54 protein-coding genes, 1 other RNA gene and 1 other annotated feature (1 of these 56 running past the window's edge) are annotated in these 57101 nt (G+C 55.1%); of the genes, 38 read left to right on the top strand and 17 right to left on the bottom strand.

Annotated features, from left to right (window positions below; all coding sequences use genetic code 11):
* The 10 genes from tig to AX755_RS08920 all read left to right on the top strand — a co-directional run.
* Positions 1–649: the final stretch of a trigger factor gene (gene tig, locus AX755_RS08965; protein WP_013095856.1), read on the top strand. It extends 650 nt beyond the left edge of the window; only the last 649 of its 1299 coding nucleotides appear in the window; its start codon lies off the left edge, out of view; its stop codon occupies positions 647–649.
* 258 nt (positions 650–907) lie between these two features.
* On the top strand, positions 908–1531 hold the full coding sequence (gene clpP, locus AX755_RS08960; protein WP_013095857.1) for an ATP-dependent Clp endopeptidase proteolytic subunit ClpP: 624 nt from the start codon (positions 908–910) through the stop codon (positions 1529–1531).
* A gap of 127 nt (positions 1532–1658) precedes the next feature.
* Positions 1659–2933 (top strand): ATP-dependent protease ATP-binding subunit ClpX, encoded by a 1275-nt coding sequence (gene clpX / locus AX755_RS08955; protein ID WP_013095858.1) that lies wholly within the window; start codon positions 1659–1661, stop codon positions 2931–2933.
* 184 nt (positions 2934–3117) lie between these two features.
* The gene (gene lon, locus AX755_RS08950; RefSeq protein ID WP_013095859.1) at positions 3118–5472 is read left to right on the top strand and encodes an endopeptidase La; all 2355 of its coding nucleotides are present in this window, start codon (positions 3118–3120) and stop codon (positions 5470–5472) included.
* A 210-nt stretch (positions 5473–5682) separates the two neighbouring features.
* Positions 5683–5955 (top strand): nucleoid-associated protein HU-beta, encoded by a 273-nt coding sequence (gene hupB, locus AX755_RS08945; RefSeq protein WP_002444653.1) that lies wholly within the window; start codon positions 5683–5685, stop codon positions 5953–5955.
* Between the two features lie 212 nt (positions 5956–6167).
* On the top strand, positions 6168–8039 hold the full coding sequence (ppiD, locus tag AX755_RS08940; RefSeq protein WP_038418799.1) for a peptidylprolyl isomerase: 1872 nt from the start codon (positions 6168–6170) through the stop codon (positions 8037–8039).
* Positions 8040–8187: 148 nt separating this feature from the next.
* Complete coding sequence (locus AX755_RS08935; protein ID WP_020686127.1) at positions 8188–8568, top strand: helix-hairpin-helix domain-containing protein; 381 nt, start codon at positions 8188–8190, stop codon at positions 8566–8568.
* A gap of 99 nt (positions 8569–8667) precedes the next feature.
* Positions 8668–9066 carry a YbgC/FadM family acyl-CoA thioesterase gene (locus AX755_RS08930; RefSeq protein WP_013095862.1) on the top strand — a complete coding sequence of 133 codons (399 nt, stop codon included), beginning with the start codon at positions 8668–8670 and terminating at the stop codon, positions 9064–9066.
* Positions 9067–9113: 47 nt separating this feature from the next.
* Positions 9114–9467: a type II toxin-antitoxin system RelE/ParE family toxin gene (locus AX755_RS08925; RefSeq protein WP_058678435.1), complete on the top strand. Its 354-nt coding sequence runs from the start codon at positions 9114–9116 to the stop codon at positions 9465–9467.
* Positions 9454–9783, top strand: a complete 330-nt coding sequence (locus AX755_RS08920) for an addiction module antidote protein (RefSeq protein ID WP_013095863.1) — start codon at positions 9454–9456, stop codon at positions 9781–9783. Before AX755_RS08925 ends, AX755_RS08920 begins: the two co-directional genes overlap by 14 nt.
* A gap of 2 nt (positions 9784–9785) precedes the next feature.
* On the opposite strand, the gene queC is transcribed toward AX755_RS08920, so the two are convergent.
* Positions 9786–10481, bottom strand: a complete 696-nt coding sequence (queC, locus tag AX755_RS08915) for a 7-cyano-7-deazaguanine synthase QueC (RefSeq protein WP_013095864.1) — start codon at positions 10479–10481, stop codon at positions 9786–9788.
* Between the two features lie 66 nt (positions 10482–10547).
* On the bottom strand, positions 10548–12248 hold the full coding sequence (locus AX755_RS08910) for an SgrR family transcriptional regulator (protein WP_057071750.1): 1701 nt from the start codon (positions 12246–12248) through the stop codon (positions 10548–10550).
* Positions 12249–12349: 101 nt separating this feature from the next.
* On the opposite strand from AX755_RS08910, the gene cof reads away from it, so the two are divergent.
* On the top strand, positions 12350–13168 hold the full coding sequence (gene cof, locus AX755_RS08905; RefSeq protein WP_062856626.1) for an HMP-PP phosphatase: 819 nt from the start codon (positions 12350–12352) through the stop codon (positions 13166–13168).
* Positions 13169–13209: 41 nt separating this feature from the next.
* Here cof and AX755_RS08900 read toward each other — a convergent pair whose 3' ends face one another.
* Positions 13210–14256 carry a PLP-dependent cysteine synthase family protein gene (locus AX755_RS08900; protein ID WP_013095867.1) on the bottom strand — a complete coding sequence of 349 codons (1047 nt, stop codon included), beginning with the start codon at positions 14254–14256 and terminating at the stop codon, positions 13210–13212.
* Between the two features lie 115 nt (positions 14257–14371).
* Between AX755_RS08900 and AX755_RS08895 the strand changes: the two genes are divergently transcribed.
* The 5 genes from AX755_RS08895 to amtB all read left to right on the top strand — a co-directional run bounded on the left by AX755_RS08895 (position 14372) and on the right by amtB (position 20290).
* Complete coding sequence (locus AX755_RS08895) at positions 14372–14830, top strand: Lrp/AsnC family transcriptional regulator (protein WP_020686133.1); 459 nt, start codon at positions 14372–14374, stop codon at positions 14828–14830.
* Between the two features lie 30 nt (positions 14831–14860).
* Positions 14861–16633: a SmdA family multidrug ABC transporter permease/ATP-binding protein gene (locus AX755_RS08890; RefSeq protein WP_023621395.1), complete on the top strand. Its 1773-nt coding sequence runs from the start codon at positions 14861–14863 to the stop codon at positions 16631–16633.
* Positions 16626–18407, top strand: a complete 1782-nt coding sequence (locus tag AX755_RS08885) for a SmdB family multidrug efflux ABC transporter permease/ATP-binding protein (RefSeq protein WP_062856625.1) — start codon at positions 16626–16628, stop codon at positions 18405–18407. Before AX755_RS08890 ends, AX755_RS08885 begins: the two co-directional genes overlap by 8 nt.
* A 222-nt stretch (positions 18408–18629) precedes the next feature.
* Positions 18630–18968 carry a P-II family nitrogen regulator gene (gene glnK, locus AX755_RS08880; RefSeq protein WP_008503304.1) on the top strand — a complete coding sequence of 113 codons (339 nt, stop codon included), beginning with the start codon at positions 18630–18632 and terminating at the stop codon, positions 18966–18968.
* A 35-nt stretch (positions 18969–19003) separates the two neighbouring features.
* A complete protein-coding gene (gene amtB, locus AX755_RS08875; RefSeq protein WP_013095872.1) occupies positions 19004–20290 on the top strand; it encodes an ammonium transporter AmtB in 1287 nt (428 codons plus the stop codon).
* Between the two features lie 274 nt (positions 20291–20564).
* On the opposite strand, the gene tesB is transcribed toward amtB, so the two are convergent.
* Positions 20565–21425 carry an acyl-CoA thioesterase II gene (gene tesB, locus AX755_RS08870; protein ID WP_013095873.1) on the bottom strand — a complete coding sequence of 287 codons (861 nt, stop codon included), beginning with the start codon at positions 21423–21425 and terminating at the stop codon, positions 20565–20567.
* A 203-nt stretch (positions 21426–21628) separates the two neighbouring features.
* Between tesB and AX755_RS08865 the strand changes: the two genes are divergently transcribed.
* Positions 21629–22156 (top strand): YbaY family lipoprotein, encoded by a 528-nt coding sequence (locus AX755_RS08865; protein ID WP_013095874.1) that lies wholly within the window; start codon positions 21629–21631, stop codon positions 22154–22156.
* Positions 22157–22185: 29 nt separating this feature from the next.
* Here the strand turns inward: AX755_RS08865 and AX755_RS08860 are convergent, their stop codons facing one another.
* Complete coding sequence (locus AX755_RS08860; protein ID WP_023620099.1) at positions 22186–22497, bottom strand: MGMT family protein; 312 nt, start codon at positions 22495–22497, stop codon at positions 22186–22188.
* Between the two features lie 169 nt (positions 22498–22666).
* Here AX755_RS08860 and ffs point away from each other — a divergent pair.
* From ffs to AX755_RS08845, 3 genes are all read left to right on the top strand, one after another.
* Positions 22667–22763: signal recognition particle sRNA small type (gene ffs, locus AX755_RS08855), an RNA gene on the top strand.
* 265 nt (positions 22764–23028) lie between these two features.
* Positions 23029–23280, top strand: coding sequence for a hypothetical protein (locus tag AX755_RS08850; protein WP_020686138.1), 252 nt, complete (start codon positions 23029–23031; stop codon positions 23278–23280).
* Complete coding sequence (locus AX755_RS08845) at positions 23277–23492, top strand: hypothetical protein (RefSeq protein ID WP_013095877.1); 216 nt, start codon at positions 23277–23279, stop codon at positions 23490–23492. The genes AX755_RS08850 and AX755_RS08845 overlap by 4 nt, the downstream gene beginning before the upstream one ends.
* A gap of 78 nt (positions 23493–23570) precedes the next feature.
* Here the strand turns inward: AX755_RS08845 and yczR are convergent, their stop codons facing one another.
* A complete protein-coding gene (gene yczR / locus AX755_RS08840) occupies positions 23571–24992 on the bottom strand; it encodes a MocR-like transcription factor YczR (protein WP_062856624.1) in 1422 nt (473 codons plus the stop codon).
* Positions 24993–25077: 85 nt separating this feature from the next.
* Between yczR and yczE the strand changes: the two genes are divergently transcribed.
* The 3 genes from yczE (at position 25078) to AX755_RS08825 (ending at position 30033) form a co-directional block, all read left to right on the top strand.
* Complete coding sequence (gene yczE, locus AX755_RS08835) at positions 25078–25689, top strand: membrane protein YczE (protein WP_013095879.1); 612 nt, start codon at positions 25078–25080, stop codon at positions 25687–25689.
* A 77-nt stretch (positions 25690–25766) separates the two neighbouring features.
* Positions 25767–26837, top strand: a complete 1071-nt coding sequence (locus AX755_RS08830) for a LacI family DNA-binding transcriptional regulator (protein ID WP_062856623.1) — start codon at positions 25767–25769, stop codon at positions 26835–26837.
* Positions 26838–26940: 103 nt separating this feature from the next.
* Entirely contained in the window at positions 26941–30033 is a 3093-nt protein-coding gene (locus tag AX755_RS08825) for a beta-galactosidase (protein WP_062856622.1), read from the top strand.
* Positions 30034–30066: 33 nt separating this feature from the next.
* On the opposite strand, the gene AX755_RS08820 is transcribed toward AX755_RS08825, so the two are convergent.
* Positions 30067–30885 (bottom strand): nickel/cobalt efflux protein RcnA, encoded by an 819-nt coding sequence (locus AX755_RS08820; RefSeq protein WP_062856621.1) that lies wholly within the window; start codon positions 30883–30885, stop codon positions 30067–30069.
* A 134-nt stretch (positions 30886–31019) separates the two neighbouring features.
* Between AX755_RS08820 and AX755_RS08815 the strand changes: the two genes are divergently transcribed.
* On the top strand, positions 31020–31295 hold the full coding sequence (locus AX755_RS08815; protein WP_014830896.1) for a metal/formaldehyde-sensitive transcriptional repressor: 276 nt from the start codon (positions 31020–31022) through the stop codon (positions 31293–31295).
* Here AX755_RS08815 and AX755_RS08810 read toward each other — a convergent pair.
* A complete protein-coding gene (locus AX755_RS08810) occupies positions 31276–32853 on the bottom strand; it encodes an EAL domain-containing protein (protein ID WP_023620097.1) in 1578 nt (525 codons plus the stop codon). The genes AX755_RS08815 and AX755_RS08810 overlap by 20 nt on opposite strands.
* A gap of 231 nt (positions 32854–33084) precedes the next feature.
* Here AX755_RS08810 and AX755_RS08805 point away from each other — a divergent pair, with 231 nt between their 5' ends.
* A complete protein-coding gene (locus AX755_RS08805) occupies positions 33085–33345 on the top strand; it encodes a type B 50S ribosomal protein L31 (RefSeq protein WP_006176933.1) in 261 nt (86 codons plus the stop codon).
* Positions 33346–33347: 2 nt separating this feature from the next.
* Positions 33348–33488 (top strand): type B 50S ribosomal protein L36, encoded by a 141-nt coding sequence (ykgO, locus tag AX755_RS08800; protein ID WP_003859006.1) that lies wholly within the window; start codon positions 33348–33350, stop codon positions 33486–33488.
* Here the strand turns inward: ykgO and AX755_RS08795 are convergent.
* On the bottom strand, positions 33485–34195 hold the full coding sequence (locus AX755_RS08795) for a GNAT family N-acetyltransferase (RefSeq protein WP_062856620.1): 711 nt from the start codon (positions 34193–34195) through the stop codon (positions 33485–33487). The genes ykgO and AX755_RS08795 overlap by 4 nt on opposite strands.
* 101 nt (positions 34196–34296) lie before the next feature.
* Here AX755_RS08795 and pdxR point away from each other — a divergent pair, with 101 nt between their 5' ends.
* Positions 34297–35757 carry a MocR-like pyridoxine biosynthesis transcription factor PdxR gene (gene pdxR, locus AX755_RS08790; protein WP_048970693.1) on the top strand — a complete coding sequence of 487 codons (1461 nt, stop codon included), beginning with the start codon at positions 34297–34299 and terminating at the stop codon, positions 35755–35757.
* Here the strand turns inward: pdxR and AX755_RS08785 are convergent.
* The 6 genes from AX755_RS08785 to acrA form a co-directional block, all read right to left on the bottom strand.
* Complete coding sequence (locus tag AX755_RS08785) at positions 35729–36196, bottom strand: YlaC family protein (protein WP_013095887.1); 468 nt, start codon at positions 36194–36196, stop codon at positions 35729–35731. The genes pdxR and AX755_RS08785 overlap by 29 nt on opposite strands.
* A 115-nt stretch (positions 36197–36311) precedes the next feature.
* Positions 36312–36863, bottom strand: coding sequence for a maltose O-acetyltransferase (maa, locus tag AX755_RS08780; protein WP_013095888.1), 552 nt, complete (start codon positions 36861–36863; stop codon positions 36312–36314).
* A gap of 209 nt (positions 36864–37072) precedes the next feature.
* The gene (locus tag AX755_RS08775) at positions 37073–37291 is read right to left on the bottom strand and encodes an HHA domain-containing protein (protein ID WP_013095889.1); all 219 of its coding nucleotides are present in this window, start codon (positions 37289–37291) and stop codon (positions 37073–37075) included.
* A 27-nt stretch (positions 37292–37318) separates the two neighbouring features.
* Positions 37319–37693, bottom strand: a complete 375-nt coding sequence (gene tomB, locus AX755_RS08770) for an Hha toxicity modulator TomB (RefSeq protein ID WP_008499288.1) — start codon at positions 37691–37693, stop codon at positions 37319–37321.
* Between the two features lie 512 nt (positions 37694–38205).
* Complete coding sequence (gene acrB, locus AX755_RS08765; protein ID WP_013095890.1) at positions 38206–41352, bottom strand: multidrug efflux RND transporter permease subunit AcrB; 3147 nt, start codon at positions 41350–41352, stop codon at positions 38206–38208.
* 22 nt (positions 41353–41374) lie between these two features.
* Positions 41375–42568: a multidrug efflux RND transporter periplasmic adaptor subunit AcrA gene (gene acrA / locus AX755_RS08760; RefSeq protein ID WP_023620093.1), complete on the bottom strand. Its 1194-nt coding sequence runs from the start codon at positions 42566–42568 to the stop codon at positions 41375–41377.
* A gap of 141 nt (positions 42569–42709) precedes the next feature.
* Between acrA and acrR the strand changes: the two genes are divergently transcribed.
* Together acrR and mscK are read left to right on the top strand one after the other, a co-directional pair.
* Positions 42710–43363 carry a multidrug efflux transporter transcriptional repressor AcrR gene (gene acrR, locus AX755_RS08755; protein ID WP_013095892.1) on the top strand — a complete coding sequence of 218 codons (654 nt, stop codon included), beginning with the start codon at positions 42710–42712 and terminating at the stop codon, positions 43361–43363.
* Between the two features lie 113 nt (positions 43364–43476).
* Entirely contained in the window at positions 43477–46824 is a 3348-nt protein-coding gene (mscK, locus tag AX755_RS08750; RefSeq protein ID WP_062856619.1) for a mechanosensitive channel MscK, read from the top strand.
* Between the two features lies 1 nt (position 46825).
* On the opposite strand, the gene rsmS is transcribed toward mscK, so the two are convergent.
* Both rsmS and priC read right to left on the bottom strand, forming a co-directional pair.
* Positions 46826–47011 carry a pleiotropic regulatory protein RsmS gene (gene rsmS / locus AX755_RS08745; protein WP_023620091.1) on the bottom strand — a complete coding sequence of 62 codons (186 nt, stop codon included), beginning with the start codon at positions 47009–47011 and terminating at the stop codon, positions 46826–46828.
* Between the two features lie 12 nt (positions 47012–47023).
* Positions 47024–47551: a primosomal replication protein N'' gene (gene priC / locus AX755_RS08740; protein ID WP_038982799.1), complete on the bottom strand. Its 528-nt coding sequence runs from the start codon at positions 47549–47551 to the stop codon at positions 47024–47026.
* Between the two features lie 50 nt (positions 47552–47601).
* Here priC and AX755_RS08735 point away from each other — a divergent pair, with 50 nt between their 5' ends.
* From AX755_RS08735 to AX755_RS08695, 9 genes are all read left to right on the top strand, one after another.
* Positions 47602–47979, top strand: a complete 378-nt coding sequence (locus AX755_RS08735; RefSeq protein WP_013095896.1) for a DUF454 family protein — start codon at positions 47602–47604, stop codon at positions 47977–47979.
* A gap of 151 nt (positions 47980–48130) precedes the next feature.
* The gene (apt, locus tag AX755_RS08730; protein WP_000127359.1) at positions 48131–48682 is read left to right on the top strand and encodes an adenine phosphoribosyltransferase; all 552 of its coding nucleotides are present in this window, start codon (positions 48131–48133) and stop codon (positions 48680–48682) included.
* 88 nt (positions 48683–48770) lie between these two features.
* The gene (dnaX, locus tag AX755_RS08725) at positions 48771–50696 is read left to right on the top strand and encodes a DNA polymerase III subunit gamma/tau (protein WP_045902399.1); all 1926 of its coding nucleotides are present in this window, start codon (positions 48771–48773) and stop codon (positions 50694–50696) included.
* Positions 50026–50090, top strand: a sequence feature (DnaX frameshifting element). (Overlaps the previous gene by 65 nt.)
* 53 nt (positions 50697–50749) lie before the next feature.
* Positions 50750–51082, top strand: coding sequence for a YbaB/EbfC family nucleoid-associated protein (locus tag AX755_RS08720; RefSeq protein WP_003858972.1), 333 nt, complete (start codon positions 50750–50752; stop codon positions 51080–51082).
* Positions 51082–51687 (top strand): recombination mediator RecR, encoded by a 606-nt coding sequence (gene recR / locus AX755_RS08715; RefSeq protein WP_013095898.1) that lies wholly within the window; start codon positions 51082–51084, stop codon positions 51685–51687. Before AX755_RS08720 ends, recR begins: the two co-directional genes overlap by 1 nt.
* Positions 51688–51797: 110 nt before the next feature.
* Positions 51798–53672, top strand: a complete 1875-nt coding sequence (gene htpG, locus AX755_RS08710; protein ID WP_023620089.1) for a molecular chaperone HtpG — start codon at positions 51798–51800, stop codon at positions 53670–53672.
* 195 nt (positions 53673–53867) lie between these two features.
* Entirely contained in the window at positions 53868–54512 is a 645-nt protein-coding gene (gene adk, locus AX755_RS08705) for an adenylate kinase (RefSeq protein WP_006809841.1), read from the top strand.
* A 124-nt stretch (positions 54513–54636) separates the two neighbouring features.
* Positions 54637–55599, top strand: coding sequence for a ferrochelatase (gene hemH, locus AX755_RS08700; protein WP_013095900.1), 963 nt, complete (start codon positions 54637–54639; stop codon positions 55597–55599).
* Positions 55600–55661: 62 nt separating this feature from the next.
* Positions 55662–56966 (top strand): inosine/guanosine kinase, encoded by a 1305-nt coding sequence (locus AX755_RS08695; protein ID WP_020685011.1) that lies wholly within the window; start codon positions 55662–55664, stop codon positions 56964–56966.
* Positions 56967–57101 lie beyond the last annotated feature (135 nt).

The raw sequence follows: 57101 nt of genomic DNA, 5'->3' as shown, positions 1-57101 counted from the left end.
CCCTGAAGAGTACCACGCTGAAAACCTGAAAGGTAAAGCAGCGAAGTTCGTCATCAACCTGAAGAAAGTGGAAGAGCGCGAACTGCCAGAACTGACTGAAGAATTCATCAAGCGTTTCGGCGTGGAAGATGGTTCTGTTGCTGGTCTGCGTACCGAAGTACGTAAAAACATGGAACGCGAGCTGAACGGTGCTGTGCGTAACCGTGTGAAATCTCAGGCTATCGAAGGCCTGGTGAAGGCGAACGAAATCGACGTTCCAGCTGCGCTGATCGACAGCGAAATCGACGTACTGCGTCGTCAGGCTGCACAGCGTTTCGGTGGCAACCAGCAGCAAGCGATGGAACTGCCACGCGAGCTGTTCGAAGAGCAGGCAAAACGCCGCGTTGTTGTTGGTCTGCTGCTGGGCGAAGTGATTCGTACCCACGAGCTGAAAGCTGACGAAGAGCGTGTGAAAGGCCTGATCGAAGAGATGGCTTCTGCATACGAAGATCCATCAGAAGTTATCGAGTTCTACGGTAAGAACAAAGAGCTGATGGACAACATGCGCAATGTTGCCCTGGAAGAGCAGGCTGTTGAAGCGGTACTGGCGAAAGCGAAAGTGACCGAAAAAGCGACCTCTTTCAACGAACTGATGAACCAGCAGGCGTAATTTCGCCCCGAAGGTTTAAAGTTTGAACAAAAACCCGTTGCCTTCCGGCAACGGGTTTTTTTTATCGCACCAATAGCCCAGGAAGGGTGCTAAAACGCCCTTTCGGTGTTAGCGTAACAACAAAAGGTTGTTATGCTTGAAATAGGGCAATGTAAACCCCATAAGTGTGTAATCAGATGAATGAGACTGGCTGATAATCCGTCCGTAAGGTTACAATCAGTACAGCAGGTGTTTTCAATTTTGATCCAGGAGACGGAAATGTCATACAGTGGCGAACGAGATAACTTTGCACCCCATATGGCTCTGGTGCCAATGGTTATTGAACAGACCTCACGTGGTGAGCGTTCTTTTGATATCTATTCCCGTCTGCTCAAGGAACGCGTTATCTTTCTGACCGGCCAGGTGGAAGACCACATGGCGAACCTGATCGTGGCGCAGATGCTGTTTCTGGAAGCGGAAAACCCGGAAAAAGACATTTACCTGTACATTAACTCCCCAGGCGGCGTGATTACGGCAGGTATGTCCATTTATGACACCATGCAATTCATCAAGCCTGATGTGAGCACTATCTGTATGGGTCAGGCAGCATCTATGGGTGCCTTCCTGTTAACCGCAGGGGCAAAAGGCAAACGTTTCTGCCTGCCGAATTCCCGCGTGATGATTCACCAGCCGCTGGGTGGTTACCAGGGGCAGGCGACGGATATCGAAATCCACGCCCGCGAAATTCTGAAAGTAAAAGCGCGCATGAATGAACTTATGGCGCAGCATACGGGTCAATCTCTTGAGCAGATCGAGCGCGATACCGAGCGCGATCGCTTCCTCTCTGCTTCAGAGGCAGTTGAGTACGGCTTAGTCGACTCCATTTTGACCCATCGTAATTGATGCCCGCGACGCGAGTGTGCCGCTATACTAAGGTAAAGCGGCACTCTGCTTGAGAGCAGCTTGCGTCTGAAAATGGCATTTGCGTCGTCATGTGCGGCACAAAGAACTTAAAAAGAGGTTTGGACTCATGACAGATAAACGCAAAGATGGTTCGGGCAAACTGCTGTACTGCTCTTTTTGCGGCAAAAGCCAGCATGAAGTGCGTAAACTGATTGCCGGGCCGTCCGTGTATATCTGCGACGAATGTGTTGATTTATGTAATGACATCATTCGCGAAGAGATTAAAGAAGTAGCGCCTCACCGTGAGCGTAGCGCGCTGCCGACACCGCATGAAATTCGTCATCATCTGGACGACTATGTCATCGGTCAGGAGCAGGCTAAGAAAGTGCTGGCGGTAGCGGTATATAACCACTACAAACGCCTGCGTAACGGTGATACCAGCAATGGCGTAGAGCTGGGTAAAAGTAACATTCTGCTGATCGGCCCAACCGGTTCCGGTAAAACGCTGTTGGCTGAAACGCTCGCGCGCCTGCTGGATGTGCCGTTCACCATGGCGGATGCCACCACCCTGACCGAAGCCGGTTACGTGGGTGAAGATGTGGAAAACATCATCCAGAAACTGCTGCAGAAGTGCGATTACGACGTACAGAAAGCCCAGCGCGGGATCGTCTATATCGATGAGATCGACAAGATTTCCCGTAAATCAGACAACCCGTCTATCACCCGTGACGTATCAGGGGAAGGTGTACAGCAGGCATTACTGAAGCTGATCGAAGGAACCGTTGCCGCAGTGCCCCCGCAGGGTGGCCGTAAACATCCGCAGCAGGAATTCCTGCAGGTTGATACCTCCAAGATCCTGTTCATTTGTGGCGGTGCTTTCGCCGGTCTGGATAAAGTTATCTCCCACCGTGTTGAAACCGGCTCCGGCATTGGTTTTGGCGCAACGGTGAAGGCCAAATCCGAAAAAGCGAACGAAGGCGAACTGCTGTCTCAGGTTGAACCAGAAGATCTGATCAAGTTTGGTCTGATCCCAGAATTCATTGGGCGTCTGCCGGTTGTGGCCACGCTGAATGAACTGAGTGAAGAAGCGCTGATCCAGATCCTGAAAGAGCCGAAAAACGCGCTGACCAAGCAGTATCAGGCGCTGTTTAACCTGGAAGGCGTTGAGCTGGAATTCCGTGATGAAGCGCTGGATGCAATTGCGAAGAAAGCGATGATCCGTAAAACCGGTGCCCGTGGTCTGCGTTCCATCGTTGAAGCGGCGCTGCTTGATACCATGTACGACCTGCCTTCCATGGAAGATGTCGAAAAAGTGGTTATCGACGAGTCCGTTATCGGTGGTCAAAGCAAGCCGCTGCTGATTTACGGGAAACCGGAAGCGCAGCAGGCATCTGGCGAATAATTCACCAAATCATACAAGCAGTTAATCAAAAAGGGGGGATTTTATCTCCCCTTTACTTTTTCCGTATTCATGGCGTTGAATGTGTGGGAAACATCCCCATATACTGGATTACATGTTAATGGTTGTGTGAAGCACAGTTACATGACCAGTTTACCTGGCGGACACTAAACTAAGAGAGAGCTCTATGAATCCTGAGCGTTCTGAACGCATTGAAATCCCCGTATTGCCGTTGCGCGATGTGGTGGTTTATCCGCACATGGTCATACCCTTATTTGTAGGGCGGGAAAAATCTATCCGTTGCCTCGAAGCCGCCATGGATCATGATAAAAAAATCATGTTGGTTGCGCAGAAGGAAGCTTCGACGGATGAGCCGGGTGTAAACGATCTTTTCACCGTCGGGACCGTGGCCTCTATTTTGCAGATGCTGAAGCTGCCTGACGGCACCGTTAAGGTGCTGGTAGAAGGCCTGCAGCGTGCGCGTATTACCACCCTGTCTGACAATGGCGAACATTTCTCTGCCAAGGCAGAGTACCTTGATTCGCCTCAGCTTGATGAGCGCGAGCAGGAAGTGCTGGTGCGCACCGCGATTAGCCAGTTTGAAGGCTATATCAAGCTGAACAAGAAAATCCCACCAGAAGTGCTGACGTCGCTGAACAGCATCGACGATCCCGCACGTCTGGCGGACACCATCGCAGCGCATATGCCGCTGAAGCTGGCGGACAAACAGTCCGTGCTGGAGATGTCCGACGTTAACGAACGTCTGGAATATCTGATGGCGATGATGGAGTCTGAAATCGATCTGCTGCAGGTTGAGAAGCGTATTCGCAACCGCGTGAAAAAGCAGATGGAAAAATCGCAGCGTGAGTACTATCTGAATGAGCAAATGAAAGCCATTCAGAAAGAACTCGGCGAGATGGACGACGCGCCGGACGAAAACGAAGCGCTGAAGCGTAAGATCGACGCGGCAAAAATGCCGAAAGAGGCCAAAGAGAAAGCGGAAGCTGAACTGCAGAAGCTGAAAATGATGTCTCCGATGTCGGCTGAAGCGACGGTGGTGCGTGGCTACATCGAGTGGATGGTTCAGGTGCCGTGGAACGCCCGCAGCAAGGTCAAAAAAGACCTGCGTCAGGCGCAGGAGATCCTGGATACCGACCACTACGGCCTGGAGCGTGTTAAAGACCGCATCCTTGAGTACCTCGCGGTACAAAGCCGTGTAAACAAACTGAAAGGCCCAATCCTCTGTCTGGTTGGACCGCCAGGGGTAGGTAAAACCTCTCTGGGTCAGTCCATTGCGAAAGCGACCGGACGTAAATATATCCGTATGGCGCTGGGTGGCGTACGCGACGAAGCGGAAATCCGCGGCCACCGTCGTACCTACATCGGTTCTATGCCGGGTAAATTGATCCAGAAGATGGCGAAAGTAGGGGTTAAAAACCCACTGTTCCTGCTCGATGAGATCGACAAAATGTCGTCGGATATGCGTGGCGATCCAGCCTCGGCTCTGCTGGAAGTACTTGATCCAGAACAGAACGTGGCGTTCAGCGATCACTACCTGGAGGTGGATTACGATCTGAGCGATGTGATGTTCGTGGCGACCTCCAACTCCATGAACATTCCGGCACCGCTGCTGGATCGTATGGAAGTGATCCGTCTGTCTGGTTATACCGAAGACGAGAAGCTGAATATTGCGAAGCAGCATCTGCTGCCAAAACAGATTGAGCGTAACGCACTGAAAGCCAACGAGCTGACCGTCGAAGACAGCGCGATTATCGGCATCATTCGCTACTACACTCGCGAAGCGGGCGTGCGTAGCCTTGAGCGTGAAATCTCTAAACTGTGCCGTAAGGCGGTGAAACAGCTGCTGCTGGATAAGAGCCTGAAGCACATCACCATTAACGGCGACAATCTGCATGCCTATCTGGGCGTTCAGCGTTTCGACTATGGTCGTGCGGACAACGAAAACCGCGTGGGTCAGGTCACCGGTCTGGCATGGACGGAAGTGGGCGGCGATCTGCTGACCATCGAAACCGCCTGTGTGCCAGGTAAAGGTAAGCTGACCTACACCGGTTCTCTGGGTGAAGTCATGCAGGAGTCCATCCAGGCGGCCTTGACCGTGGTTCGCGCACGTGCGGAGAAACTGGGGATCAACCCGGATTTCTACGAAAAACGCGACATTCACGTTCACGTCCCGGAAGGGGCAACGCCGAAAGATGGCCCAAGCGCCGGTATCGCGATGTGTACCGCGTTGGTCTCCTGTCTCACAGGTAACCCGGTGCGCGCTGATGTCGCAATGACCGGTGAAATTACCCTGCGTGGTCAGGTTCTGCCAATTGGTGGGTTAAAAGAAAAACTGCTGGCGGCACATCGTGGTGGGATCAAAACCGTATTGATTCCTTACGAAAATAAACGCGATCTGGAAGAGATTCCTGACAACGTGATTGCCGATCTGCAGATTCATCCTGTTAAGCGAATTGAGGAGGTTCTCACTCTCGCATTGCAGAATGAACCCTCCGGAATGCAGGTTGTGACCGCAAAATAGTGACCTCGCGCAAAGAGCGTCAATAAAAACAAGGCTGGTAAGTCATTTCGCACTTGCCAGCCTTTTTTTGTATAGCTAATTTAGATTGCTGATTAGGTCAGCCATCAACAACGGGTGTTGTAAGGTCATGGCAGGCCTGATATAACTGCTGCGCGGTCGCGTTGTGAAGGATTCAGGCGCGATATAAATTATAAAGAGAGGAAGAGAACAGTGAATAAATCTCAACTGATTGACAAAATTGCTGCTGGTGCTGATATTTCTAAAGCTGCAGCTGGACGTGCGTTAGATGCATTAATTGCTTCTGTTACTGAATCTCTGCAGGCTGGGGACGACGTTGCACTGGTAGGCTTCGGTACTTTTGCTGTTAAAGAGCGTGCTGCCCGTACTGGCCGCAACCCTCAGACCGGTAAAGAGATCACCATTGCTGCCGCTAAAGTGCCGGGTTTCCGTGCAGGTAAAGCGCTGAAAGACGCAGTAAACTGATTGCTTTCCCGTTTCAGGGAAGCCGAAAAGTACAAGGGCGCATCATTTGATGTGCCTTTTTTATTTGTCCAGACCTGATTTGTGCGAGTTTATGCGAGTTGTGGGCTGACAATCGCCCCGTTTTCTTGTCACAATACGCCTTTACGCGCGACGGTCAGGATTTTCCGTTAGCGTCAGGTAACCAGTCACCTACAGCGGAGTGTTGTTACACCATGATGGACAGCTTACGCACGGCTGCTAACAGTCTCGTGCTCAAAATTATTTTCGGTATCATTATCGTGTCGTTCATATTGACCGGCGTGAGCAGTTACCTTATCGGCGGTGGCGCAAACTATGCCGCAAAAGTGAACGGCCAGGAAATCAGCCGCGGTCAGTTCGAGAACGCGTTTGCCGGTGAACGTAACCGTATGCAGCAACAGCTGGGCGACCAATTCTCTGAGCTGGCTGCGAACGAAGGATACATGAAAACCCTGCGCCAGCAGACGCTGAACCGCCTGATTGACGAAGCGCTCCTCGATCAATATGCCAAAAAACTGGGTCTGGGTATCAGCGATGAGCAGGTTAAAAAAGCCATCTTCTCGACTCAGGCTTTCCAGTCTAACGGCAAGTTCGACAACGCTCGCTATAACAGCATTGTGAATCAGATGGGCATGACGGCCGATCAATACGCGCAGGCGCTGCGTAACCAGCTGACGACGCAACAGCTCATCAATGCGGTGGTTGGTACTGATTTCATGCTCAAAGGTGAAACTGACGAACTGGCAGCCCTGGTGGCACAGCAGCGTGTTGTGCGTCAGGCGACCATCGATGTGAATGCGCTCGCGGCGAAGCAGCAGGTGAGCGACGCAGAGGTTAACGCCTGGTACGAGCAGAATAAAAACAGCTTTGTTGCACCTGAGCAGTTCCGCGTGAGCTATATCAAACTGGATGCTGCTGCGTTGCAGGAAACCGCGACTGATGCAGAAATCCAGTCTTACTACGATCAGCATCAGGATCAGTTCACTCAGCCGCAGCGTAACCGCTACAGCGTGATTCAGACCAAAACCGAAGCCGATGCCAAAGCGGTGCTGGATGAGCTGAACAAAGGCGCAGATTTCGCCACCGTTGCGAAAGCAAAATCCACCGACATCATTTCTGCCAAAAATGGCGGCGATATGGGCTGGCTGGAAGCGGCGACTACGCCGGATGAGCTGAAAAATGCCGGTCTGAAAGACAAGGGCCAGCTGTCGGGTGTGATTAAATCGTCCGTTGGTTTCCTGGTTGCGCGTCTGGATGATATCGAAGCCGCTAAAACCAAACCTCTGGCTGAGGTGCGTGATGATATCGCCGCCAAAGTGAAGCAGGAAAAAGCGCTCGATGCGTACTATGCTCTGCAGCAGAAAGTGAGCGATGCGGCGAGCAACGATAACGAATCTCTGGCTGGTGCAGAGCAGGCTGCTGGCGTGAAAGCGGTTGAGACCGGCTGGTTTGGCCGTGACAACCTGCCGGAAGAGCTGAACTTCAAACCGGTTTCGGATGCCATCTTCAACGGTGGTCTCGTGGGTGAGAACGGTACGCCGGGCAGCAACTCCGATATCATTACCGTTGACGGTGACCGTGCGTTTGTTCTGCGCGTGAGCGAGCACAAGCCTGAAGCGGTAAAACCGCTGGCGGAAGTGAAAGATCAGGTTGTGGCGCAGGTTAAACATAGCAAAGCGGAACAGCAGGCAAAACTGGATGCTGAGAAGATCCTGGCTGACCTGAAAGCCGGTAAAGAAGACGCCCTGAAAGCGGCGGGTCTGAGCTTCGGTGACGCGAAAACGCTGAGCCGTACCGGTCAGGATCCAATCAGCCAGGCTGTGTTTGGTCTGAGCCTGCCAGCGAAAGACAAACCGAGCTTCGGGACAACAACCGACATGCAGGGGAACGTCGTTCTGCTGGCGCTGGATGAAGTGAAAGCCGGCACCATGCCAGAAGCGCAAAAGAAAGCAATGGTTCAGGGTATCACCCAGAACAATGCCCAGATTGCTTTCGAAGCGATGATGAGCAACCTGCGTAAAGAAGCCAAAATCAAGCTGGGCGATGCCATCACTCAGCAGCAATAATTACGTATCTGCTCGCAGATTTTCGTAACGCTCTGCAAACCCTGAAGGCCGCTTTCGCGGCCTTTTCCATTTCTGCAAATGCATGTTTGAGCCTCTTTTGGCTGACGGCTATGGTGACATGGCTGTCAACAAACAAGGAGATAACAGCATGAAATGTGGAATCAAAGCACTGCTAATCACACTGGCTATTGCCACCACCGGAATGAGCGCAGGCGCACTGGCGGCAGCCCCCGCAGCCAAAACGCAGTCTGTACAGAGCAAAACTGACCCCGCTGCACAGGCATCTGCTCAAACCAAAGCCGCTGAACCTGGAAAAAGCACAGAGGACGACGGTACACGCGTCAGCATTAATACGGCCTCGGCTGAAGATCTCGCCCGCGTGATGAACGGCGTAGGGCTCAAAAAAGCGCAGGCTATCGTCAGCTACCGTGAAGAGTACGGCCCGTTTAAAACGGTTGACGACCTCAGGCAGGTTCCGGGGATGGGCAGTTCACTGGTTGAGCGCAACCTCTCACACCTGACGTTGTAATCTCAGTTTTACTTGCACAGCAGCAAAAGTTTGCCAGGATAAAGAGGTCATACCAGTCTTGACCTCTTATCCTATAACAACAGTAAAGGCTATTGCGCTATGCAGACAAAAATCAAAGTACGCGGTTTTCATCTTGATGTTTACCAGCACGTGAATAACGCCCGCTATCTCGAATTTCTTGAAGAGGCGCGCTGGGATGGGCTGGAAAACAGCGAAAGCTTCCAATGGCTGACCGCGCACAACATCGCGTTCGTGGTCGTCAACATCAATATCAACTACCGTCGCCCGGCCGTGCTGGGGGATGTGCTTACAGTGACCAGCCAGGTGCAACAGCTAAACGGGAAGAGCGGCGTGCTCAGTCAGATCGTGACGCTGGATCCGGAAGGGCAGGTGGTAGCCGATGCGCTGATCACCTTCGTTTGTATCGATCTGAAAACGCAGAAAGCACTGCCGCTGGAAGGGGAGCTGCGGGAAAAGCTGGAGCTGATGATCGTGTGAATTTTTGTCTTTTATAAAAGACAAAGTGTTTTTCCAGGGATAGAATAATGGACAGGGACTATGTTGTTGAGCGTTATCGGACCCGTGATGGCAAAGTGCCGTTTGAGGAGTGGATAACCAGGATGCGTAGAAAGGATCCGGAGATTGTTTTACGGATCCTTATGCGTATTAACCGTGCAATAAAGCATAATTTTGGTGATTACAAATACCTTAGAGAAGGTGTTTGGGAGATGCGAATTGATAGTGGTCCCGGTTACAGGATCTATTTTGCCGTAGAGCATCAGAGGGTCTTGTTGTTACTCATCGGTGGTGACAAGAAGAGTCAAAAACAAGATGTTAAACAGGCTGTAGATTTCTTGAAAGATCATCTATCTAAAGGAAAAACAGATGAGCACTTCTAAACGACACTATTCAAGTTCTGTTAACCATCACGATGCGGTTGTAAAAATGCTTCGTGAAAACCCTTCCTACGCTCAACTTTACCTGCAAATAGCACTGGAAGAAATTTATGAGGATCAGGGGATCCCTGCCTATCTCATTGCACTCCGCCAGGTCATCGAATCCCGCGGCGGCATAGGTGAAATTGCTGCCAAAGCAGGTCTTTCCCGCCAGCAGCTATACCGAACCTTGTCTGATAATGGCAATCCAACACTGACGACGCTAATGAAAGTCACGCGTGCTGCCGGTGTAAAACTGTTCGACAGCACGGTCAAATAACCCTATTTCAGCCCGGTTTTTTTCTGCATCGCGGCCATCACACCGGCTTTATCTGCCAGGTAGTGATTCAAGCCATTGGCACGCAGGTTACAGGCGGCGCACTGGCCGCATCCGTCGCCCTTGATGCCGTTGTAGCAGGTCAGGGTTTCGCTGCGAACCAGATCCAGCTTGCCCCAGTAGTCCGCCAGTGCCCAGGTTTCCGCTTTATCAAGCCACATTAGCGGCGTTTCAAAGCGCGTCTCCTTGGCCATCCCCAGATTTACCGCATGATTAAGCGCTTTTACAAACTCGTCGCGGCAGTCCGGGTAACCGGAGAAGTCGGTTTCGCAAACGCCGGTGATCACCGCTTCGGCTTGCACCTGGTAGGCGTAGATGGCCGTCAGGGTCAGAAAAAGAATATTACGGCCCGGCACAAAGGTATTGGGAATACCGCTGGCGTCAGGTTTGTAATCAGGAACAGGAATACTGTCGCGAGTGAGGCTGCTGACGGCCAGTTCGTTTAACAGCGTGACGTCCAGCACCTTATGCGCGCGTGCGCCCAGTTTCAGCGCCAGTTCGCGGGCAACGTCGATTTCAGCGCGATGGCGCTGGCCATAATCGAAAGTGACACAATGCACTTCATCGTACTGGTGAAGCGCCTGAACCAGGCAGGTAGTGGAATCTTGTCCTCCGCTGAACACGACGACGGCACGTTTCATAAATCATCTCGACAGTTACGGTAAAAACATTATGTTACCGTCTGACTTCGGCGACGACCAGCTTCTTCACGACCGGGGGGCTGGAAGCCAGGCTTCTGTGAAATCAAACCAGCCACGGGTATTCAGTCGTATTCCGTTTACTCCCGGTGGCGCGCTGATTTGATACTGGTAGTTAAACAGCGGCGTCAGCACCGCATTATCCATCAGCCGGGTAAAGATGGCTCTCAGGCCAGCGTGTCTTGCCTGCTCATCGGCCTGAGTCTGAACGGCATCCAGCGTGGCCTGCAGATGCGCAACTTGCGGCGCGCTTAGCAGATGCGGCCAGAGGGTATCGCACCGAAGCCACTGTTCAAGTGTATACTCCGGCGCTTCGCCAATCAGCCTGTCTCCCATCATCATGTCCGCATCGGCAAGCTGCGGACACCCGTCCCACGTCTTCGCATCGTGAAAGATAACGGTCAGTTCGCAGCCCTGCTGCGCAAGGTACTGTTTTAGCTGGTTTGCCATGGTGTGTAACTCAACGGGCAAATGGTAAACGAGGGTTAACGCTGCCGGTAAAGGAACGTGCGTTAAATCCGGCCACCGGGGAATAGGCAGGCCTGGAAGCAGCTCTTCTGTTGGGGTAATCAACCCTTCGTTCAGCGGGAGCGTATGCAGCAGCGTTGAGAGATGGATGATATTGATTAGCCGTCGAGCCTGCAGTTCACTCATCCGGTCGCTCTGTTTCAGGGTGAGATAACAGAAGCCCAGGCTGGTGCTGTTACTTACCAGCCGCAGGCTCTCCAGTTCATCAGGCTCGCCAATGGCAATCTGGACCGGATGACGACAACTGGTCCCCAGTCCGTAATCAAATAGCGTCGGCGTGATCCAGTATTCAATCGCCTTGATCAGCGGGTGACTAAGATGGTACTGCTCGTGGCTTTCCAGACGCACCAGCTCGGAATCAAACACGCTCAGCCTGAAAGGGCCGCTGCCCGTCATGGGCTGATCGGGGTGGGCCAGACGGCTACAGTAGGTCGCCAGACGATGGGGCAACCAGTAGTCCGGTTGATGCAGGGTAAACGTCAGGCACTGCGGGTGAGTGACCTCGATGTCTAATACGCTCTGGAACAGTTTGCGCAGGGCTGGCAGCATAAGCAGGGCCTTCAGGCTCCGCTGCAACTGCGCTGTCTCAATTTTGTCGCCGTTATGCCAGTGCAGGGTCGAGCGGATATAAAAATGCCAGCGCAGGCCGCCATCCGTGACTTCCCAGTGATGGGCAAGATCGCCCGTTGGTTCGCTGTTGTTGCCGTTAAAGCGCGTCAGCCCGGAGAAAACCTGGCCTGCCAGGTGCTGCTCCGCCCGGCCGGGTAAAAAGCCAGGCTGCAGCGCATCCAGCGAGCGGTAATAGGGAATGCGCAGCGTCGGCGTATCGTTTTGCCACTGTCCGCCCAAAAAGGGATGCAGCAACTCCCGCAACTCTTCCGGCGCAAGCTGGGCCAGCTCCAGGGCGTTATGCTGCTGCCCATGTTTCAGCGCTTCTTCCATCATCGTATTGCGCAATGATTCCGGGCTGACATAAAACCTGAGCTCGCCGCGCTTGCCGCGACCAGACTGTCCATGCCAGTTCAGCCAGCCAGCCTCCTGCGCCTGACGCAGCAGGGTACGAACATGCCGCTCGCTGCAAAAACAGCGGCTGGCGAGCTCCGCAATGGTGACCTGCTGCGGTGCCCCTTCGGAGGGCTGCCACAGGCGTTGATACTGTTTGAGGCGGTTGAGCTGGCGCATAATAAACCCGGAACAATAATTCTCATCTATTCACTATTACTTCCGTATATCTCACGCAATACTGATGCACAAGTTAATCGCATCACATTTCGGGAGTTATGATGGCTCGGCTCGCTGCATTTGATATGGACGGCACGTTGTTAATGCCGGATCACCGTTTAGGGGAGAAAACCCTGAACACCCTTAAGCGCCTGCGTGAGCGTGATGTAACCCTGACGTTTGCCACTGGCCGTCATGTGCTGGAGATGCGCCATCTGCTGGGCGCATTTTCCCTGGATGCATTTCTGATTACCGGCAACGGAACACGAATTCATTCGGTCGAAGGGGAGGTGCTGCACCGTCAGGATCTCAACCCGGAAGTGGCGGATATCGTGCTGCACAGTACCTGGGATACCCAGGCCAGCGTTCATGTCTTTAACGATAACGGCTGGTTTACCGGGCGTGAAATCCCTCAACTTCTCCTTGCGCATGTCTACAGCGGTTTTCGCTATCAGCTGATGGATCTGCGCCGCATCCCTGCCCACGCGGTGACCAAGATCTGCTTTTGTGGCGATCACGACGATCTCTGCCGCTTACGTATTCAGTTGAATGAGGCGTTAGGCGACCGGGCCCATCTGACCTTTTCGGCGGTGGATTGTCTGGAAGTGTTGCCGGTGGGGTGTAACAAAGGTTCTGCCCTGGCGGTTTTGAGCGACCACCTGGGCTTGACGTTGCAGGAGTGTATGGCGTTTGGTGACGCCATGAACGACCGCGAGATGCTGGGCAGCGTCGGGCGCGGTTTGATTATGGGGAATGCTATGCCGCAGCTGATCTCTGCGCTTCCTCATCTGCCGGTTATCGGACACTGCCGTAATGAAGCGGTGTCCCATTTTTTAACACATTGGCTGGACAACAACACCCTCCCATATTCCCCCGAATAGTGAGACCCTTCCAGCAAGCCAGACTTCGGTCTGGCTTTTTTTTATTTCACCAGCTGTGCGATTTGCGCTTGCCACGGCGCAATATCGCCGATGTTTGCCTGCACCCACTCCGCGTTGTAGTAGGTTTCCAGGTAGCGCTCCCCGCTGTCGCACAGCAGCGTGACGATAGAGCCCGTGCGGCCCTCTTCACGCATGCGTGCTGCCAGCTGCAGCGCACCCCACATATTGGTACCGGTAGAGGCACCCACCTTGCGGCCCAGCTGCGTCTCCAGCCAGTGGGCCGTCGCGACGCTGGCGGCATCCGGTACGCGGAGCATTTCATCCACCACATCAGGAATGAACGACGGCTCAACGCGCGGGCGGCCAATCCCTTCAATTTTACTGCCCACCGGACTGCGCAGGTCGGCATTGCGGCTTTGCCAGTAGTCGAGGAAGACCGAGTTTTGCGGATCAACCACCATCAGTTGCGTATCGTAGCCCTGACAACGGATATAGCGGCCAATGGTGGCCGAGGTTCCGCCCGTACCGGCGCTCATGACGATATATGACGGAACCGGATGAGGCTCATGAGTCATCTGGCGGAAAATACTGTCCGCAATATTATTATTGCCACGCCAGTCGGTTGCACGCTCGGCGAAGGTGAACTGATCCATATAGTGGCCGTTCAGCTCACGGGCCAGCATTTCCGAGGCGGCGTAAATTTCGCAGGCGCTTTCTACAAAGTGGCAGCGTCCGCCATAAAATTCGATCTGTTCGATTTTGCGTTTCGCGGTGCAGGAGGGCATGACGGCGATAAACGGCAGGCCCAGCAGACGGGCGAAATAGGCTTCGGAGACGGCGGTTGAACCGGATGACGATTCAATAATTGTCGTACCTTCTTTAATCCAGCCGTTACACAAGCCATACAGGAACAGCGAACGCGCCAGACGATGCTTCAGGCTCCCCGTAGGATGGGTGCTTTCATCTTTCAGATACAGCTGAATCCCCGCAAACCCCGGCAGGGCGAGGCGGATTAAATGGGTGTCGGCCGAGCGCTGGTAGTCGGCATTGATTTCGCTGATGGCATGTTTAACCCAGTTGCTATTCATCGTAATTATCCGTTTGTCATTTTGTGCCCAGCATAGCGAAAAGCACAGAAAAAATTGTTGCTATCTGGCCTTTAAAATAGAATGAAGGGAGAAAAATTTTCTCTGTGAGGTGGGTATGCTAGATAAAATTGACCGCAAGCTGCTTTCATTGCTGCAAAGTGACTGCACCCTCTCTTTGCAGGCGCTGGCAGATGCCGTTAATCTGACCACCACACCGTGCTGGAAGCGCCTCAAGAAGCTGGAAGATGACGGCATTCTGCTGGGGCGTGTCGCGTTATTAGATCCCGAAAAACTTGGGCTGGGCCTGACGGCCTTTGTCCTGATAAAAACGCAGCACCACAGCAGCGAATGGTATTGCCGCTTCGTAAACCAGGTCTCTGACATGCCGGAGGTCCTCGGCTTCTGGCGTATGGCCGGGGAGTACGATTATCTGATGCGTGTCCAGGTGGCAGACATGAAGCGCTATGATGATTTCTACAAGCGGCTGGTGAATAGCGTACCGGGCTTGTCGGACGTCACATCAAGCTTCGCCATGGAACAGATTAAATACACCACAGCGTTACCCATTGAATAACTCCATAAAATACCTTCAGGAACAAACCGCGTGCGATTATTTGCCCAACTAAGCTGGTACTTTCGTCGGGAGTGGCAGCGCTACCTCGGCGCAGTTCTCCTGCTTATCATCATTGCCATTTTGCAGCTGATCCCGCCGAAGGTGGTGGGCTACGTCGTGGATGGCGTTACGGAACAGCATTACACCACCGCACGGGTGTTGATGTGGGTTGGCACGCTGGTGCTGACGGCCGTCATCGTCTATTTGCTGCGTTACGTCTGGCGCGTGCTGCTGTTTGGCGCGTCCTATCAACTCGCCGTTGAGCTGCGCGAGGATTTTTACCGTCAGCTGAGTCGCCAGCACCCCGAGTTTTACCTGCGCCATCGCACCGGGGATCTCATCGCCCGCGCCACCAACGACGTCGATCGCGTGGTGTTCGCCGCCGGGGAAGGGGTGTTAACGCTGGTGGATTCGCTGGTGATGGGCTGCGCGGTTCTGATTGTGATGTCCACTCAGATTAGCTGGCAACTTACCCTGCTGGCATTGCTGCCGATGCCGCTGATGGCGCTGGCGATCAACCGTTATGGCGAACAACTGCACGAGCGTTTCAAGCTGGCGCAGGCGGCGTTTTCGTCGCTAAACGATCGCACGCAGGAGAGTATGACCAGTATCCGCATGATCAAAGCCTTTGGTCTGGAGGATCGGCAATCTGCCCTGTTTGCGGCCGATGCCGCAGACACCGGCGCAAAAAACATGCGCGTTGCGCGTATTGATGCGCGCTTTGATCCGACCATCTATATCGCTATTGGCATGGCCAACCTGTTGGCCGTCGGTGGCGGGAGCTGGATGGTGGTGCAGGGCACCTTGACCCTGGGGCAGTTAACCAGTTTTGCCATGTACCTGGGGCTGATGATTTGGCCGATGCTGGCGCTGGCCTGGATGTTTAACATCGTGGAGCGCGGCAGTGCCGCCTATAGCCGCATTCGCGCCATGCTGTCTGAAGCGCCAGTGGTCAACGACGGTACCGAACCGGTACCGGAAGGGCGTGGGGTGATGAACGTCGACATCCGTACGTTTGTTTATCCGCAGACGGAACATCCGGTGCTGGAAAACGTCAGCTTTACGCTGCAACCGGGGCAAATGCTCGGGATCTGTGGCCCGACGGGATCCGGTAAAAGTACCGTTCTTTCGCTGCTCCAGCGTCACTTTGATGTCACGCAGGGGGATATTCGTTTCCACAATCTTCCTCTCACGACACTGCAACTTGACGACTGGCGTCGCCGACTGGCTGTGGTCAGCCAGACGCCGTTTCTCTTTTCTGACACCGTGGCGAACAACATAGCCCTTGGCTGTCCATCGGCCACGCAGGAAGAGATAGAGCATGTGGCGCGCTTAGCCAGCGTACATGACGATATTTTGCGTCTGCCGCAGGGGTATGAAACGGAGGTGGGTGAACGTGGCGTTATGCTCTCTGGCGGGCAAAAACAGCGAATTTCCATTGCCCGTGCGCTGCTGCTCAATGCTGAAATCCTGATCCTGGATGATGCGCTTTCTGCTGTGGATGGTCGAACCGAGCACCAAATCCTGCATAACCTTCGCCAGTGGAGCGACGGACGGACGGTGATCATCAGTGCCCACCGTTTGTCGGCGCTGACGGAAGCCAGTGAAATTCTGGTGTTGCAGCACGGGCACATTGCCCAGCGCGGGCAGCATGACCAGCTTGCGGAGCAACCGGGCTGGTATCGCGATATGTATCGCTATCAGCAGCTTGAAGCGGCACTTGACGATGCCCCGGAACAGGAAGAGGAGGACGCTAATGCGTAAATCAAAAACGCAGTGGCCGACGCTAAAACGCCTGCTGGCCTACGGTTCGCCATGGCGAAAACCCCTTGCTCTTGCCGTCGTGCTGCTGTGGATTGCGGCGATTGCAGAAGTGAGTGGTCCGCTGCTCATCAGTTATTTCATCGACAATATGGTTGCGAAAAGCTATTTGCCGCTGGGGCTGGTGGCGGGGTTAGGCGTGGCCTATGTGGGGCTACAGCTGGCAGCGGCTGGCCTGCACTATGCGCAGTCGCTACTCTTTAACCGGGCGGCGGTGGGTGTGGTTCAGAAGCTGCGTACCGACGTTATGGATGCTGCGCTGCGCCAGCCGCTGAGCGAGTTTGATATCCAGCCGGTCGGGCAGGTGATTTCGCGGGTGACCAACGATACCGAGGTGATCCGCGATCTGTACGTGACGGTCGTGGCGACCGTGCTGCGCAGTGCCGCGTTGATTGGCGCCATGCTGGTGGCGATGTTCAGCCTTGACTGGCGCATGGCGCTGGTGGCGATCGCGATTTTCCCGGCGGTGCTGATTGTGATGGTGATCTATCAGCGCTACAGCACGCCTATTGTACGTCGGGTGCGGACCTACCTGGCCGATATTAACGATGGCTTTAACGAAGTGATCAACGGCATGAGCCTCATCCAGCAGTTCCGCCAGCAGGCTCGCTTTGGCGAGCGCATGGGCGAAGCCAGCCGTTCGCACTATATGGCGCGTATGCAGACGCTGCGCCTTGATGGTTTTCTGCTGCGTCCGCTGCTGAGCCTCTTCTCGGCACTGGTGCTTTGCGGCCTGCTGATGCTCTTTGGCCTGAGTCCGGGCGGAACGATTGAAGTGGGGGTTCTGTATGCTTTTATCAGCTATCTGGGACGCCTGAACGAGCCGCTGATTGAACTCACAACCCAACAATCCATGTTGCAGCAGGCGGTGGTTGCCGGCGAGCGCGTCTTTGAGTTGATGGACAGACCGCGTCAAACCTATGGTGAGGATACAGCACCGCTGCAAAGCGGGGCGATTACGTTTGACCATGTCTCGTTTGCCTACCGTGAAGACAGGCTGGTGTTGCAGGACATCAATCTTGATGTGCCGTCGCGCGGCTTTGTGGCGCTGGTGGGGCATACCGGCAGCGGCAAGAGTACGCTTGCAAGCCTGTTGATGGGCTACTACCCGTTAACGAAAGGCGAAATTCGTCTGGATGGACGTCCGCTGGCGTCGCTCAGCCACAGCGTATTGCGTAAAGGTGTAGCGATGGTGCAGCAAGATCCGGTTGTGCTGGCCGATACCTTTTACGCCAACGTGACCCTGGGGCGTGATTATACCGAGGAGCAGGTCTGGGCAGTGCTGGAAAAAGTGCAGCTCGCGGAGCTGGCACGCGGATTCAGCGACGGAATCAACACCCGGCTGGGCGAGCAGGGGAATAATCTTTCTGTCGGGCAAAAACAGCTTCTGGCGCTGGCGCGTGTGCTGATTGAAACGCCACAGGTGCTGATTCTGGATGAAGCGACGGCCAGCATCGACTCCGGTACTGAACAGGCTATCCAGCAGGCACTGGCCGCCGTGCGTGACCACACGACGCTGGTGGTTATCGCGCACCGTCTTTCAACGATTGTCGACGCAGATACCATTCTGGTGCTGCATCGCGGACAGGCCGTTGAACGCGGTACACACCGGGCGCTCCTGGAGGCGAAAGGCCGCTACTGGCAGATGTATCAACTGCAACTAGCGGGTGAAGAGCTGGCGGCCAGCGTCCGTGAGGAAGAGTCGCTTAGCGCCTGATGCACCAAAAACAGGCAACGTGCTAACAGTCACCGCTGTTGGTGCAAAACCGAAACGCGCCATGCACTGCCATGGTGCGTTTTTTTTCACCTGTTGATCATGAATGGTCTTTTAACGCGCATTGCGCCGCTTTTCCCTTCCGTTTTCATTTCTGGCACACCCCTTGCAATGTCTCCTGCGTGTTAGCTGCGGCCATTACCGAATTCTGACTGGAGGGGATCTATGAAGCTGGTTACGGTGGTAATCAAACCATTCAAACTCGAAGACGTGCGTGAAGCGTTGTCTTCAATGGGTATTCAGGGACTGACTGTCACCGAAGTGAAAGGCTTCGGTCGTCAGAAGGGTCATGCCGAGCTTTATCGCGGGGCGGAATACAGCGTTAACTTCCTGCCAAAAGTAAAAATTGATGTCGCGATTGCTGATGACCAGCTTGATGAAGTCATCGATGTGATCAGCAAAGCGGCCTATACCGGCAAAATTGGCGACGGCAAAATTTTCGTTGCCGAACTGCAGCGCGTCATTCGCATCCGTACCGGCGAATCTGACGAAGCGGCACTGTAAGTAACTCCTGGCACACAGTGATAGGGATCGAGAAAATGAAGATAGCAACAATCAAAACGGGTCTGGGTTCGCTGGCACTGCTGCCGGGCCTGGCAATGGCTGCTCCTGCGGTGGCAGACAAAGCCGATAACGCCTTTATGATGATCAGCACCGCGCTGGTGCTGTTCATGTCTATTCCGGGCATCGCGCTGTTTTACGGCGGCCTGATCCGTGGCAAAAACGTTCTCTCCATGCTGACGCAGGTTGCCGTGACGTTCGCGCTGGTTTGCGTGCTGTGGGTGGTCTATGGCTATTCTCTGGCCTTCGGTGAAGGTAACGCTTTCTTCGGCAACTTCAACTGGGCCATGTTGAAAAATATTGAACTGACCGCGGTGATGGGCAGTTTCTATCAGTACATCCACGTTGCGTTCCAGGGATCGTTCGCCTGTATCACCGTGGGGCTGATTGTGGGTGCGCTGGCTGAGCGTATTCGCTTCTCTGCCGTTCTGATCTTTGTGGTGGTCTGGCTGACGCTTTCCTATGTGCCGATTGCACACATGGTCTGGGGTGGTGGTCTGCTGGCGTCGCACGGCGCGCTGGATTTTGCAGGCGGTACCGTTGTTCACATCAACGCCGCGGTAGCGGGTCTGGTGGGTGCATACCTGATTGGCAAACGCGTGGGCTTTGGCAAAGAAGCGTTCAAACCACACAATCTGCCGATGGTCTTTACCGGTACAGCAATCCTCTATTTTGGCTGGTTCGGCTTCAACGCCGGCTCTGCGAGCGCTGCTAACGAAATCGCTGCGTTGGCCTTCGTGAATACCGTGGTGGCCACGGCGGGTGCAATCCTCTCCTGGGTGTTTGGTGAGTGGGCGGTACGCGGTAAACCTTCTCTGCTGGGCGCGTGCTCGGGTGCCATTGCCGGTCTGGTGGGGATCACCCCAGCATGTGGTTACGTCGGTGTCGGTGGTGCGCTGCTTGTCGGTCTGGTGTCAGGTCTGGCGGGTCTGTGGGGTGTGACGGCGCTGAAACGTCTTCTGCGCGTGGATGACCCTTGCGATGTCTTTGGCGTGCACGGCGTGTGCGGTATCGTCGGTTGTATCATGACCGGTATCTTCGCCGCGAAATCGCTGGGCGGAGTGGGTTACGCTGAGGGCGTTGACATGGTTCACCAGGTGCTGGTGCAGCTGGAAAGTATCGCCATTACCGTTGTGTGGTCTGCTGTGGTGGCCTTCATTGGTTACAAACTGGCGGACATGACTGTGGGTCTGCGCGTACCGGAAGAGCAGGAGCGCGAAGGTCTCGACGTCAACAGCCACGGCGAGAATGCGTATAACGCCTAATAAACAGCAAAACGGCAATCCTTGATTGCCTTTTTTAGTGTTTATTCCCTCTCCCCGTGGGAGAGGGCCAGGGTGAGGGCATCAGGCCGCACAAGGCAAAAGCAAAACGGCAATCTCCGATTGCCGTTTTTAGTATTTATTCCCTCTCCCCGTGGGAGAGGGCCAGGGTGAGGGCATCAGGCCGCACAAGGTAAAAGCAAAACGGCAATCCCTGATTGCCGTTTTTAGTATTTATTCCCTCTCCCCGTGGGAGAGGGCCAGGGTGAGGGCAACATCACCCGCGATTACGCATCACCCCTTCCTGCACCGTCGAGGCGACCAGCACGCCGTCCTGCGTATAAAACTCTCCACGTACAAACCCGCGAGCGCTGGACGCCGAGGTGCTTTCCACGCTGTAGAGCAGCCAGTCATTCATGTTAAATGGACGATGGAACCACATCGAGTGATCGATCGTCGCAACCTGCATCCCTTTTTCAAGGAACCCCACGCCGTGTGGCTGCAGTGCAACCGGCAGGAAGTTAAAATCTGACGCATAGCCCAGCAGATACTGATGCACGCGGAAATCCTCTGGTACGGTGCCGTTGGCGCGGATCCAGACCTGGCGTTTCGGCTCGGCCGTATGGCCTTTCATCGGGTTATGGAATTCGACCGGGCGGATCTCCAGAGGTTTATCACAAAGGAACTTCTCTTTGACCTGCGGTGGCAGCAAGTGGGCCAGCGCGCGGGCGATATCGGTCTCCGATTTGAGATCGTCCGGCGACGGTGCCGCTGGCATCGTTTTCTGGTGCTCATAACCCGGTTCCGGTGCCTGGAAAGAGGCGGTCATGTAAAAGATGGGCTTGCCATTCTGAATGGCTGCCACGCGGCGCGCGCTAAAGCTGTTGCCGTCACGCAGCACTTCCACGTCGTACACAATGGGTTTTGCGCTATCGCCAGGACGCAGAAAATAGCTGTGAAAGGAGTGCACCAGACGGTCTGCCGGGACGGTCTCCTTGGCAGCATACAGTGCCTGTCCGACGACCTGCCCGCCGAAGACCTGACGCAAGCCCAAATCTTCGCTCTGTCCGCGAAAGAGTCCTTCCTCAATTTTTTCCAGATTCAGTAATGTCAGCAGATTGTTCAGTGCCTGACTCATAGTTGTCCTCAATAAACGCCGTGGCGAAAGATAGGCAGAGTATAACGCAGAAATGAAAGTGGTCCGACGGGTAGAATTATCTGAATATCAGGGAGAATTTAGGCATTAATCAGTGATCTGTGCCACACTTGAATACGATATGTGTTTGAAACGACATCGGATGGGATCGATCCCGCTGGTGCATTGATGATAAGGAGACTTCAATGAAACTCGTGCCCATGCTAAGTGGTGTAGCTATTGCGGTGGCGTTGTCCGCCTGTGCAGGTAAGAGCGCCCAGGTGCCGGTGCCAGCAGCAGATCCAAATGGGATTAATACACTCTCACAGCAATCCATTCAGCAACCTAATGTTTCCGGTACTATCTGGATCAAACAGCGAGTCGCTTTACCACCGGATGCGGTATTAACGGTCACGCTGTCTGATGCTTCTCTGGCCGACGCGCCGTCGAAAGTGGTGGCCCAGCGTGCTGTTCGTACCGAAGGTAAGCAGGCACCGTTTAGCTTCGTGCTGCCGTATAACCCGGCAGACGTACAGCCGAACGCCCGTATCCTTCTGAGCGCTGCGGTAACCATCAACGGTAAGCTGGTGTTTATTACCGATACGGTTCAGGAAGCCATCAACAACGGTGGGACGAAAATCGACCTGAACCTGGTGCCGGTGCAGCAAACCGAAGTGCCGATCGCACCACAGACGAACCAACCGTCTGTACCTACCCCACCGACTCAGCTGTAATGTGTTCCCCTCTCTTTCGGGGGAGGGGGTCAATACACCCAGCGATACTTCTGCAAATCAATCTGCCCTGACCCGGACACCTGTATCCCTTCTGAAAGTAATGCCTGCCTCTGGCGCTGCAAATCCGGCCCGGTGAGCGAGATGGCACCATGACGATTCACAACCCGATGCCAGGGCAATGTACTGCCTTCAGGAAGCCGTTTTAGCACGCCACCCACCTGACGCGCCGCGCGGGGGGAGCCAGCAAGACGTGCGACGTCACCATAGGTTGTCACGTAGCCCTCCGGAATGGAGGCCACAATTTGCCACACTCGCTGTGGAAAGGAGTCGTGTTCGTCCATCAGTACACCTGTGGGGATGAGTGAAGTGTCATGTTAAACGAAGATTGCGCCGATTGCTGTGCCTGTTTGCGCAAGAAACCACCATCCGGTTGCTGGCAGCTTGCAATTGACCGTTAGCACAGGGATAATGCGCCAGCGCGTTGGGTAACAACGCTCACAATGGGGGCTCTGTTGGTTCTCCCGCAACGCTACTCTGTTCACCAGGTCAGGTCCGGAAGGAAGCAGCCAGGGCAGACGACGTGTGTGCCGGGATGTAGCTGGCAGGGCCCCCACCCATTTGTGCTTCTGGCAACATCTCCCCGTTTTTTACTTCCTTCCGGCATGGCTATTCCACAGAATTAACAGGGTTTAATTCGTGGTGTAATATATATTTCATCGCGCTGAAATATTACTGTCATAAACCTGTAATAATAGACTGTCATTTTATTTCTGGGCGTCTTTTTTCTGTCATAAGTTAAAAATATATATCTGGATTACATTGTTAACATCGTGTATTAAATAAAGCACTTATTCCGAAGGGAAGTGACAATCATGGCTACTGCGGTATTAAACGTTAAGATTGACGAAGCGCTAAAAGAAAGACTTCGCCACTATGCGGAAGTGAATAACGAAAACTTAAGCGTGACCACAGAGAAGTTGCTGCTGCTGGCATTTGAAGCCGCAGACGAGGTGGGAGTATCGGAAGAGGATATTGATAATCAGCATACGGAAGAAGAGAGTGTAACGCCTTTTACTCCTAAAGAAATCAAAGCTCTACGTAAACTTCTGAAGAAGAGAAAATGAAACAACAACTATCGACCGCCAGTGACTACAAAGAAGCCTGCGATCTGTTGCGTTCAGGCTACGTGAAGCATGTCCGTCTTGGCTGGAATGTAGGAAGTGATGAGTTCTTTCGTATTGCGTCTGACTGGTGTGATACCGGCGCAAAAATAAAGAAAGACGGTGAAAGTTTTGTTATTTCACTGAAGGGTTTTCCTATTCCTCCTCAGCACTGATTCCTGACTGGTGAAAACTGCTGACTGCCGTATGACAGTCAGCAGTTTTTATTTTATGATCCACTTCAAACTTTTATATTAAACAAGACTGCGTTTTACCGACGGCGCCGTTTTATTTAATGCGAGCCAAACCGGTTTGATTCGTAGCAACGCCTGCTCAAGCTCTGCCGACTCAAGCGAGAAGGGCATGCGTAAGTAGCGGTCAAACGCACCCGATAAACCAAAGCGTGTGCCGGTTCCCAGATTAATCCCCAGCATTTCTGCACGTGCGGCGAGCTGTGTCGCCAGCATGCCCGGTAACTCGATCCAGTAGGATAGCCCGCCTTCCGCCTCCTGAAACCGCCACTGGGGAAAATGTTCGCGCAGCAGTTCACCGCAGCGGTCGCGTCGCTCCTTCAGTATTTTCCGGCGCGCAGGCAGAAATGTCTCGCTATGGTTGATGAGCCACAGCGTGGCCAGCTGTTCCAGCAGCGGCGAGCCTAAATCCAGCGTATCCCGCGTCTGGGCAAGTGTGGCAATGGTGCGCGACGAGGCGCGGATCCAGCCGAGGCGCAGCCCACCCCAGTAACTTTTTCCCGCCGAACCCAGGGTGATCACCGTAGCCTGCGAATTAAACGACGCCAGCGGCGGCGGGGGCGGTGCTTCAAACCAGAGATCGACCATCGTTTCATCGACCACCAGCGTGGTACGGGTGCGAGCGGCAATGTCGGTTATTGCCTGACGGGTGGCGATATCCATGCATCGCCCTGTTGGATTGTGAAAATCCGGCATCAGGTACGCCAGGCGCGGTGCCGTCTGTGCCAGCGTGGCGGCAAAGCCATCCGTATCCCAACCGCTTTCCGGCAGCGACACGCCCACCGGCCGACACGATGCCCCCTGGATGGCTGCAATCGCCAGCGGATAGGTGGGATGATCGACCACGACGCGATCGCCCGGGCCGGCCATCATCCGCAGTACCAGCGCAAAACCGCTGACGGCACCATTGACCACCATCACTTCGTCTGCGCGGGTCGGCAGCCCGCGTGCGGTATAGCGAGCGGCAATGGCGTCGCGCAGAGCCGCCAGGCCGAGCTGATCGTAACCGGTCAGCGTAAGATGCTGGGTGATCGCGGTGAGCGCCCAGGTGTAAGCCTGGTGGATCTCTGGCCCGGCATTCAGGGCGGCAGTGGAGAGATCCAGCGCTGCGCTTGCCGCTGAAAGCGTCGGTATGGCACGGGTATCGGGCAGGATCACGCGTGAACCGCTGCCGTGGCGGCTCTCCAGATACCCTTCCTCTCGCAGATGGGCCAGCGCGCTGCTGATGGTCGTCCGGCTTACATCTAACGCCGTGGCCAGTTCACGTTCACCGGGCAGGCGCGTGCTCAACGCCAGCCTGCCGTCTAGGATCAGCAGGCGCAACGCGTCGGCCAGCTGTCGCCAGAGTGGGGTTCGGGACGGGGTTTGTTGCCAGTGGCCCAAAAGGCGAACCAGCGACTGACTTCCGAAACGGCGTGATGACATATGCAGTCCACTATTTGAAAACTGGACATTAATCATAGTGCCATTTTCGAACAAGATGAAAGCCTGGTTCACTGGAGAAGCTAAAATGGTACGTCGTCTGCTGCAACTGTACGTTGGTTTAGGCCTGTACGGGCTTTCAACCGCGATGTTTATTCGTTCGGATCTGGGGGTTGACCCATGGGATGTGTTTCACCTTGGGGTGGGATTACAGCTGGGGATGACCATCGGTACGGTGATTATTTTGACCGGTGCCGCGGTGCTGCTGCTGTGGATCCCGCTGCGTCAGATGCCTGGGCTGGGAACGCTCAGTAACGTAGTCTGTATTGGCCTGGCGGCGGATGCCTCGATGGCCCTTATCCCCGAGCTGGATCTTCTCCCCATTCGGATTGCTCTGCTGGTTGGGGGCATTGTGCTGAACGCGATAGCAACCGGTATGTATATCGGTGCCGGGTTCGGGGCGGGCCCACGCGATGGACTGATGACCGGCATTCACGCCCGGCTGGGGTGGTCAATCCGCAGCGTTCGAACCTCAATTGAAGTGAGTGTTCTGCTGATTGGCTGCGTCCTTGGCGGAACGTTTGGCGTCGGGACGGTACTGTATGCCCTGACCATCGGCCCGCTTATCCAGCTCTGTTTGCCGTGGTTCCGTCAGAAGCCGCGTACGGATAACGTTCCTCAGCCAGAGCGGGTTGTTTAATTTTGCGAAGCGCTCACAGGTATTAATGGCCGCGCTGTGCCACAATAGACGGCTCTGTTAACACCAGGCCGGAACGCATGAAAGCCATTACCCTCTATGATGTTGCCCTCCTTGCGGGGGTGTCTTATCAAACCGTTTCCCGTGTGATTAACGACGCGGAGCATGTTTCTGCCCGGACACGGGAAAAGGTGCAGCAGGCCATGGCGGAGCTGCACTATGTTCCTAACCGTGGCGCGCAGCAGCTGGCGGGCAAGCGCACCCGTACGCTGGGACTGATCACTACCGATCTGGCGCTGCATGCGCCTTCGCAAATTGTCTCTGCGGTCAAATCCCGGGCGGTAGAAAAGGGGGCGAGCGTACTGATCTCAATGGTGGAACATCCGCAACAGTGCCAGGCCGCGCTTCAGGAGCTGCTGGCGCAGCGCGTGGAAGCCCTGCTGGTGAACGTGCCGCTTGACGATCCCCATGCCGAACAACTCAAGGCACTGGCGTCGCCCGTGCCGGTGCTGTTTCTGGATGTCTCTCCGTCGGCAGCGGTCAACAGCCTGGTGTTCAATGCGGAACAGGGCGCTCGTCTGGGCGTTGAACATTTGCTGTCGCTCGGGCATCAGCGTATTGCATTGCTGAGCGGGCCGGAAAGCTCTGTTTCCGCTCGTGCCCGTCTGGCGGCATGGAAAGCCGCGCTGGAGGAAGCCGGCCTTGAGGCGGCGGCGGTGGCCTACGGCGACTGGAGCGCAGCCTGCGGTTATGAGAAGGGGCATGCGCTGTTGTCTGCTGCAACGTTACCGGATGCCATTCTGGTGGCTAACGATCAAATGGCGCTGGGGGTGATGCGGGCCTGCGCGGAAAAAGGGGTGACGATCCCGGGCCAGATATCGATAGTGGGGTTTGACGATACCGCCGACAGCGCCTGGTTTTCACCTCCGCTTACCACCATCCGTCAGGCATTTCGCGAGGCAGGTGAACAAAGTGTGGAGTGGCTGCTGGCTCCCGCCCGCCATGAAGCCTGCTGGCAGGTTCAGTTGCCCGTCACGTTGATTAGCCGACAATCCAGTGCCCGTCGCACCCCGCAGCAGGCCGATCGTGAGGATCTTGCGCAGCAGCTCAGAAGCCTGGCCCTGCTGGCAGAGCTACTTGCCCGCCAGTAACACTTTTGTGATCTGACTCGCTACACGGCGATCCCGCGCTTTACCGCGGCAGTTTGCCAGGGCATGTTGAGTGAAATTGTGAGCGCTTCGCAAAGAGGAAAACATGTCCAATACTGTCTCGCTGACTCTCAGCGCACTTCTGGCCCGTCGGGACTGGGAAAATCCCGGCGTCACCCAGTGGAACCGGCTGGCGGCGCATGCGCCATTTCACAGCTGGCGTAATGAACACGCCGCCAGAGAGGACGCGGCATCCATCAGCCGACGTTCCCTGAATGGGGAGTGGCGATTTAGCTTCTTTTCTGCACCTGAGCAGGTTCCGCAGGCATGGACAGGCGAAGATTGCCCGGATGCCGTTGCGATGCCGGTGCCGTCAAACTGGCAGATGCAGGGGTTTGATACACCTGTTTACACCAACGTTACCTATCCCATTCCCGTCAATCCGCCCTTTGTTCCGGCAGAGAATCCGGTCGGTTGTTACTCGCTCACATTTGAAGTGGAGGACGCGTGGCTCGAGGGCGGGCAAACCCGCATTATCTTTGATGGCGTGAACTCGGCGTTTCATCTCTGGTGCAACGGTCAGTGGGTGGGGTATTCCCAGGACAGCCGTCTGCCGGCCGAATTCGATCTCTCGGACGTGTTGCGTGCTGGTCAGAACCGTCTGGCCGTGATGGTTTTGCGCTGGTGCGACGGAAGCTATCTGGAAGATCAGGACATGTGGCGCATGAGCGGGATTTTCCGCGATGTGTCGCTGCTGCATAAGCCGGAGACGTACATCGCGGATTATCAGGTTGTCACCGACCTCAATGTGGAGCTGGATCGCGCCGTGCTGAAGGTGGATGTCGCCCTGGCGGGCGCTCACTTTACGGAGTGCGAGGTGGCAATAACGCTCTGGCGCAACGGTGAACGCTGTGCCAGCGCCACCCGGCAGCCAGGCTCGGCCATTGTGGATGAACGCGGCAACTGGGCCGAGCGGTTGACGGTGGCGCTCCCGGTTGCGTCACCCGCCTTATGGAGTGCTGAGACCCCAGCGCTTTATCGGCTGACGATCGCACTGCTGGACCCGCAGGGTGAGGTGCTGGAGATTGAAGCCTGTGACGTGGGCTTCCGCCGCGTTGAAATCAGCAATGGCCTGCTGAAGCTCAACGGCAAGCCACTGCTGATCCGCGGGGTCAACCGGCATGAACATCACCCGGAAAACGGCCAGGTGATGGACGAAGCGACGATGCGTCGCGATATCGAAATCATGAAGCAGCACAACTTCAACGCCGTGCGCTGCTCACACTACCCAAACCATCCTATGTGGTACCGGCTTTGCGATCGCTACGGCCTGTATGTGGTTGACGAGGCCAATATCGAAACCCACGGCATGGTGCCGATGAGTCGTCTCGCTGACGATCCCCGCTGGCTGCCCGCCATGAGCGAGCGCGTGACCCGCATGGTGCAACGCGATCGTAATCATCCGTCCATTATCATCTGGTCGCTGGGCAATGAGTCTGGCCACGGTGCAAATCACGACGCGCTGTATCGCTGGCTAAAAACCACCGATCCGACGCGCCCGGTTCAATATGAAGGCGGTGGGGCGAACACGGCGGCGACCGATATCATTTGTCCGATGTATGCCCGTGTTGATCAGGATCAGCCGTTCCCGGCGGTGCCGAAGTGGTCCATTAAAAAATGGATCGGGTTGCCGGATGAAACCCGACCGCTGATCCTCTGCGAATACGCCCACGCAATGGGCAACAGCTTTGGCGGCTTCGCCAGATACTGGCAGGCGTTTCGTAGCCATCCGCGTCTGCAGGGAGGATTTGTCTGGGACTGGGTCGACCAGGCGCTGACGAAGAAAGATGAAAATGGCACCCCGTTCTGGGCCTACGGCGGCGATTTTGGTGATACACCCAATGACCGACAGTTCTGCCTTAACGGGCTGGTATTCCCCGATCGCACGCCGCACCCGGCACTGTATGAGGCTCAGCGCGCGCAGCAGTTCTTTACCTTTACGCGGGTAAGCACTTCTCCGCTGGTGGTGGACGTGCAAAGCGATTACCTGTTCCGTCATACGGATAACGAGGTGCTCAGATGGTCGGTGACCCGTGACGGAACGGTGCTGGCTAAGGGGGAGGTTACGCTCTGCATCGCGCCTCAGGAGAGTCAGCGTCTGGACATCTCGCTGCCCGCGCTGACGGCAGAGCCGGGCGAGGTCTGGCTGAATGTAGAGGTGTACCAGCTGAAGGCAACACCGTGGTCACCGGAAAACCATCGCTGCGCGTGGGATCAGTGGCCACTCCCGGCACCGTTGTTTATCGCCCCGCCCGCACCGGTGGGTGTGCCCCCGGTACTGACGCAAACCGATGTGATGCTGACCCTGACGCACCAGCAGCAGCGATGGATATTTGACCGTACCTCAGGACACCTGACGCAGTGGCTGAACAATGGCGTTGAAACGCTGCTCTCGCCGCTGACGGATAACTTTACCCGCGCGCCGCTGGACAATGATATCGGGGTCAGCGAGGCCACGCGTATCGATCCAAATGCATGGGTGGAGCGCTGGAAGGCGGCGGGGATGTACGACGTCACCCCGCGGTTGCTGCGTTGTGAAGGAGAGCAGCATGCCCGCGAGGCGGTAGTCACGACGCTGCATGCCTGGGAACATCTCGGCAAAGCGCTGTTCCTGAGCCGTAAAGTCTGGCGAGTGGACGATCAGGGTGTGCTGCACGGTGAGGTTGAAGTAGAGGTTGCGTCTGATATTCCGGAGCCTGCGCGTATTGGCCTGAGCATGCATCTTGCCCGGCCGCCGGAAGCCGTTCACTGGCTGGGGCTGGGGCCGCATGAAAACTACCCGGACAGAAAGCTGGCAGCACAGCAGGGGCGCTGGACGTTGCCGCTGCAGGCAATGCATACGCCGTACATCTTCCCGACGGAAAACGGCTTGCGGTGCGATACCCGTGAACTGGTGCTGGGGACGCATCAGTTGAACGGGCAGTTCCATTTCTCTGTGAGCCGCTACAGCCAGCAACAGCTGCGTGAGACAACCCATCACCATCTGCTGCGTGACGAGCCGGGGTATTGGCTCAATCTTGATGCGTTCCATATGGGCGTGGGTGGAGATGACTCCTGGAGCCCCAGCGTCTCGCCGGAATTTATCCTGCAAAATCGCCAGCTTCGCTATCGCTTTAGCTGGCGTCAGAACCTCAACTGACCTTAGGTGGCGGCCACGCGTTGGCCGCCTGGTTCAGGCCAGGATACCGCCTAACCCGTGCAGGATCATGTAACCCCCCACCAGGATAATCAGTGCCGCAGAGAACCACGGTGCTTTGCGAGAAAACTCGCTGAACCCCGGCCAGCGTTTTGTGGCATGTTTAAGGCTTAACGCGGCAATCGCGCCCGATGCCACCAGCGTTAACGCCAGACCAATACTGAAGCTAAATACCAGCGTGGCACCCAGGGCAAAGTGCTTGAGCTGCAGACAGATCAGCAGGACGGTGATTGACGCCGGGCAGGGGATCAACCCGCCGGTCAGTCCAAACATCGCAATTTGCCCGGTGGTGACGTTTTGTCCGTTAAAACGACGATTGATATCCTGCGCATGGGCGCGCTGGTGGGCGTCTTGCCACTCCTCTGCAACCAGTTGATGTTCATGATGATCATGATGGTGGTCATGGTCATGGTGATGGTGATGGTGATGATGATGATGATGATGATCGTGCGGCTGATTCTCCTTCCAGGTACGCCACGCCATCCACAGTGCGATCAAAACGATCAATACCCCAGAGATAAGCTGGAACCAGGGTTCAGAGGTTTGCGCATCCCAGCCGCGACCAAACCATAATCCCGCCATGGCAATGATCCAGACCACCGCGGTATGGGAAAGCGTGGCCGCCAGCCCCAATAATACCGCCTGTTTCAGCGTGCCACGGATCGCCACAATAAAGGCCGCCATCATTGTTTTAGAGTGGCCCGGCTCAAGACCATGCAGGGCACCGAGCAGGATCGCGCTGGGAATGAATAGCCATGCGTTGCCCTGTTGCAGAAGAGAAGCAAAATCGTTCATTACAAAATCCGCACTGGAAAAGGTGCGCAGATAGTACTCCCCCCCAGTAGTTGAATACTACCCCCCAGTAGAAAAATACTCAGGGGGAGTAGGGCGTGTTATGCTTTATCCGCCAGAAGAAGAAGGATGCAGAGATGTCACATACGGTTCGTCACAAGAAGATGTTATTGACTCGCCTGAAGAAAATTCAGGGGCAGAGCACCGCGCTGGAAAAAATGCTCAGTAACGACGAGCATGAGTGTGCCGAGGTATTACAGCAGCTGGCCGCGATCCGCGGTGCGGTGAATGGCATGATGCTGCAGGTGATCGAAGGCCATTTAACCGATCACGTCGTCAAAGAGCCTGAGGAAGATCAGCGTGAGGCCGATCTTGGCGTGGTTTTACAGGTGATCAAATCTTATCTGAAGTAGATGGGGCGTTAAGGTTATTTTCTGCCCATGCCATAAATTCCGCTTTTGGCAGCGCCTTACTGTAGTACCAGCCTTGCCCGTATTGCACGCCGTGACGGTGCAGCCAGGCGAGCTGCCCTGCGGTTTCCACGCCCTCAGCAACCATCGCCAGCTTCAGTGATTTCGCCATTTCTATAATGTGTGGCGTTACGTTTTTGTACTCCAGCGCATCCACGAACGACTTATCAATTTTCAGCGTGTCGACGTCCAGATCCTGCAGATAGCTCAGGCTGGAATAGCCCGTGCCAAAATCATCGATGTAAATGGCGTGGCCCGAACGGCGAAAAGCGGCGATGGCCGGTGCGCTGATTTTGGGATCGGCAAAGCCGCGTTCGGTTAATTCAAGCGCTATCTGTTCCGGGCGGACTTGCCATTTATTTAGTAGCTGGCTCAGAAGCGGCGGCAGCTTGCCGGAGGTTAAATCTGCAGGCGCGAGGTTGACGGAGATATGCTGATCGGCATGGAGATGCAGCCAGTTGCCCATATCCTCGAACACTTTTTCGATCACCAGATGCGTGAGGCGCGAGATAAGCCCCGTTTGTTCCGCCAGCGGGACGAAACTGTCAGGCGACAGGCTACTCCCGTCAGGCTGAGGCCAACGCGTTAGCGCCTCTGCGCCCACTATTTTCCCGCTACAGAGCGCCACAATAGGCTGGTAGTAAACCTCGAATTCGCGGTTATTGATGGCATCAAGCAGGCGGTTACGCGGTGACTGGATGCGACGCAATATCCGCAGAACAAACAGGGCGGCAAGCAGGCTTATCAGCATGCCAAACGGCAGCCAGAAAAGGAGCTGCCGGTGCCAGGTTTCCGCCAGCGGTTTCAGCGCAGCCCATGCAACAACGTTTATTCCCAGCTCCGGTACGGGCTTCATGACGTACATTGCACCGTTGTACTCAACACTGACCATCTCCTGATCTTTAATCATGTCGCGGATATGCGGATCCAGTTTGCTGCTGCTGGAGAACACGAGATGCGTTGCGTTCGCTACCAGGGCGGCATCGATAGAAATATCGGCGAAGGGGATCACATCCACCAGCGAGGCGGGATCGACCAGTACAAGATAATGTCCTTGCCCCAGCACGGCCATGTTGCGGTTGAAACCGAGTTCATTTGGCCTCGTAAGCCACGCGCTATAGCCATCTTCCGTAATGCGCATGGGCGGCGGGAACGCGGTCGCTTTGCTGACCTGTTCCAGCGACGAGCACAGTGGTTTAAGGTTATCGGTGTAGATCACTTCCTGAACATAGAGCCACGAGAAGGCGATCCGGCGCATTTCCCGTAAATGCAAATGGCTACAGGGAGGGCCTTTAAAGGTCTGCAGCTGCGTGAGCGCTTCCTTGGCCTGCCCAACAACCCTGTCCGTACGCAACAGCACGCGTGAGGCATAGCTGTCCAGCGCATCGACAAATTTTTCTTCCGCCTGGCGATGCGCCAGCCAGATACTGAGGCAAATCGGTATCAGCACAGAAAAGATCAGTATGCCAGTCACCAGGCTGACCAGATGTCGGGTTTTCATGCTGCCGTGTCCTTCCTCATATGCCCACTCCAGGGCACTGAGACGCTTGCCAGAGGAGAAATTTTTTACCGCGAAATGATATAGTTATAGCACGTGAGCGTCATGGTTTTCGTTCCGCAGCAGCGAAATCAAAAAATATCGTCGGAAATGTGATGCACTCTCGGGGGTTGTTTTTACCGCAGAGCCTGGATATTATTTTGTTATGTTATAACAAAACATGAGTGATTCACGATGAAACCCAATATCCATCCAGCCTATCGCACCGTGGTGTTTCACGACACCAGCGCCAATGAATACTTTAAAGTTGGTTCAACCATCAAGACTGACCGCGAAATTGAACTCGACGGTGAAACCTATCCTTACATCACCATCGAGGTCTCTTCAAAATCGCATCCGTTTTATACCGGCAAACAGAAAACCTTCTCGACGGATGGCAGCGCGGCGCGCTTCCGTAAACGTTTTGGCGGCTTTCTTAATGCGAAGCGGGGGTGATCATGCAGGTACTTAACTCGTTGCGGAGTGCGAAACAGCGTCACCCGGATTGCCAGATAGTCAAACGTAAGGGACGCCTGTATGTGATTTGCAAATCAAACCCGCGCTTTAAAGCAGTTCAGGGACGTAAAAAAAGACGCTAGACGCCCGTTTCACGCCAGCTTTCCAGGGATCTTTTCTGTTTGCCATCGGCAGTAAAATTGTCGGTGGCAAGCCAGCTTTCAAAGGCGCTCGCCAGCGCTGGCCACTCTTTGTCGATAATCGAAAACCAGTCCGTATCCCGGTTATGGCCTTTGGTGACCAGCGCCTGGCGAAAACGCCCCTCAAACAAAAAGCCCAGACGCAGCGCAGCCTTGCGGGAAGGCTCATTCAGGCTGTTGCACTTCCACTCATAACGCCTGTAGCCCAGGGTATCGAACACGTATTGCATCAGCAGAAACTGCGCTTCGGTAGACATCGGCGTGCGGCTCAACAGCGGGGAAAAATGAACGTGTCCCACCTCCACAACGCCATTTTTGGGGTCGATACGCATCAGGGCCAGGGTTCCCACCGGGGAGCGGGTCTGATTATCGAAGACGGTAAAGTGTATCGGGTCTGATAATTCACTCACGCTTGCCACCCATGCGGCAAATTCACCGGCGGTGGCATCGGGTTCACGCAGAAGCCATGTCCAGCTTCGGGTATCCCCGGCGAGCGAATAAGCGGCAAACAGCGCACCGGCATGCACCACCTGCAGCGGCTCAAGCCAGCAGTAGCGGCCCTGAAGGACCACCCGGGAAGGGGGCTGACGGGGCTGCCAGTCGATTAGCGCTTCGCCCACCGGCTGCCCAAACTGATTGAAAGTATTCATCTTCATCTCCGTGACGTTGTAAAGAGTTCCAGACTAGTGAAGAAGTGGTTCCTTAAAAAGGACCAACAGGCTATGTTTTGGTGGTACCACGAGGAGGGGCGATGAATATTCCTGGCGATGAACTGTATACCTTGCTGAATACGGCGCTGAAAAACCGCGGACAAGAGACGCTGCAGCGCACGCTTTATCTTTCATTGCGGGAGTACATATTGTCCGGCAGGTTACAGTCCGGTAGTCGCCTGTCTGGTTCCAGGACGCTGGCCGGGCACCTCTCCCTTTCCCGAAACACCGTTAATGGGGCACTGGAACAGCTCACCCTCGAAGGGTATCTGTTGCGTAGCCGCCAGGGAACGCGGGTGGCACCGCTGGCGGCCCGTCAGCTCGCGCAGGATTTACCGGCACCTGCGGTTGCGCTTGCCGGGCGGGTTAGCGCACTGCCTGCCCCTGTACCGCGTAGCACGCCGGTTCTGGCCTTTACGCCGGGGACACCGGCCATCAACTATTTTCCCTTGCCGCTCTGGCGGCGCCTGTACGATCGCGTGTTGCGGGAGGAGGGAAGTGCCCTGTTGGGCTACGGCGATCCCGCCGGGGAACCTGCTTTGCGGGCGGCCATTGCCCGCCACCTTGCGCTTTCCCGCGGGATTGACTGCGACGCCAGCCAGATTGTGATCACCGAAGGCGCACTGGAAGGTGTGAACCTCTGCACCCTGCTATTGAGTGAGCCGGGCGATGTTGCCTGGGTGGAAGATCCCGGCTATGCCGGCGCAAAAAGCGCCTTTGTGAAAGCGGGTTTAGCCATAACGGGAATACCGGTTGATGGAGAGGGCATGTGCTGGGAAGGAACAGAGGCGCCGTCCCCTTCGCTTATTTTTACTTCACCTTCACATCAGTTTCCGTACGGAAGTGTCCTCAGCGCGCGGCGGCGTCTGGCGTTACTGGATGTGGCGCGACAACATAACGCCTGGATTATCGAGGATGATTACGACAGCGAGTTTCGTTATAGCGGTGAGCCGGTACCGGCGATGCTGGGAATGATTAACCATGCGCCCGTTGTTTATCTGGGTACATTCAGCAAAACGTTATTCCCGTCGCTCAGAATGGGGTTTATGGTTTTCCCCCCGGCGCTGGCGAAAGCGGCACGCCCGGCCATCGGTTCGTTATTGCGCGGTGGGCATCGCGCCGAGCAGCGTACCCTGGCGCTGTTCATTGAAGAGGGTCACTATGCCCGCCATTTGGCAGCCATGCGTCGTCTCTATCGTAAACGCTACCGGCAGTTGCGTGAGGCTCTGAATGCGGAGCTTCATGTACCACACCGGATTCTGGCGGGGGAAGGGGGCATGCATCTGACGGTGGCGATTGACGGAATCGACGACAGGCAACTGGTGGAACAGGCCAGGGCGTATCAGCTGGCTCCAGCGGCATTGAGCGGGTATTACCTTGATACAAAACAGGGGCAGAGCGGTCTGGTATTAGGCTACGGGAACACATCCGCTTCACTGTATGCGTCGGCTATCCGACGCATACAGATACTCATCACGCAACAGCAGGGCGGGAAAGGGTAAAGACATCATAGAAAGAGAGCTGGCCTTTGGTTGAGACCATTTTTTGCAGTTTCTCTTTTTGTTCGGTTTCTACCGCAGGGGAGTGCAGAATGCTGTCGATCAGTTCCGGCGGGACAAAACGGGTGTTGTACCACTCGCCGTTATAGCAGACCCGGAAATCGAGCACGTCGATATCTTCATAACGATAGCGCGGATGCACGTCAAAAAAGAAAAACGCGTTAAATACCACAAACAGCACCACAAGCAGCCAGACGGAGTCCACCAGCGTTTCGGATTTCAGCATGACAATCAGCGTTGCCAGCCAGGCGGCATACATTGCGACAAACAGGCCTGGATGTTTGCGAATAAAGCTAATGCTAAAGCGCGGGCGATTATCGCGCTTTTCGCGGATGTTGAGATCGTCGATGGTGGCGGTAAGCAGGCGCTGTATTTCGGTCATTTTTTGCCTTCATGATTGTTGAATACAGGGGATCTGCCTATTTTAGGGGAGCCATTTGACTGAAAAAAGTAACAGTTACGCGCCGAAAGACCATAACAGTTGACTCCCCACATCCTCACAGCATTTTGATAATTTTCGCCGGATTACCCCCGACGACGGCATTGGCCGGGACATCTTTTGTCACCACAGCGCCGGAGGCAATCACCACATTATCCCCCACCGTGACGCCCGGGTTAATCACCGCCCGTCCGCCGATCCAGACATTATTGCCAATGCGCACGGGTTTACCGTATTCCACTCCGCTGTTGCGTTCTTCGGCATCCAGCGGGTGGGTGGCCGTATAAATATGCACGCCAGGCGCGAGCATACAGTTATCACCAATATGAATAGGGCAGACATCGAGCATCACGCAGTCGAAGTTAGCGTAAAATTCTTTGCCCAGGAAAATGTTATAGCCATAGTCACAACGGAAAGCTGGCTCAATATAAGCCCCTTCACTTTGCCCCAGCAGTTCCGCCAGAATCTTCTGGCGTTCTGTTTTCTCATCGGGGGCGGAGTGGTTATAGCGGTGAACCAGATGGCGGGCACGCAGTCGGTCGGCCCGTAATGTTTCATCACCAGGACGGTAATGTTCACCCGCAATCATTTTCTGTTTTTCTACGCTCATAGGATGCCTCTCTGGGTTCGATTACCGCAGGGTAATCGGGATAAGCCAGGAAGGGAACGTTCCCGAAAAGCGCGTGTGACTAAAGTCACAACATTGTTGCTAATGATCACGTTTTACACGGAGACCTGGCTTTAACACCGGGATCGTAATTCGAAAGGTATAAACAACTAAGAGAGTGGCGTAGAACCTCTACAGACACACTTCAACAACTAACGGACAAATTTCCACACGGAAGGCGGAATTTTGTCATACAGTTTATTCATGGTCAGCTCGGCAAGGCGATGGTCAGCGGCTGAATAAAATACGGTCAGTTCATTATCAGAAAGCTCGTATTTATTTTTTTCAATCACGCGTTCGAGTGTGTCAATTGACTGACAACGTCGTAAGCGCATCAAATAATCGGTTTTTGTGAGTGGTTTATCAGACATAAATTCACCTTAGTCATTGTAATAATTTTAACAGGAAAGGCTAACCGGGTTAGCTCTGCTCACGTTGACGAAACAGCGGAATAGCCGGTTTCCAGATTTACGCCATTTCTGCAAATCCTGCGCGTTAATGCCGTAGCTGCTGAACAACATAAAGGTGTCATCCAGGTATTCGTCAATTTGCTCAATCAGTTTATTATCTTCATTGTACTTAATTTTATAATTAAGTGCGAAGGTCGCGATATGCTCTATCAACTCATTCAATTGCAAATTGATGGCCGATGTTGGATCGTTCACCCAGCCATGATTACTTTCATCAAGATTGGCAAGGCAGTCATGGTACAAGGATTCGCAGAGAAATTTCAACTGCGCGATATCATGCCTTTTTGGCGAGTACTCGTCCATAGCGCATCCCCTTCTGAGTGATTTCTTACTCACCGAACATCATTGTCGGGATGGATACAACCTACTTAGCTCTACGGGTGCTGTGCTCCTGTTCACTCTAACTATAAGCCACTCTGATCAGGATTTCACCGCGCTATTACGAAAAATTACAATTAAAATCAGAGTCTGCGAGCGTTTACGCAATAGTACATCCTAAGATGAACACTTTTATCCAAATTAACGCTGGTTTTTTTTCGCTTCCTTACGTTTCATTGATTTAGCGTAAACACGCGGAAAAAGTCCGGATTCAGAATTTTCTTTGTATGGACTTGTTATTAGGAATATTCCTAATAAGTTAAGCGGCGAAATGGAATTAAAACAATCCTGAGTTCGCCCATTAAGTTTTCTGCTAATTATGATATGCCCTTTAAACATGGCATAAAATAAATAAAACGACAATAAGCGTATTTTATGATTTTTTTCATAAATGAAAAAGGCCGCTAATGCGGCCTTTTTATCATGTGAAACCGGTATCAGTGAGGTTCTACCGAATGACTGTGTTCAATATCTTCATTCTTCCGGCTGAAGCGGCGGCGAACCACCACGAAGAACACCGGTACGAAGAAGATAGCCAGTACGGTCGCGGTGATCATACCGCCCATTACCCCGGTACCTACCGCGTTCTGTGCGCCGGAACCCGCACCAGAGCTGATAACCAGCGGCAGTACCCCGAGGATAAATGCCAGTGAGGTCATCAGAATAGGGCGCAGACGCATACGAACAGCTTCAAGCGTGGCTTCGATCAGGCCTTTACCTTCTTTCTCCATCAGATCTTTGGCGAATTCGACGATAAGTATCGCGTTCTTCGCCGACAAGCCAATGGTTGTCAGCAGGCCTACCTGGAAGTACACGTCGTTGGTCAGCCCACGGAACGTTGCGGCCAGCAGCGCACCGATAACCCCCAATGGCACCACCAGCATAACGGAGAACGGAATTGACCAGCTCTCATACAGTGCCGCCAGACACAGGAACACCACAATCAGTGAAATGGCGTACAGGGCAGGGGCCTGGTTACCGGACAGACGTTCCTGATAGGACATACCGGTCCAGTCATAGCCAATACCCGCAGGCAGCTTGCTGGCTAACTCTTCCATCAGGTTCATGGCTTCACCGGTGCTTCGACCCGGCGCGGCCTGACCCAGAATTTCCATGGATGGCAGCCCGTTATAACGTTCCAGACGCGGTGAACCGTATTCCCAGCGCGACGTCGAGAAGGCTGAGAACGGCACCATCTGGCCATCGCTGCCGCGAACGTACCAGTTGTTGATATCGTTCGGCAACATACGGTATTGCGCTTCAGACATCACGTACACTTTCTTCACACGACCGCGGTCGATGAAGTCGTTAACGTAGCTACCGCCCCAGGCTGCGCCCAGTGTGGTATTGATGTCGCTGATGGATACACCCAGCGCCTGCGCTTTCTCCTGGTCGATGTCGATCTTGTACTGCGGCGTATCTTCCAGGCCGTTAGGACGCACGCCGACCAGCAGGTCAGGGTGTTTAGCCACTTCGCCAAACAGCTGGTTACGCGCCTGAGTCAGTTTCTCGTGGCCCAGACCGCCCTGGTCAATCAGCTGGAAGTCGAAACCGGTCGCCGTACCCAGTTCAACGATCGCTGGCAGGTTAAAGGCGAAGACCATCGCATCTTTAATCTGCGAGAAGGTGCCCATTGCACGGCCGGTGATCGCCTCAACCTTATTCTCTTCGCCCGGACGTTCAGACCAGTCTTTCAGTGAAACGAAGGCGATACCGGTGTTCTGGCCACGACCCGCAAAGCCAAAGCCGTTAACCGCAAACACGGATTCAACGTTCGCTTTTTCTTTGGTGAGGTAGTAATCCGTCACTTCATCCAGCACTTTCTGGGTACGTTCTTGCGATGCACCCGCCGGAAGCTGCGCCATCGTCAGGAATACGCCCTGGTCTTCATCTGGCAGGAACGAGCTTGGCAGACGAACGAACAGATAGGCCATGCCCACCACGATGATGATATATAGCAGCAGATAACGACCGGTGCTGCGCAGAATGTTCCCCACGCTGTCGGTATAGTGGTGCGTGCTCTTATCAAACATGCGGTTAAACCAGCCGAAGAACCCTTTGTGCTCGCCGTGACCGCCTTTCTGAATCGGTTTCAGCATGGTTGCACACAGCGCAGGCGTCAGGATCAACGCCACCAGCACCGACAGCGCCATCGCAGAAACGATAGTGATGGAGAACTGACGGTAAATCGCACCGGTAGAGCCCCCGAAGAAGGCCATCGGAATAAATACGGCGGACAGCACCATCGCGATACCGACCAGCGCGCCCTGGATCTGGCCCATGGATTTACGGGTTGCTTCCTTAGGCGGCAGACCTTCTTCCGCCATGACGCGCTCGACGTTTTCTACGACCACGATGGCGTCATCCACCAGCAAGCCGATGGCGAGCACCATCCCGAACATCGTCAGGGTGTTTATCGAGTAGCCAAATATTGCCAGTATGGCGAAGGTTCCGAGCAAGACGACCGGTACGGCGATGGTTGGAATCAGCGTCGCGCGGAAGTTCTGCAGGAACAGATACATCACCAGGAAGACCAGGATGATCGCTTCTACCAGGGTTTTAACCACTTCGTGAATCGAAATTTTAACGAATGGCGTGGTGTCATACGGATAAACGATCTTCAGACCTGACGGGAAGAACGGTTCCATCTTCTTCAGTTCAGCACGGATAGCCGTTGCGGTGTCCAGGGCGTTAGCACCGGTCGCCAGTTTGATACCCAGACCGGAAGCCGGTTTGCCGTTAAACTTCGCAATGATGTCGTAGTTTTCGCCACCCAACTCCACCTTTGCCACGTCACGCAGGCGAACCTGCGAACCGTCCTGATTCACTTTCAGCAGAATTTTGCTGAATTCATCGGCGGAGGTCAGACGGGTTTGCGCGATGATGGACGCGTTAAGCTGCTGGCCTTTCACCGGCGGCGTACCGCCTAACTGACCGGCTGCAACCTGGGCGTTCTGTGCTTTAATGGCGTTGATGACGTCAACCGGCGTCAACTGGAAGTTGTTCAGTTTGTTCGGGTCCATCCAGATACGCATCGCGTACTGGGAACCAAACAGCTGAACGTCACCCACACCTGAAGTACGGCTGATGGCGTCCTTCATGTTGGCGCCCACGTAGTCGGAAATATCCTCCTGCGTCATGGTGCCGTTGGTGTTGATAACGCCAACAACCATCAGGAAGCTACTGGACGATTTCTCGACGCTCACACCCTGCTGTTGTACTTCCTGCGGCAGCAGCGGCATCGCCAGCTGCAGTTTGTTCTGTACCTGAACCTGCGCGATGTCAGCATCAGTACCTGACTCGAAGGTCAGGGTGATCTGAACCGTACCGGTAGAGTCACTGTTTGAGGACATGTACATCAGGTTATCGATACCGTTCATGTTCTGTTCGATAACCTGCGTAACGGTATCCTGCACCGTTTTCGCATCCGCCCCCGGGTAGGTTGCGGAGATCGTCACCGCCGGTGGCGCAATGGTCGGATATTGCGCAACAGGCAGCTTCAGGATCGCAAGTCCCCCGGCCAGCATGATAATAATGGCGATCACCCATGCGAATATGGGGCGATCGATAAAGAAATTAGGCATGTCTTAACGGCTCCTGTTTAAGTTAAGACTTGGTTTGTTCTGACTGGCCAGCGGCCGAAGCTTGTTGTTTATCGTCAGACTTCACTTCCTGTGCTTTAACCTGCGCGCCAGGACGAACTTTTTGCAAACCAGTAACAATCACGCGATCGCCATCTTTCAGACCGTCCGTCACCAGCCACTTATCGCCAATCGCCTGCGTAGCAGTGATATTGCGCATTTCGACTTTGTCACCAGCGCCAACAACCAGTGCGCTCGCATCGCCGCGTGGCGTACGGGTCACACCCTGCTGTGGAACCAGAAGTGCGGTTGGGTTAGTGCCTTCTTCCAGACGGGCACGAACGAACATACCTGGCAACAGGGTGTGGTCAGGGTTCGGGAAGATCGCACGTAAGGTGATGGAACCGGTGGTCTGGTCGACCGTCACATCAGAGAATTCCAGCGTACCCGCCTGTGGATATTTGATGCCGTCGTTAGTGACCAGCTCCACTTTGGCTTTACCGTTCTCCTGCTTCAGGGTGCCGTTTGCCAGCTCTTGTTTCAGTCGCAGGAAATCGTTGCTGGACTGCGTCACGTCAACGTAGATCGGATCAAGCTGCTGCACGGTTGCCATCGCTGTGGCCTGACCGTTTTGTACCAGCGCCCCTTCCGTCACGGAGGATTTACCAATACGACCGCTGATAGGGGAGGTCACTTTGGTATAGGCCAGGTTGATGCGCGCGGTTTCGACAGCCGCTTTTGCTGCCACAACGGCCGCGTTAGCCTGCTGTGCATCCGCCAGGGCTGTGTCGTAGTCCTGTTGGCTGATGTACTGCGTACCGAGCAGTTTTTTGTAACGATTCAACGTCAGCTGAGAGATTTTGGCCGCCGCTTCCGCTTTCGCCAGGTCGCCTTTCGCGCTTTCATACGACGCCTGATACGTTGCGGGATCAATCTGATACAGAGACTCACCGGCTTGCACATCGCCGCCTTCGGTAAAGTTACGTTTCAGGATAATGCCGCTCACCTGAGGACGAACTTCTGCAATGCGATAAGCACTTGTGCGGCCAGGCAATTCGGTGGTGATCTGAAGAGGTTCGGATTTGAGCGTCACAACGCCAACTTCTGGCATCTGCTGCGCTCCTTGTTGAGCCTGTTTGTCGTCACATCCTGTAAGCGCTAAGCTGCCTGAGAGCATCAGAACGACCGCCAGAGGCGTTAACCCTCTGTTTTTGTTCATATGTAAACCTCGAGTGTCCGATTTCAAATTGATCAATGGTCCTGAGTCCAAAAACCCATTGCTGCGTTTATATTATCGTCATGCTATGGTACATACATTCACAAATGTATGTAAATCTGACGCCTGTAAATTCACCCACTTATGGCACGAAAAACCAAACAACAAGCGCTTGAAACCCGACAACACATTCTGGATGTGGCAATCCGCTTATTTTCTCAGCAAGGTGTTTCGTCAACCTCGCTGGCACAGATTGCTCAGGCCGCTGGCGTTACGCGGGGAGCGATTTACTGGCATTTTAAAGACAAGTCAGATCTGTTCAGTGAAATCTGGGAGCTTTCAGAGTCCAGCATTAGCGATCTCGAGAGTGAGTATCGGGCAAAATTCCCTGACGATCCACTCTCAGTATTAAGAGAAATATTAGTATATATCCTTGAAGCGACGGTAGTTGAAGAGCGCCGTCGGTTAATGATGGAAATTATTTTCCATAAATGTGAGTTTGTGGGAGAGATGGCTGTTGTGCAGCAGGCGCAACGCAGCCTTAGCCTGGAAAGCTATGACCGCATTGAACAGAACCTGAACCAGTGCATGCAGGCTAAACTGCTACCGGCCAATCTCCTGACCCGCCGGGCGGCTATTCTGATGCGCAGCTACATTTCGGGCCTGATGGAAAACTGGCTTTTTGCCCCGCAATCCTTTGACTTAAAAGCGGAGGCCCGCAGCTACGTGGCGATTTTACTGGAAATGCTACAGCTCTGCCCGACGCTGCGCAGCGACGCGCCTTCGCTCACTGCCTGAGCCATTTCCAGGATTTATCTCAGAGGCTCACGTTCGCGCTATTCTGCTTCAGGCGAGCGTGATATTCTGCACGCCGGACTATTTTCGGTCATCTTCTGACATCACTCACGACTATGCTGCACACCAATCGCTCGCAACATCCTGTTCTTGCACTACTCTTCGCGACGCTGTTTTTCTTCGCAACGGCACCGCTTTCCTGGGCCCGCGCCGATAACGGCAATGACATTCCATCACGTGCTGATGTTCAGTCGCAGCTCGACGCCCTGAATAAAGAAAAAGATCTCACGCCTCAGGACAAACTCGTTCAGCAGGATCTGACGGAAACGCTGGAATCACTGGATAAAATTGAGCGCGTCAAAGCGGAAACCACCCAGCTTCGTCAGAAGGTGGCGCAGGCGCCTGAAAACATGCGTAAAGCAACGGATTCGCTAAATGCCCTGAGCGACGTGGATAACGACGACGAAACGCGCAAAACGCTGGCAACGCTGTCGCTGCGTCAGCTGGAGTCACGCGTCGCACAACTGCTCGACGACCTGCAAACCGCACAGTCGGATCTCGCCACCTACAACAGTCAGCTTGTCTCTTTGCAGACTCAGCCCGAGCGCGTACAAAACGCGATGTACGCCGCGTCTCAGCAGCTGCAGCAAATCCGTAACCGCCTGAACGGCACCACGGTGGGTGAAGGCACGCTGCGCCCGACGCAGCAAACGCTGCTGCTGGTTCAGCAGTCGTTACTGAATGCGCAAATTGAACAGCAGCGTAAAAGCCTGGAAGGGAATACGGTGCTGCAGGACACGCTACAAAAACAGCGTGATTACGTGACCGCCAACATTAACCGTCTGGAACACCAGCTTCAGCTGTTGCAGGAGGCGGTGAACAGCAAGCGCCTGACGCTGACGGAAAAAACCGCCCAGGAGGCGGTATCGCCGGACGAAACCGCCCGCATCCAGGCCAATCCGCTGGTGAAGCAGGAGCTCGACGCGAACCATCAGCTGAGCGAGCGCCTGATTCAGGCGACCGAAAACGGTAACTCGCTGGTTCAACAGAACATTAAAGTTAAAAACTGGCTGGACCGCGCGCTCCAGGCGGAACGTAACATCAAAGAGCAAATTGCGGTGCTGAAAGGCAGCCTTCTGCTGTCACGCATTCTTTACCAGCAACAGCAGACGCTGCCCTCTGCCGACGAGCTGGAGGACATGACCAACCGCATTGCGGATTTACGTCTGGAACAGTTTGACGTCAACCAGCAGCGCGATGCCCTTTTCCAGAGCGATACCTTTGTCGCCAAAATAGAAGAGGGCCACTCCAGTGAAGTGAACCCGGAAGTGCACGACGCACTGTTGCAGGTGGTGGATATGCGCCGCGAGCTGCTTGACCAGCTCAATAAACAGCTGGGTAACCAGCTGATGATGGCGATTAACCTGCAGATCAACCAGCAGCAGCTGGTGAGCGTTTCTAAAAGTCTGCAGGAGATTTTAACCCAGCAGATTTTCTGGGTTAACAGCAACAAGCCGATGGACTGGGACTGGGTTAAATCCTTCCCCGAAACGCTGAAAACGCAGATTAATAGCATGAAAATCACCGGGAACTGGGAGAAAGCCTGGCCCGCGGTGATGATTGCCTTCCTGGCGGGATTACCGCTGCTGCTGATTGCGGGCGTGATCCGCTGGCGTCTGGGATGGCTGAAGAACTATCAGGCGAAGCTGGCCTCAGAAGTGGGGCAACTGCGAAATGACAGCCAGCTGCATACGCCAAAAGCGATTCTGATCGATCTCATTCGCGCGCTGCCGGTGTGCCTGATCATCCTGGCTGTTGGCCTGATCCTGCTCACCATGCAGCTCAACGTCAGCGATTTGCTGTGGGCTTTCAGTAAAAAGCTGGCCCTGTTCTGGCTGGTGTTTGGTCTGTGCTGGAAGGTGCTGGAAAAAGACGGCGTGGCGGTGCGTCACTTCAATATGCCACAGCAACTGACCAGCCACTGGCGTCGTCAGATTGTCCGCATCAGCCTGGCGCTCCTGCCGCTGCACTTCTGGTCGGTGGTTTCCGAGCTTTCTCCGCTGCATCTGATGGATGACGTTCTGGGTCAGCTGGTCATTCTGCTGAACCTGCTGTTGATTGCCATCCTGATGTGGCCGATGTGCCGCGATAGCTGGCGTGATAAAGAGTCCCACAACCTGCGCCTCGCCACCGTCACGGTGTTGGCAATCATTCCGCTGGCGCTGATGGTGCTCACGGCGACGGGCTACTTCTACACCACGCTGCGTCTGTCCGGCCGCTGGATAGAAACCGTCTATCTGGTGATTGTCTGGAATCTTCTCTACCAGACCGTGCTGCGCGGCCTGAGCGTGGCGGCTCGCCGTATCGCTTATCGCCGCGCCATTGCGCGTCGTCAGCATCAGGTGAAAGAGGGCGCCGAAGGCGCGGAGCCGCAGGAAGAGCCGACCATCGCGCTGGAGCAGGTTAACCAGCAGACGCTGCGTATCACCATGCTGGTGATGATCGCCCTGTTCGCGGTGATGTTCTGGGCCATCTGGTCTGATTTGATTACTGTCTTTGCGTATCTCGACAGTATCACTCTCTGGCAGTACAGCGGGACCGAAGCAGGCGCTGCGGTGATGAAGAGCGTCACCATGGGCAGCCTGCTGTTTGCGGTGGTGTCGTCGATGGTGGCCTGGGCGCTGATTCGAAACCTGCCGGGTCTGCTGGAGGTGCTGGTGCTGTCGCGCCTGAACCTGCGTCAGGGGGCGTCCTATGCCATTACCACCATCCTCAACTACGTCATTATTATTGTCGGGGCGATGACAGTCTTCGGCTCGCTGGGCGTGTCATGGGACAAACTGCAGTGGCTGGCGGCAGCGCTCTCTGTGGGTCTCGGTTTTGGCCTCCAGGAGATTTTCGGTAACTTCGTTTCCGGCCTGATCATCCTGTTCGAACGTCCGGTGCGAATTGGCGATACGGTGACCATCGGGACCTTCTCCGGTACCGTCAGCAAGATCCGCATTCGTGCGACCACTATTACCGACTTCGATCGCAAAGAGGTGATCATCCCTAACAAAGCGTTCGTGACCGAGCGTTTGATCAACTGGTCGCTCTCTGATACGACGACGCGTGTGGTGATCCGCCTCGGCGTAGCCTACGGTTCGGATCTGGATAAGGTGAAAGAGGTATTGCTGAAGGCCGCAAAAGAGCATCCAAAGGTTATGCACGAGCCGGCGCCAGACGTCTTCTTCACCACCTTTGGGGCGAGCACGCTGGATCACGAGCTGCGTTTATACGTGCGTGAGCTTCGCGATCGCAGCTACACCGTGGATGAACTGAACCGCTCCATCGACCGTCTGTGCCGTGAAAACAATATCAATATTGCTTTCAACCAGCTTGAGGTTCACCTGCATAACGAGAAAGGTGACGAGCATACGGAAGTGAAGCGTGAGATTAAGGGTGACGATCCGACTCCCGCCTGAACTATTTTCCCTCTCCCTGTGGAAGAGGGTTAGGGTGAGGGCAACCGGCCTTCACCTTTCCCTCAAAATCCCGCCGCACAATCTCCAGTGCCTTCAGCACCGTCTCAGCCGGGATCTCATGATTCTCCAGCAGCATAATCAAATCGACGGCCAGTTTGACCTCATCGGGGGCATTTTCCAGCGACATGTGTGGCTCCTTTTAACGGGTCAGGCGTTCAATGACGCGTTCGATCTCATCCAACGCCTGACGGCAGCGGACAAGACGTCCATCCAGCGCGTCGATTTCGCGCATCAATAACTGCTGCTCTTCCAGCGTTTCACTGTTGTTCAGACGTGCTTCCCGCTCGCGCTTCATCTCAAACAGACGGCGTTCAAACTCCTGGTGCTCCAGCCGTTTGCGCTGCCATTTACCGAGGCCGGGCGACGCGCTGTCCCAGGTACGCAGGGGCCAGGCTGCGATCTCCCGGTGCAGGGCGGTGATCTGACTGGTGAGATGCTCCGCAAGCCAGGCCACCTGCTCATGTTTTCCGTCATTCACGGACTGTCGCAGTTCGTCGAGGTTGGTCTGCGCCTCATCAAGATAGTCTTTCATCAGCGTACTACGCGTATGAAATAACTGCCGGTCAAAGCGCGGTTTGAGCGTCGCATGCTGCATCAACGGTGACGCCTGGGTGCGCAGGGCAACGAGCTGATTTTGCAGCGTCTCTAAAAGCAGGGCTATTTTCAAGGCGCGCTCCAGTGGTAAAGTAGCCGTTCAGTTTGATAACGATTCGCATTATGCAGCGTACTATTTTAATCATCATTGGCTGGCTGGCGGTAGTGTTAGGCACCTTGGGCGTGGTTTTGCCACTTTTGCCCACGACGCCGTTTATTCTGCTGGCAGCCTGGTGTTTTGCCCGCTCATCCCCGCGTTTTCATCACTGGCTGCTGTATCGCTCGTGGTTTGGCGGCTATCTGCGCCACTGGCAGAAACACCGGGCCATGCCGCCTGGCGCAAAGCCGCGTGCGATTGCAGTCATCCTCATCACCTTCGCCATTTCATTATGGCTGGTGAAAATGATGTGGGTGCGGATCCTGCTGCTGGTTATCCTGACCTGCCTGCTTATCTTCATGTGGCGGATCCCCGTGGTTGATGAAAAGCAACAAAAGCACTGAAGCCTTATAATGGCTGTTGCAATTATTGCGCGCAGCCAGTAAATTCGACCGTTTTCGAGCACAGGCGCGCCTGGTTAAAGGTTAAACAATTGTTACCTTTACCGCCTCTTTGCGCGCTGTGAGTAACACTGTTTCATTTAGGCACAAACCGATGACCGCAACTGCACAGCAGCTTGAATATCTGAAAAACAGCATCAAAAGCATCCAGGACTATCCAAAACCTGGCATTCTTTTCCGTGATGTCACCAGCTTGCTGGAAGACCCGAAAGCGTACGCGCTCAGCATTGAACTGCTGGTAGAGCGTTATAAAAACGCCGGGATCACCAAAGTAGTAGGTACCGAAGCCCGTGGCTTCCTGTTTGGCGCACCGGTGGCGCTGGCAATGGGCGTAGGTTTTGTGCCAGTGCGTAAGCCGCGCAAACTGCCGCGTGAAACCATCGCGGAGAGCTATGAGCTGGAATACGGCACCGATCAGCTGGAAATCCACGTCGATGCCATTAAGCCTGGCGACAAAGTGCTGGTGGTGGACGATCTGCTGGCAACCGGTGGCACTATCGAAGCGACCGTGAAGCTGATTCGTCGCCTGGGTGGTGAAGTGACCGATGCGGCCTTCATCATCAATCTGTTCGATCTGGGCGGCGAACAGCGCCTGGAAAAACAGGGTATTACCAGCTACAGCCTGGTGCCTTTCCCGGGTCATTAATCCCGTTTCTCACAACCTCGCTCAATGGGTGAGGTTGTGATAGCATTCCCCTCCATTAATTCACCTTCCAGCGTTGCAGAGCCTGCCCATGAGTTATCAGGTGTTAGCCCGTAAATGGCGACCACAAACCTTTGCCGACGTTGTCGGTCAGGAACATGTGCTGACGGCCCTGGCGAACGGCTTGTCGCTAGGTCGTATCCATCACGCCTATCTCTTCTCCGGTACCCGCGGCGTCGGTAAAACCTCTATTGCCCGTTTGCTGGCAAAAGGTCTGAACTGCGAAACCGGGATCACCGCCACGCCGTGTGGCGTGTGTGACAACTGCCGTGAGATCGAGCAGGGGCGCTTTGTCGATCTGATCGAGATCGACGCCGCCTCGCGCACCAAAGTTGAAGATACCCGTGATCTGCTGGATAACGTGCAGTACGCCCCGGCGCGTGGCCGCTTCAAGGTCTATCTGATCGATGAAGTGCACATGCTGTCACGTCACAGCTTCAACGCCCTGCTGAAAACGCTGGAAGAGCCGCCTGCGCATGTGAAATTCCTGCTGGCGACCACCGATCCGCAAAAGCTGCCGGTGACGATTCTGTCGCGCTGTTTGCAGTTCCATCTGAAGGCGCTGGACGTTGAACAGATCCGTACTCAGCTGGAACACATTCTCGACGAAGAGAAGATTGTCCACGAGCCGCGCGCCCTGCAACTGCTGGCCCGTGCAGCGGACGGCAGCCTGCGCGATGCGCTCAGTCTGACGGATCAAGCCATTGCCAGCGGTGACGGTAAACTGTCGACGGAGGCGGTCAGCACCATGCTCGGCACGCTGGACGACGACCAGGCGCTGTCCCTGATTGAAGCCACGATCGCCGCGAACGGTGAGCGCGTCATGTCGCTGGTGAACGCCGCTGCAGCACGTGGCGTCGAGTGGGAAGCCCTGCTGGTCGAGATGCTTAGCCTGCTGCACCGTGTAGCGATGCTTCAGCTCTCTCCGTCAGCAATGGGGGCGGATATGGCGGCCATTGAACAGCGGATGCGTGAACTTGCGCGAACCGTGCCGCCTGCTGACGTACAGCTTTATTACCAGACCTTGCTGATTGGCCGTAAAGAGCTGCCGTTTGCGCCGGATCCTAGAATGGGCGTTGAAATGACGCTGCTGCGTGCGCTGGCGTTCCACCCGCGTATGCCGCTGCCAGAGCCTGAAGTGCCCCGGCAGTCATTCGCCCCGACTGCTCCAACGGCAGTGATGTCCCCGCAGCAGGTGCCAGCACAGCCGGCAGCGCCGCCGCAAAATGTACCGCTGTCGGATGCCACCAGTTCGGTGCTTGCCGCCCGCAGCCAGTTGCAGCGAGCGCAGGGAGCAACCAAACCAAAAAAGAGTGAACCGGCAGCGCCAGGAAGAGCGCGGCCGGTTAACAACGCCGCGCTTGAACGACTGGCCTCGGTAACGGAGCGCGTACAGGCGCGCCCGGCACCGTCCGCGCTCGAGCAAAAAGCCCCGGTGAAAGAAGAGGCTTACCGCTGGAAGTCGACGACCATCGTCGAAGAGGTTAAGAAAGAGGTCGCCACGCCAAAAGCGCTGAAGAAAGCGCTGGAGCATGAAAAAACACCGGAGCTTTCCGCGAAGCTCGCGGAAGAGTCTATCGCGCGTGACGCCTGGGCCGCTGAGGTCAGTAAACTGCAACTGCCTAAGCTGGTTGAGCAGGTCGCGCTGAATGCCTGGAAAGAGCAGGACGGTAATCAGGTGCGTCTGCATCTGCGTCCCGGTCAACGGCACCTGAACTCCCCCGGCGCACAAAAAGCACTGGCGGAGGCGCTCGCCACATTGCAGGGTGCACCGGTTGAATTGACTATCATTGAAGATGATAATCCGGCGGTGCGAACGCCACTGGAGTGGCGCCAGGCCATTTATGAAGAGAAACTCGCGCAGGCGCGTGAGTCGATTATTGCGGATAACAACATCCAGACCCTGCGCCGGTTCTTCGACGCCGATCTGGATGAAGAGAGTATTCGCCCCATTTGATCGTGAGTCTGACTTACGGTTGTCATCGTTAAACGTGAAAGAGAGAGAAGCCTATGTTTGGTGGAAAAGGCGGTCTGGGTGGCCTGATGAAGCAGGCTCAGCAGATGCAGGAAAAAATGCAGAAGATGCAGGAAGAGATCGCTCAGCTGGAAGTCACGGGTGAATCCGGTGCCGGTCTGGTCAAGGTGACCATCAACGGTGCGCATAACTGCCGCCGCGTTGAAATCGATCCAAGCCTGCTCGAAGACGACAAAGAGATGCTGGAAGATCTGGTTGCAGCCGCGTTCAACGATGCCGCTCGCCGTATCGACGAAACCCAGAAAGAGAAAATGGCCTCTGTATCCAGCGGTATGCAACTGCCGCCGGGCTTCAAGATGCCGTTCTGATGCAAACCAGTCCGCTGCTCACGCAGTTAATGGAAGCGTTGCGCTGCCTGCCGGGCGTAGGCCCGAAGTCGGCGCAGCGTATGGCGTTTACGCTATTGCAGCGCGACCGCAGCGGCGGGATGCGCCTGGCGCAGGCTCTGACCCGCGCCATGTCAGAAATTGGTCACTGTGCGGATTGCCGTACTTTTACCGAGCAGGACGTCTGTAATATTTGCTCGAATCCGCGTCGTCAGGAGAACGGTCAGATTTGCGTGGTGGAGAGTCCGGCGGACATCTATGCCATCGAACAAACCGGGCAGTTTTCTGGCCGCTATTTCGTGCTGATGGGGCATCTCTCCCCGCTGGACGGTATTGGCCCGGATGATATCGGTCTTGATCGCCTTGAACAGCGTCTGGAGTCCGAGACCATCAAAGAGGTGATCCTCGCCACCAACCCCACGGTGGAAGGGGAGGCAACCGCCAACTACATCGCCGAGCTGTGCGCGCAGTACGGCGTTGACGCCAGCCGTATCGCTCACGGCGTGCCGGTTGGCGGCGAGCTGGAGATGGTTGACGGCACCACGCTGTCGCACTCTCTGGCCGGACGTCACAAGATTATTTTCTGACCAAACGGAGGCGGCATTCGCAGCCTCCGCTTGAAAATTTCCCTGCTTATCCCCATCTCTCCCTCAACGTTTTACAACCCCATTAAATGGCATTGTTGAGGTCGACTTAGATGAAAGGACAAGAAACCCGTGGTTTCCAGTCAGAAGTAAAACAGCTTCTGCACCTGATGATCCATTCCCTGTATTCCAACAAAGAAATCTTCCTGCGTGAGCTGATTTCCAACGCCTCCGATGCGGCGGACAAGCTGCGTTTCCGCGCGCTGTCTAACCCGGATCTGTATGAAGGCGACGGCGAGCTGCGCGTGCGCGTCTCTTTCAATAAAGAGAACCGTACCCTGACCATCGCCGATAACGGCATCGGCATGAACCGCGACGAGGTGATCGACCACCTCGGGACTATCGCCAAATCCGGGACCAAAGCGTTCCTGGAATCTATGGGCTCTGACCAGGCGAAAGACAGCCAGCTGATCGGCCAGTTCGGTGTGGGCTTCTATTCGGCGTTTATCGTGGCGGACAAAGTGACCGTGCGTACACGTGCGGCGGGCGACAGCGCGGAAAACGGCGTGTTCTGGGAATCTAAAGGTGAAGGTGAATACACCGTTGATGACATCACCAAAGCGGATCGCGGCACCGAAATCACCCTGCACCTGCGTGAAGGCGAAGACGATTTCCTGAACGACTGGCGCGTGCGCTCCATCATTAGCAAATATTCCGACCACATTGCCCTGCCGGTTGAGATTGAAAAACAGGAAGAGAAAGACGGTGAAACCGTGGTCTCCTGGGAGAAAATCAACAAGGCGCAGGCCCTGTGGACGCGCAATAAGGCTGAAATCAAGGACGACGAATACAACGAGTTCTACAAACACATCGCCCACGACTTTACCGATCCGCTGACCTGGAGCCATAACCGTGTGGAAGGTAAGCAGGAGTACACCAGCCTGCTGTATATCCCGTCGCAGGCACCGTGGGATATGTGGAACCGCGATCACAAGCACGGTCTGAAGCTTTACGTTCAGCGTGTCTTCATCATGGACGACGCCGAGCAGTTCATGCCGAACTACCTGCGCTTTGTCCGTGGCCTGATAGATTCCAACGATCTGCCGCTGAACGTCTCCCGTGAAATTCTGCAGGACAGCACCGTGACCCGCAACCTGCGTAACGCGCTGACCAAACGTACGCTGCAGATGCTGGAAAAACTGGCGAAAGACGACGCGGAAAAATACCAGACCTTCTGGAAGCAGTTTGGCCTGGTGCTGAAAGAAGGCCCGGCGGAAGATACCGCGAACGTAGAAGCGATCGCCAAACTGCTGCGCTTTGCCTCTACGCACACTGACTCCTCCGCGCAGACCGTGTCGCTGGAAGAGTACGTTTCCCGCATGAAAGAAGGGCAGGAGAAGATCTACTACATCACCGCCGACAGCTACGCCGCGGCGAAGAGCAGCCCGCACCTGGAGCTGCTGCGTAAGAAAGGTATCGAAGTGCTGCTGCTTTCTGACCGCATCGACGAGTGGATGATGAACTACCTGACCGAGTTCGACGGTAAGCCATTCCAGTCTGTTGCCAAAGCCGATGAATCCATCGACAAGCTGGCGGATGAAGTGGATGAAAGCGCGAAAGAAGCCGAGAAGGCGCTGGAGCCGTTCGTTGAGCGCGTGAAAACCCTGCTGGGCGACCGTGTGAAAGAGGTGCGCTTCACCCACCGTCTGACCGATACTCCGGCAATTGTGACTACCGATGCGGACGAAATGGGTACCCAGATGGCGAAACTGTTCGCCGCGGCAGGTCAGGCGATGCCAGAAGTGAAATATATCTTCGAGCTGAACCCGGATCACCCGCTGGTGAAACGCGCGGCGGATACCCAGGACGAAACCCGCTTTGCCGAGTGGGTTGAACTGCTGCTGGATCAGTCTCTGCTGGCCGAGCGCGGCACGCTGGAAGATCCTAACCTCTTCATTAAACGTGTGAATGCGCTGCTGCTGGCGTAATTGACCACGCCTCCCCTGGTCTTCTCCCTCTCCCCGTGGGAGAGGGCCGGGGTGAGGGCACCAGACCGCATTCCCCCAAATTATCTCCCCCCATTAACCGTTTCAGCCTTCCCGCCTTCCTTGAGCCGCATCCGTTCTGGTGGTATTGTTTAGCGCTTTTGAAAAATTGAATCGACTTTTGAGGGGATTTTCGCAATGCGTATTATTCTGCTTGGCGCTCCGGGCGCGGGTAAAGGAACTCAGGCTCAGTTCATCATGGAGAAATACGGTATTCCGCAAATCTCCACCGGTGATATGCTGCGCGCCGCTGTTAAATCTGGCTCTGAGCTGGGTAAACAAGCGAAAGACATCATGGACGCTGGCAAACTGGTGACCGACGAGCTGGTTATCGCTCTGGTCAAAGAGCGCATTGCTCAGGAAGACTGCCGTAACGGTTTCCTGCTGGACGGCTTCCCACGCACCATTCCTCAGGCTGACGCCATGAAAGAAGCGGGCATCAACGTAGACTACGTGCTGGAGTTCGACGTACCAGACGAGCTGATCGTTGACCGTATCGTTGGTCGTCGCGTGCACGCTGCTTCTGGCCGCGTTTACCACATTAAATTCAACCCACCTAAGGTTGAAGGTAAAGACGACGTAACCGGCGAAGAGCTGACCACCCGTAAAGACGATCAGGAAGAGACCGTGCGTAAGCGCCTGGTGGAATACCATCAGATGACTGCGCCGCTGATCGGCTACTACACCAAAGAAGCGCAGGCGGGTAACACCAAATACGCGAAAGTTGATGGCACCAAAGCCGTGGCTGACGTTCGTGCAGAGCTGGAAAAAATCCTCGGCTAATCGCACTGCTCTCACCCGGGTCCCCGGGTGAGAATATTTCTCATCTTACCTATTACAGCAATGGGTTCCGTTTAAACGCATTTCCGCTACAATTGACAACCATTCAAATGGTTAAGAGGCGTGAATGAGTCAGGCGAAAACCGGCATCCTGCTTGCCAATCTGGGCACCCCAGAAGCACCTACGCCAGAAGCGGTAAAACGCTATCTGCGACAATTTTTAAGCGACACGCGCGTTGTGGATACCCCAAGACTGCTGTGGTGGCCATTACTGCGTGGCGTGATTCTGCCCATTCGTTCACCGCGCGTCGCCAAACTCTATCAGTCTGTCTGGATGGAAGAGGGCTCGCCGCTGATGGTCTACAGCCGTCGTCAGGAGAAAGCGCTGGCTGCCCGCCTGCCGGATATGCCTGTCGCACTCGGCATGAGCTATGGCAAACCGTCTCTGGAAAGTGCGGTCGACGCGCTGCTGGCGCAGGGGGTTGAGCACATTGTGGTGCTGGCACTCTACCCGCAGTACTCCTGCTCGACGGTTGCTGCGGTGTGGGACGAACTGGCCCGCATTCTGGCGACCCGCCGCCGCATTCCGGGCGTGACCTTTATACGCGACTACGCCGATAACGAACTCTATATCAAAGCGCTTGCCAGCAGTGCCCGCGCGTCGTTTGAAAAACACGGCGAGCCGGATCTGCTGCTGTTGTCCTATCACGGCATTCCGCAGCGTTTCGCTAACGAAGGGGATGATTATCCGCAGCGCTGTCGCGATACCACGCGTGAGCTGGTGTCCGCGCTCGGCCTGCCGCCGGAGAAGGTGATGATGACTTTCCAGTCGCGCTTTGGTCGCGAGCCGTGGTTGACACCGTATACGGACGAAACCCTCAAAATGCTCGGCGAGAAAGGCGTGAAGCATATTCAGGTAATGTCCCCAGGCTTTTCGGCCGATTGCCTGGAAACGCTGGAGGAGATCGCGGTGCAAAACCGGGAGTTTTTCCTTGAGGCTGGCGGTGAGAAGTACGAGTACATTCCGGCACTTAACGACGCTCCGGAACATATCGACATGATGGTCTCGCTGGTGACCAACAGCCGCTGATCGCACTCTGGGCCGGGTTTGTGCTACCATTCCCGGCCCATATTCTATGCACAGTTCAGACCATGAAATTTCCCGGTAAACGCAAATCCAAACACTACTTCCCTGTTGATGCCCGCGATCCGCTCCTGCAGCAAATCCAGCCTGAAAATGAAACCAGCGCGGCATGGGTCGTCGGTATCGATCAGACGCTGGTGGACATTGAAGCGAAAGTGGATGATGCGTTTGTCGCCCGTTACGGTCTGAGCGCCGGCCACTCGCTGGTGATCGAAGACGACGTTGCTGAGGCGCTCTATCAGGAGCTGGTGCGTGACAACCTGATCACCCATCAGTTTGCCGGTGGCACCATCGGCAATACCATGCACAACTACTCCGTTCTGGCAGACGACCGCTCAGTGCTGCTCGGCGTGATGTGCAGCAACATCGAAATTGGTGGCTACGCCTACCGTTACCTGTGCAATACCTCCAGCCGTACCGATCTTAACTATCTGCAGGGTGTCGACGGCCCCATTGGCCGCTGCTTTACGCTGATCGGTGAATCCGGCGAGCGTACCTTTGCCATCAGCCCTGGCCACATGAACAAGCTGCGTGCCGAGAGTATTCCCGAAGAGGTGATTGCGGGCGCGTCGGCGCTGGTGCTCACCTCCTACCTGGTGCGCTGCAAGCCGGGCGAGCCGATGCCGGAAGCCACCATGAAGGCGATTGAGTACGCGAAAAAGTACGATGTGCCGGTGGTCCTGACGCTGGGAACGAAATTTGTGATTGCCGACAACCCGGAGTGGTGGCAGGCCTTCCTGAAAGAGCATGTCTCGATTCTGGCGATGAACGAAGAAGAAGCTGAGGCCCTCACCGGCGAGAGCGATCCGCTGCTGGCCTCCGATAAAGCGCTGGACTGGGTGGATCTGGTGCTCTGCACCGCCGGACCGGTAGGGCTGTATATGGCAGGCTTCACGGAAGAAGAGAGCAAACGCAAAACTCAGCATCCGCTACTGCCTGGCGCCATCGCCGAGTTCAACCAGTATGAGTTCAGCCGTGGCATGCGTTATAAAGACTGTGTTAATCCGCTGCGGATCTACTCGCACATCGCCCCGTACATGGGCGGCCCGGAGAAGATCATGAACACCAACGGCGCGGGCGACGGCGCGCTGGCGGCGCTGCTGCATGACATCACCGCCAATGCCTACCACAAAACCAACGTGCCGAATTCCAGCAAACATAAGTTCAGCTGGCTCACCTATTCGTCGCTGGCGCAGGTGTGTAAATACGCGAACCGCGTCAGTTATCAGGTGCTGAACCAGCACTCCCCGCGCTTAACGCGTGGCCTGCCGGAAAGGGAAGACAGCCTCGAAGAGGCGTACTGGGACAGGTAAAAGCAAAACGGCAACGCATGTTGCCGTTTTTAGTGTTTATTCCCTCTCCCGGTGGGCTGAGGGATCCCCAGTAATATGGTCATGCCACCATGACCATATTACTGTACTCTTTTCCCAGCTTTTTCATCTCGTTAA

This window comes from Enterobacter sp. SENG-6, from assembly GCF_001605945.1.
GTDB lineage: Bacteria > Pseudomonadota > Gammaproteobacteria > Enterobacterales > Enterobacteriaceae > Enterobacter > Enterobacter cloacae.
This window is presented reverse-complemented; position numbering and strand designations above follow the sequence as displayed.

What these genes read in the sequence shown, in the direction of transcription:
- AX755_RS08830 (WP_062856623.1), top strand. Translation starts at nt 25,767, where the DNA reads ATGAAAGCCATTACCCTCTATGATGTTGCCCTCCTTGCGGGGGTGTCT.
- AX755_RS08865 (WP_013095874.1), top strand. Translation starts at nt 21,629, where the DNA reads ATGAAACTCGTGCCCATGCTAAGTGGTGTAGCTATTGCGGTGGCGTTG.
- AX755_RS08820 (WP_062856621.1), bottom strand. Translation starts at nt 30,885, where the DNA reads ATGAACGATTTTGCTTCTCTTCTGCAACAGGGCAACGCATGGCTATTC.
- acrB (WP_013095890.1), bottom strand. Translation starts at nt 41,352, where the DNA reads ATGCCTAATTTCTTTATCGATCGCCCCATATTCGCATGGGTGATCGCC.
- AX755_RS08775 (WP_013095889.1), bottom strand. Translation starts at nt 37,291, where the DNA reads ATGTCTGATAAACCACTCACAAAAACCGATTATTTGATGCGCTTACGA.
- AX755_RS08885 (WP_062856625.1), top strand. Translation starts at nt 16,626, where the DNA reads ATGCGTAAATCAAAAACGCAGTGGCCGACGCTAAAACGCCTGCTGGCC.
- AX755_RS08860 (WP_023620099.1), bottom strand. Translation starts at nt 22,497, where the DNA reads ATGGACGAACACGACTCCTTTCCACAGCGAGTGTGGCAAATTGTGGCC.
- clpP (WP_013095857.1), top strand. Translation starts at nt 908, where the DNA reads ATGTCATACAGTGGCGAACGAGATAACTTTGCACCCCATATGGCTCTG.
- hemH (WP_013095900.1), top strand. Translation starts at nt 54,637, where the DNA reads ATGAGTCAGGCGAAAACCGGCATCCTGCTTGCCAATCTGGGCACCCCA.
- AX755_RS08935 (WP_020686127.1), top strand. Translation starts at nt 8,188, where the DNA reads ATGAAATGTGGAATCAAAGCACTGCTAATCACACTGGCTATTGCCACC.
- dnaX (WP_045902399.1), top strand. Translation starts at nt 48,771, where the DNA reads ATGAGTTATCAGGTGTTAGCCCGTAAATGGCGACCACAAACCTTTGCC.
- AX755_RS08735 (WP_013095896.1), top strand. Translation starts at nt 47,602, where the DNA reads ATGCAGCGTACTATTTTAATCATCATTGGCTGGCTGGCGGTAGTGTTA.
- AX755_RS08785 (WP_013095887.1), bottom strand. Translation starts at nt 36,196, where the DNA reads ATGACCGAAATACAGCGCCTGCTTACCGCCACCATCGACGATCTCAAC.
- pdxR (WP_048970693.1), top strand. Translation starts at nt 34,297, where the DNA reads ATGAATATTCCTGGCGATGAACTGTATACCTTGCTGAATACGGCGCTG.
- AX755_RS08720 (WP_003858972.1), top strand. Translation starts at nt 50,750, where the DNA reads ATGTTTGGTGGAAAAGGCGGTCTGGGTGGCCTGATGAAGCAGGCTCAG.
- AX755_RS08900 (WP_013095867.1), bottom strand. Translation starts at nt 14,256, where the DNA reads ATGAATAGCAACTGGGTTAAACATGCCATCAGCGAAATCAATGCCGAC.
- AX755_RS08920 (WP_013095863.1), top strand. Translation starts at nt 9,454, where the DNA reads ATGAGCACTTCTAAACGACACTATTCAAGTTCTGTTAACCATCACGAT.
- AX755_RS08895 (WP_020686133.1), top strand. Translation starts at nt 14,372, where the DNA reads ATGCTAGATAAAATTGACCGCAAGCTGCTTTCATTGCTGCAAAGTGAC.
- AX755_RS08825 (WP_062856622.1), top strand. Translation starts at nt 26,941, where the DNA reads ATGTCCAATACTGTCTCGCTGACTCTCAGCGCACTTCTGGCCCGTCGG.
- AX755_RS08930 (WP_013095862.1), top strand. Translation starts at nt 8,668, where the DNA reads ATGCAGACAAAAATCAAAGTACGCGGTTTTCATCTTGATGTTTACCAG.
- AX755_RS08850 (WP_020686138.1), top strand. Translation starts at nt 23,029, where the DNA reads ATGGCTACTGCGGTATTAAACGTTAAGATTGACGAAGCGCTAAAAGAA.
- amtB (WP_013095872.1), top strand. Translation starts at nt 19,004, where the DNA reads ATGAAGATAGCAACAATCAAAACGGGTCTGGGTTCGCTGGCACTGCTG.
- AX755_RS08805 (WP_006176933.1), top strand. Translation starts at nt 33,085, where the DNA reads ATGAAACCCAATATCCATCCAGCCTATCGCACCGTGGTGTTTCACGAC.
- acrA (WP_023620093.1), bottom strand. Translation starts at nt 42,568, where the DNA reads ATGAACAAAAACAGAGGGTTAACGCCTCTGGCGGTCGTTCTGATGCTC.
- AX755_RS08925 (WP_058678435.1), top strand. Translation starts at nt 9,114, where the DNA reads ATGGACAGGGACTATGTTGTTGAGCGTTATCGGACCCGTGATGGCAAA.
- rsmS (WP_023620091.1), bottom strand. Translation starts at nt 47,011, where the DNA reads ATGTCGCTGGAAAATGCCCCCGATGAGGTCAAACTGGCCGTCGATTTG.
- ykgO (WP_003859006.1), top strand. Translation starts at nt 33,348, where the DNA reads ATGCAGGTACTTAACTCGTTGCGGAGTGCGAAACAGCGTCACCCGGAT.
- maa (WP_013095888.1), bottom strand. Translation starts at nt 36,863, where the DNA reads ATGAGCGTAGAAAAACAGAAAATGATTGCGGGTGAACATTACCGTCCT.
- yczR (WP_062856624.1), bottom strand. Translation starts at nt 24,992, where the DNA reads ATGTCATCACGCCGTTTCGGAAGTCAGTCGCTGGTTCGCCTTTTGGGC.
- AX755_RS08815 (WP_014830896.1), top strand. Translation starts at nt 31,020, where the DNA reads ATGTCACATACGGTTCGTCACAAGAAGATGTTATTGACTCGCCTGAAG.
- AX755_RS08695 (WP_020685011.1), top strand. Translation starts at nt 55,662, where the DNA reads ATGAAATTTCCCGGTAAACGCAAATCCAAACACTACTTCCCTGTTGAT.
- AX755_RS08845 (WP_013095877.1), top strand. Translation starts at nt 23,277, where the DNA reads ATGAAACAACAACTATCGACCGCCAGTGACTACAAAGAAGCCTGCGAT.
- clpX (WP_013095858.1), top strand. Translation starts at nt 1,659, where the DNA reads ATGACAGATAAACGCAAAGATGGTTCGGGCAAACTGCTGTACTGCTCT.
- glnK (WP_008503304.1), top strand. Translation starts at nt 18,630, where the DNA reads ATGAAGCTGGTTACGGTGGTAATCAAACCATTCAAACTCGAAGACGTG.
- cof (WP_062856626.1), top strand. Translation starts at nt 12,350, where the DNA reads ATGGCTCGGCTCGCTGCATTTGATATGGACGGCACGTTGTTAATGCCG.
- acrR (WP_013095892.1), top strand. Translation starts at nt 42,710, where the DNA reads ATGGCACGAAAAACCAAACAACAAGCGCTTGAAACCCGACAACACATT.
- lon (WP_013095859.1), top strand. Translation starts at nt 3,118, where the DNA reads ATGAATCCTGAGCGTTCTGAACGCATTGAAATCCCCGTATTGCCGTTG.
- mscK (WP_062856619.1), top strand. Translation starts at nt 43,477, where the DNA reads ATGCTGCACACCAATCGCTCGCAACATCCTGTTCTTGCACTACTCTTC.
- adk (WP_006809841.1), top strand. Translation starts at nt 53,868, where the DNA reads ATGCGTATTATTCTGCTTGGCGCTCCGGGCGCGGGTAAAGGAACTCAG.
- queC (WP_013095864.1), bottom strand. Translation starts at nt 10,481, where the DNA reads ATGAAACGTGCCGTCGTCGTGTTCAGCGGAGGACAAGATTCCACTACC.
- yczE (WP_013095879.1), top strand. Translation starts at nt 25,078, where the DNA reads ATGGTACGTCGTCTGCTGCAACTGTACGTTGGTTTAGGCCTGTACGGG.
- AX755_RS08910 (WP_057071750.1), bottom strand. Translation starts at nt 12,248, where the DNA reads ATGCGCCAGCTCAACCGCCTCAAACAGTATCAACGCCTGTGGCAGCCC.
- AX755_RS08795 (WP_062856620.1), bottom strand. Translation starts at nt 34,195, where the DNA reads ATGAATACTTTCAATCAGTTTGGGCAGCCGGTGGGCGAAGCGCTAATC.
- tesB (WP_013095873.1), bottom strand. Translation starts at nt 21,425, where the DNA reads ATGAGTCAGGCACTGAACAATCTGCTGACATTACTGAATCTGGAAAAA.
- recR (WP_013095898.1), top strand. Translation starts at nt 51,082, where the DNA reads ATGCAAACCAGTCCGCTGCTCACGCAGTTAATGGAAGCGTTGCGCTGC.
- tomB (WP_008499288.1), bottom strand. Translation starts at nt 37,693, where the DNA reads ATGGACGAGTACTCGCCAAAAAGGCATGATATCGCGCAGTTGAAATTT.
- AX755_RS08810 (WP_023620097.1), bottom strand. Translation starts at nt 32,853, where the DNA reads ATGAAAACCCGACATCTGGTCAGCCTGGTGACTGGCATACTGATCTTT.
- htpG (WP_023620089.1), top strand. Translation starts at nt 51,798, where the DNA reads ATGAAAGGACAAGAAACCCGTGGTTTCCAGTCAGAAGTAAAACAGCTT.
- ppiD (WP_038418799.1), top strand. Translation starts at nt 6,168, where the DNA reads ATGATGGACAGCTTACGCACGGCTGCTAACAGTCTCGTGCTCAAAATT.
- apt (WP_000127359.1), top strand. Translation starts at nt 48,131, where the DNA reads ATGACCGCAACTGCACAGCAGCTTGAATATCTGAAAAACAGCATCAAA.